52 protein-coding genes and 1 pseudogene (1 of these 53 cut by a window edge) are annotated in these 56233 nt (G+C 68.2%); 21 read left to right on the top strand and 32 right to left on the bottom strand.

The genetic code is table 11. From position 1 onward, the window contains the following. The 4 genes from A9977_RS25245 to A9977_RS25230 all read right to left on the bottom strand — a co-directional run. Positions 1–592: the 5' portion of a replication initiator protein A gene (locus A9977_RS25245; RefSeq protein WP_043376315.1), read on the bottom strand. Its footprint begins 242 nt before the window's first position; the window shows 592 of its 834 coding nt (coding positions 1–592); its start codon is at positions 590–592; its stop codon lies off the left edge, out of view. A gap of 26 nt (positions 593–618) precedes the next feature. Continuing rightward, positions 619–900, bottom strand: coding sequence for an AlpA family transcriptional regulator (locus tag A9977_RS25240; RefSeq protein ID WP_043376313.1), 282 nt, complete (start codon positions 898–900; stop codon positions 619–621). A gap of 83 nt (positions 901–983) precedes the next feature. Continuing rightward, the gene (locus A9977_RS25235) at positions 984–1760 is read right to left on the bottom strand and encodes a DUF2285 domain-containing protein (protein ID WP_043371984.1); all 777 of its coding nucleotides are present in this window, start codon (positions 1758–1760) and stop codon (positions 984–986) included. 341 nt (positions 1761–2101) lie between these two features. Then, on the bottom strand, positions 2102–2452 hold the full coding sequence (locus A9977_RS25230) for a DUF2958 domain-containing protein (RefSeq protein WP_043371981.1): 351 nt from the start codon (positions 2450–2452) through the stop codon (positions 2102–2104). A gap of 263 nt (positions 2453–2715) precedes the next feature. Here A9977_RS25230 and A9977_RS25225 point away from each other — a divergent pair, with 263 nt between their 5' ends. Continuing rightward, positions 2716–3006, top strand: a complete 291-nt coding sequence (locus tag A9977_RS25225) for a helix-turn-helix domain-containing protein (RefSeq protein ID WP_043376311.1) — start codon at positions 2716–2718, stop codon at positions 3004–3006. Positions 3007–3370: 364 nt separating this feature from the next. Here A9977_RS25225 and A9977_RS25220 read toward each other — a convergent pair whose 3' ends face one another. Then, entirely contained in the window at positions 3371–3685 is a 315-nt protein-coding gene (locus A9977_RS25220; protein WP_183027586.1) for a DUF736 domain-containing protein, read from the bottom strand. Between the two features lie 837 nt (positions 3686–4522). Here A9977_RS25220 and A9977_RS25215 point away from each other — a divergent pair. Beyond that, positions 4523–4957 (top strand): hypothetical protein, encoded by a 435-nt coding sequence (locus A9977_RS25215; RefSeq protein WP_043376309.1) that lies wholly within the window; start codon positions 4523–4525, stop codon positions 4955–4957. Between the two features lie 125 nt (positions 4958–5082). Here A9977_RS25215 and A9977_RS25210 read toward each other — a convergent pair whose 3' ends face one another. The 4 genes and pseudogenes from A9977_RS25210 to A9977_RS25195 all read right to left on the bottom strand — a co-directional run bounded on the left by A9977_RS25210 (position 5083) and on the right by A9977_RS25195 (position 9474). After that, positions 5083–5262, bottom strand: a complete 180-nt coding sequence (locus A9977_RS25210) for a hypothetical protein (protein ID WP_043371977.1) — start codon at positions 5260–5262, stop codon at positions 5083–5085. 90 nt (positions 5263–5352) lie between these two features. Beyond that, positions 5353–7415: pseudogene (locus A9977_RS25205) on the bottom strand (ParB N-terminal domain-containing protein). A 65-nt stretch (positions 7416–7480) separates the two neighbouring features. After that, positions 7481–8305, bottom strand: a complete 825-nt coding sequence (locus A9977_RS25200; RefSeq protein WP_043371975.1) for a DUF932 domain-containing protein — start codon at positions 8303–8305, stop codon at positions 7481–7483. Between the two features lie 776 nt (positions 8306–9081). Further along, positions 9082–9474, bottom strand: a complete 393-nt coding sequence (locus tag A9977_RS25195; protein ID WP_043371971.1) for a hypothetical protein — start codon at positions 9472–9474, stop codon at positions 9082–9084. A gap of 408 nt (positions 9475–9882) precedes the next feature. Here A9977_RS25195 and A9977_RS25190 point away from each other — a divergent pair, with 408 nt between their 5' ends. Both A9977_RS25190 and chrA read left to right on the top strand, forming a co-directional pair. Next, positions 9883–10818 carry a chromate resistance protein ChrB domain-containing protein gene (locus A9977_RS25190; protein ID WP_043371969.1) on the top strand — a complete coding sequence of 312 codons (936 nt, stop codon included), beginning with the start codon at positions 9883–9885 and terminating at the stop codon, positions 10816–10818. After that, a complete protein-coding gene (gene chrA / locus A9977_RS25185) occupies positions 10815–12185 on the top strand; it encodes a chromate efflux transporter (RefSeq protein WP_043371967.1) in 1371 nt (456 codons plus the stop codon). The genes A9977_RS25190 and chrA overlap by 4 nt, the downstream gene beginning before the upstream one ends. A gap of 93 nt (positions 12186–12278) precedes the next feature. On the opposite strand, the gene A9977_RS25180 is transcribed toward chrA, so the two are convergent. From A9977_RS25180 to A9977_RS25115, 14 genes are all read right to left on the bottom strand, one after another. Next, the gene (locus tag A9977_RS25180; RefSeq protein ID WP_043371965.1) at positions 12279–13334 is read right to left on the bottom strand and encodes a DMT family transporter; all 1056 of its coding nucleotides are present in this window, start codon (positions 13332–13334) and stop codon (positions 12279–12281) included. Positions 13335–13359: 25 nt separating this feature from the next. After that, complete coding sequence (locus tag A9977_RS25175) at positions 13360–13755, bottom strand: hypothetical protein (RefSeq protein WP_179954928.1); 396 nt, start codon at positions 13753–13755, stop codon at positions 13360–13362. Between the two features lie 96 nt (positions 13756–13851). Next, a complete protein-coding gene (locus tag A9977_RS25170) occupies positions 13852–17004 on the bottom strand; it encodes an efflux RND transporter permease subunit (RefSeq protein WP_043371962.1) in 3153 nt (1050 codons plus the stop codon). 10 nt (positions 17005–17014) lie between these two features. Further along, positions 17015–18151, bottom strand: coding sequence for an efflux RND transporter periplasmic adaptor subunit (locus A9977_RS25165; RefSeq protein ID WP_043371960.1), 1137 nt, complete (start codon positions 18149–18151; stop codon positions 17015–17017). Further along, the gene (locus A9977_RS25160) at positions 18148–18804 is read right to left on the bottom strand and encodes a hypothetical protein (RefSeq protein WP_051962159.1); all 657 of its coding nucleotides are present in this window, start codon (positions 18802–18804) and stop codon (positions 18148–18150) included. The genes A9977_RS25165 and A9977_RS25160 overlap by 4 nt, the downstream gene beginning before the upstream one ends. After that, positions 18801–19928: a TolC family protein gene (locus tag A9977_RS25155; RefSeq protein WP_296781561.1), complete on the bottom strand. Its 1128-nt coding sequence runs from the start codon at positions 19926–19928 to the stop codon at positions 18801–18803. The genes A9977_RS25160 and A9977_RS25155 overlap by 4 nt, the downstream gene beginning before the upstream one ends. Positions 19929–20222: 294 nt before the next feature. Then, positions 20223–20576: a hypothetical protein gene (locus tag A9977_RS25150; protein ID WP_051962158.1), complete on the bottom strand. Its 354-nt coding sequence runs from the start codon at positions 20574–20576 to the stop codon at positions 20223–20225. 52 nt (positions 20577–20628) lie between these two features. Further along, positions 20629–21609, bottom strand: coding sequence for a CDF family Co(II)/Ni(II) efflux transporter DmeF (dmeF, locus tag A9977_RS25145; RefSeq protein WP_043371956.1), 981 nt, complete (start codon positions 21607–21609; stop codon positions 20629–20631). Positions 21610–21646: 37 nt separating this feature from the next. Next, positions 21647–21919 carry a metal/formaldehyde-sensitive transcriptional repressor gene (locus tag A9977_RS25140; RefSeq protein ID WP_043371954.1) on the bottom strand — a complete coding sequence of 91 codons (273 nt, stop codon included), beginning with the start codon at positions 21917–21919 and terminating at the stop codon, positions 21647–21649. Between the two features lie 296 nt (positions 21920–22215). Continuing rightward, positions 22216–22503 (bottom strand): hypothetical protein, encoded by a 288-nt coding sequence (locus tag A9977_RS34450; RefSeq protein WP_310936192.1) that lies wholly within the window; start codon positions 22501–22503, stop codon positions 22216–22218. A gap of 115 nt (positions 22504–22618) precedes the next feature. After that, the gene (locus A9977_RS25130; protein ID WP_043371951.1) at positions 22619–22939 is read right to left on the bottom strand and encodes a helix-turn-helix domain-containing protein; all 321 of its coding nucleotides are present in this window, start codon (positions 22937–22939) and stop codon (positions 22619–22621) included. Beyond that, complete coding sequence (locus A9977_RS25125) at positions 22939–23301, bottom strand: type II toxin-antitoxin system RelE/ParE family toxin (protein ID WP_043371950.1); 363 nt, start codon at positions 23299–23301, stop codon at positions 22939–22941. The genes A9977_RS25130 and A9977_RS25125 overlap by 1 nt, the downstream gene beginning before the upstream one ends. A 75-nt stretch (positions 23302–23376) precedes the next feature. Continuing rightward, positions 23377–24591 (bottom strand): site-specific integrase, encoded by a 1215-nt coding sequence (locus A9977_RS25120; protein WP_043371948.1) that lies wholly within the window; start codon positions 24589–24591, stop codon positions 23377–23379. Positions 24592–24823: 232 nt separating this feature from the next. Next, positions 24824–25384, bottom strand: coding sequence for a C40 family peptidase (locus A9977_RS25115; protein WP_183027585.1), 561 nt, complete (start codon positions 25382–25384; stop codon positions 24824–24826). Between the two features lie 201 nt (positions 25385–25585). On the opposite strand from A9977_RS25115, the gene A9977_RS25110 reads away from it, so the two are divergent. Further along, a complete protein-coding gene (locus tag A9977_RS25110; RefSeq protein ID WP_183027584.1) occupies positions 25586–26713 on the top strand; it encodes a PQQ-dependent sugar dehydrogenase in 1128 nt (375 codons plus the stop codon). A 9-nt stretch (positions 26714–26722) separates the two neighbouring features. Here the strand turns inward: A9977_RS25110 and A9977_RS25105 are convergent, their stop codons facing one another. Next, positions 26723–27490, bottom strand: a complete 768-nt coding sequence (locus A9977_RS25105; RefSeq protein WP_183027583.1) for an alpha/beta fold hydrolase — start codon at positions 27488–27490, stop codon at positions 26723–26725. A gap of 102 nt (positions 27491–27592) precedes the next feature. On the opposite strand from A9977_RS25105, the gene A9977_RS25100 reads away from it, so the two are divergent. The 8 genes from A9977_RS25100 (at position 27593) to A9977_RS25065 (ending at position 38248) form a co-directional block, all read left to right on the top strand. Then, positions 27593–28198, top strand: coding sequence for an isochorismatase family protein (locus A9977_RS25100; protein ID WP_183027582.1), 606 nt, complete (start codon positions 27593–27595; stop codon positions 28196–28198). 102 nt (positions 28199–28300) lie between these two features. Further along, positions 28301–30208: a propionate--CoA ligase gene (locus A9977_RS25095; RefSeq protein ID WP_183027581.1), complete on the top strand. Its 1908-nt coding sequence runs from the start codon at positions 28301–28303 to the stop codon at positions 30206–30208. Positions 30209–30375: 167 nt separating this feature from the next. Continuing rightward, a complete protein-coding gene (locus A9977_RS25090; protein ID WP_183027580.1) occupies positions 30376–33252 on the top strand; it encodes a 2-oxoglutarate dehydrogenase E1 component in 2877 nt (958 codons plus the stop codon). Between the two features lie 54 nt (positions 33253–33306). Next, complete coding sequence (gene odhB, locus A9977_RS25085) at positions 33307–34569, top strand: 2-oxoglutarate dehydrogenase complex dihydrolipoyllysine-residue succinyltransferase (RefSeq protein ID WP_183027579.1); 1263 nt, start codon at positions 33307–33309, stop codon at positions 34567–34569. Positions 34570–34914: 345 nt separating this feature from the next. Next, on the top strand, positions 34915–35079 hold the full coding sequence (locus A9977_RS25080; protein ID WP_183027578.1) for a hypothetical protein: 165 nt from the start codon (positions 34915–34917) through the stop codon (positions 35077–35079). A gap of 3 nt (positions 35080–35082) precedes the next feature. Then, a complete protein-coding gene (lpdA, locus tag A9977_RS25075; RefSeq protein WP_183027577.1) occupies positions 35083–36510 on the top strand; it encodes a dihydrolipoyl dehydrogenase in 1428 nt (475 codons plus the stop codon). Beyond that, positions 36507–37604, top strand: a complete 1098-nt coding sequence (gene zapE / locus A9977_RS25070) for a cell division protein ZapE (RefSeq protein WP_183027576.1) — start codon at positions 36507–36509, stop codon at positions 37602–37604. Before lpdA ends, zapE begins: the two co-directional genes overlap by 4 nt. Then, positions 37601–38248: a hypothetical protein gene (locus tag A9977_RS25065; protein ID WP_183027575.1), complete on the top strand. Its 648-nt coding sequence runs from the start codon at positions 37601–37603 to the stop codon at positions 38246–38248. Before zapE ends, A9977_RS25065 begins: the two co-directional genes overlap by 4 nt. A gap of 40 nt (positions 38249–38288) precedes the next feature. Here the strand turns inward: A9977_RS25065 and ilvD are convergent, their stop codons facing one another. Continuing rightward, entirely contained in the window at positions 38289–39983 is a 1695-nt protein-coding gene (gene ilvD / locus A9977_RS25060) for a dihydroxy-acid dehydratase (RefSeq protein ID WP_183027574.1), read from the bottom strand. Between the two features lie 110 nt (positions 39984–40093). Between ilvD and A9977_RS25055 the strand changes: the two genes are divergently transcribed. Then, complete coding sequence (locus tag A9977_RS25055; RefSeq protein WP_183027573.1) at positions 40094–41035, top strand: LysR family transcriptional regulator; 942 nt, start codon at positions 40094–40096, stop codon at positions 41033–41035. Positions 41036–41044: 9 nt separating this feature from the next. Here the strand turns inward: A9977_RS25055 and A9977_RS25050 are convergent, their stop codons facing one another. Then, entirely contained in the window at positions 41045–42217 is a 1173-nt protein-coding gene (locus A9977_RS25050; RefSeq protein ID WP_183027572.1) for an MFS transporter, read from the bottom strand. Positions 42218–42228: 11 nt separating this feature from the next. Continuing rightward, the gene (locus tag A9977_RS25045) at positions 42229–43239 is read right to left on the bottom strand and encodes a GlxA family transcriptional regulator (protein WP_183027571.1); all 1011 of its coding nucleotides are present in this window, start codon (positions 43237–43239) and stop codon (positions 42229–42231) included. A 132-nt stretch (positions 43240–43371) separates the two neighbouring features. Between A9977_RS25045 and lgt the strand changes: the two genes are divergently transcribed. Beyond that, positions 43372–44187 (top strand): prolipoprotein diacylglyceryl transferase, encoded by an 816-nt coding sequence (gene lgt / locus A9977_RS25040; protein ID WP_183027570.1) that lies wholly within the window; start codon positions 43372–43374, stop codon positions 44185–44187. A gap of 4 nt (positions 44188–44191) precedes the next feature. Here lgt and A9977_RS25035 read toward each other — a convergent pair whose 3' ends face one another. Beyond that, positions 44192–45100, bottom strand: a complete 909-nt coding sequence (locus A9977_RS25035) for a pseudouridine synthase (protein ID WP_310936191.1) — start codon at positions 45098–45100, stop codon at positions 44192–44194. 189 nt (positions 45101–45289) lie between these two features. On the opposite strand from A9977_RS25035, the gene A9977_RS25030 reads away from it, so the two are divergent. The 5 genes from A9977_RS25030 to A9977_RS25010 all read left to right on the top strand — a co-directional run bounded on the left by A9977_RS25030 (position 45290) and on the right by A9977_RS25010 (position 50842). Next, positions 45290–45958, top strand: coding sequence for a GntR family transcriptional regulator (locus A9977_RS25030; protein WP_183027568.1), 669 nt, complete (start codon positions 45290–45292; stop codon positions 45956–45958). Further along, complete coding sequence (locus A9977_RS25025) at positions 45955–47430, top strand: malonyl-CoA decarboxylase (RefSeq protein ID WP_183027567.1); 1476 nt, start codon at positions 45955–45957, stop codon at positions 47428–47430. Before A9977_RS25030 ends, A9977_RS25025 begins: the two co-directional genes overlap by 4 nt. A gap of 85 nt (positions 47431–47515) precedes the next feature. Continuing rightward, positions 47516–48502 carry a tripartite tricarboxylate transporter substrate binding protein gene (locus A9977_RS25020; protein ID WP_183027566.1) on the top strand — a complete coding sequence of 329 codons (987 nt, stop codon included), beginning with the start codon at positions 47516–47518 and terminating at the stop codon, positions 48500–48502. A 10-nt stretch (positions 48503–48512) separates the two neighbouring features. Further along, positions 48513–49298 carry an enoyl-CoA hydratase/isomerase family protein gene (locus A9977_RS25015; protein ID WP_183027565.1) on the top strand — a complete coding sequence of 262 codons (786 nt, stop codon included), beginning with the start codon at positions 48513–48515 and terminating at the stop codon, positions 49296–49298. Next, positions 49295–50842, top strand: a complete 1548-nt coding sequence (locus A9977_RS25010) for a malonyl-CoA synthase (RefSeq protein ID WP_183027564.1) — start codon at positions 49295–49297, stop codon at positions 50840–50842. The genes A9977_RS25015 and A9977_RS25010 overlap by 4 nt, the downstream gene beginning before the upstream one ends. 3 nt (positions 50843–50845) lie before the next feature. Here A9977_RS25010 and A9977_RS25005 read toward each other — a convergent pair whose 3' ends face one another. Together A9977_RS25005 and A9977_RS25000 are read right to left on the bottom strand one after the other, a co-directional pair. Next, a complete protein-coding gene (locus tag A9977_RS25005) occupies positions 50846–51958 on the bottom strand; it encodes a catalase family protein (protein ID WP_183027563.1) in 1113 nt (370 codons plus the stop codon). Continuing rightward, positions 51955–54306 (bottom strand): FdhF/YdeP family oxidoreductase, encoded by a 2352-nt coding sequence (locus A9977_RS25000; RefSeq protein WP_183027562.1) that lies wholly within the window; start codon positions 54304–54306, stop codon positions 51955–51957. The genes A9977_RS25005 and A9977_RS25000 overlap by 4 nt, the downstream gene beginning before the upstream one ends. A 116-nt stretch (positions 54307–54422) precedes the next feature. Between A9977_RS25000 and A9977_RS24995 the strand changes: the two genes are divergently transcribed. Beyond that, on the top strand, positions 54423–54740 hold the full coding sequence (locus A9977_RS24995; RefSeq protein ID WP_183027561.1) for a YnfA family protein: 318 nt from the start codon (positions 54423–54425) through the stop codon (positions 54738–54740). Positions 54741–54749: 9 nt separating this feature from the next. On the opposite strand, the gene A9977_RS24990 is transcribed toward A9977_RS24995, so the two are convergent. After that, positions 54750–55175, bottom strand: a complete 426-nt coding sequence (locus tag A9977_RS24990; protein ID WP_183027560.1) for a universal stress protein — start codon at positions 55173–55175, stop codon at positions 54750–54752. Between the two features lie 182 nt (positions 55176–55357). Then, positions 55358–56233: cell envelope integrity protein TolA (tolA, locus tag A9977_RS24985; RefSeq protein ID WP_183027559.1), on the bottom strand; the 876-nt coding region annotated here is incomplete at its 5' end.

Here is a 56233-nt window from a genome sequence, read left to right as displayed (position 1 = left end):
GCTCGATGCCACCCGTCAGCCGGAAGTACGCCGGGTCGATGGTCAGCACCAGTGCCGCATCCAGCACGCCCCCATAGAACCAGTCCGGCAGGATCAGTTCGATGCCCAGCGGCGTACCGCTGGCATCGGCCAGCTCCTTCCACTCGTTGATCCACGAGAAGCGGTGCAGGCGCCGCCCGGTCGTCTCGCGAATGGACGTGGCCACCGTGGTCGATTGCAGGCGGTCCAAGGCCGCTTTGAGGCGCTGGTAGTCGCGCAGCGACGTACCGCGCCCGATGAAGCGCAGGATCTCGTAGGGCGTTGCCTGCATGAGTCGTGACGCGCGCAGCCCCGCGTCGCGGGCTTCCACGATCTGCGAGGCCGCCCAGATCAGCACGTCCGCGTCCCAGATCGTGGCGATGCCGTGTTCCTGCGTGCCCTCCACGCGGATCGTGATGCCGCTGGCGCGGAAGTCGATCAGCGCCGTGCGCCGCGACTTCGCCAGCGAGAAGAACGGAAAGGCCATCAAATCCTGGCTGTCGCGCGGCGCCATGTCGCCCGGCAGGGCGCGGAACAGATCGAGCTGTTCGCGTTCCTGCGAGGGTTTGGACATGGCGAAGCCCACCCGCGCACCGCCGATCAGCGCGCACGGCTGTCCGCCGCATGGTGCTCGGCGTACTCGGGATCGGAAGTGGTCTCGAAGCTGCGGTCGGCCGCCCAGGCATCGAGGTCGGCCACGGCGTACATGACGCGCCGGCCGAACTTGCGAAAGCGCGGGCCGCCGCCGATCACGCGCTGCTTCTCCAGCGTGCGCGGCGACAGCCGCAGGTACTCGGCGGCTTCGTCGTTGGTGAGATAACGCTGCGGCTGCGCGGCAGCGGTCGAGACAGTGGCGGCAGGCCGCAAGGGAGCGGGACGCATGGTGTGAACCTCCATCGGTTTTGAAGCTCCGGCCACACAGCGCAACCGGATGGAGGCAGTCTCAGAAAACGAAGCTCTCCTGCTCAGGGACGTTTTGCGTCCCCTTCAAAACGTCCCTTCTCAAACGGCGGAAGCTGTGCTAGTCGGCGGTAGCCGCCGCGCATCAACGCATCGCCGCGCCGTGCCAGACGCCGCACGCGGGCGCGCAGGTCGCCATCGGCGTGCCAGTCAGCGGCCACGGTATCTGCACCGAACAGTCCTTCGGCCACCTCGCGCAAGGACGCGCCCGCCAGGGTCGCGTCAAGCGCCTGTAGGGTGTGCAACTCCAGCAGCGCGGCAGGCGTTGGCCTGGGCTTGGTATCGGCCAGGGCTGCGCCAGGCACATGACCGCGCGCAGGTGCGGTAGCGCCGCCGCGATGGGCATAGGCCACGGCCATGCCGTCTTCCAGGCCATGCGCCAGCACGAAGCGCAGGCACTGGCCGGGGCGGAGCGCGATCAGCGCCAGCCCTTTGCCGTCATGCAGCAGCTGCTTGTGGCCGGGGATACGCCAGAACGCGAAGGTCACAGCGTCGGACGGCGGATCGGCATCGGGATAGAGCTGCACCACGCCGGCATGGCCGGGCAGCCAAGCCGGATGCGCGTCGCGCGCATCCAAGGCCGGGTCTTCCAACAGGCGCAAGCCCCAGCGATGCGCCGCCTGCTGTGCGGCTTGTGGCCGGCGATGCTGGCGCAGCCAGTCGAGCCGGTAATCGGGATGACGGCGCAGGTACTCCCAGGCCAGCGCGAGCGCATCCAGCCACAAGACGTAGAGGTAGGCGGCGGTGGGATACCAGTGCGCAAGATGGTGAGGATCGACCATGACGAAAGCTCCTGTCGAATTCAGGAACGCCGCCACGGCGAGAAACGCGGAGCTATCGCATCAAGGTCAAAACATCATCAGAATCGGGGCAGGCTGTAACCATTGGTAGTCAAGACCGATGGGCTCCGGTGCATTGCGAAATCCGTCCGAATGCGACGGCCGCATGAGCCAAAAAATGTCACGGCGGCACAAAACACCATGCCGCAAGCCGCGTGAAAGATCGTGACTTTTTCAAGCAGAAGCGCAGGGCTTGGATGCATGAGTGCCAATTGAGACTTGGCGAGTCTGGAATAAGACTGAAATAGTCTCAATACGCCCGGTTTCGCCGGTGCGTGGGCGGTTCAATCGACGATGGAACCGTTCTCTTGCGCCAGCCGCAGATATTCCGACAGCGGGCGCACCGCCTGGAAATACCGATCCCGCATCACGGGCAACTTGTTCGGCCCGACGATGGACGCGAGGTCGGACAGCTTCACGCGGCCCAGCTCGGGCATGCTGATTCCCAGGTCGATCAGGCCGTAGGCCGTATCGCCGTCAGTGGGATCGAGCGCGGTGAGCAGCCAGGTGGCGTGCGCGTCGGGCGTGAACAGCCGCACGACCGGCAACGGGTCGTTCGGTTCGCCAGTGGCAGCAAGCCACCCGTTCACCAGCAGCGCGGCGCGCTGTTCATCGGTGACAAGGGGAGCGTTCATCACGGTATTCCTGCTTCAACATGGGAGTGCCCAGCCGGTTTTGCGTTTCCACGTCGAAGCGCGGAGGCGTATTCCACCCAAGCCGTGGAAGTACGGAAGCGCAAAAGCGGAATTGTAGAAATCTGGAAAGACACGATGGCGGTTCTCCGGTTTTGGCGGAATCCGCAAAAGCGGATTTCCGTAAAAGCACGAATACGGCCAATGGCATGAAAGAGTTAAAGATAACGTGGTTTTAATTGTGCTGCGACTTGACGCTTCTGTCCATGCAGAAGCGATCCGTTCAGCGCGGCCGACCGGCCGGCTCCACCACCCATGACGCCGAGTTGGCTCACGCCTTCGGCGCGGCGGTGCGTGCGCTGCGGATGGAGCGCGGCATCGCGCAGGAATCACTGGCGCACCTGGCTGGCGTCGAGCGTTCCCACATGGGCAAGGTCGAGCGCGGCGAGCACATGCCCACGCTGGCCATCATCTTCAAGATCGCCAGCGCGCTTGAATGCAGCACGGCGGTGCTGATGACCGCGACGGAAGGCCAGCTCACAGCGGCGCAGCCGTAGGCGCTGGCCGGGCCGATCCGGCGCACGCCGGTTCGGCGGCATCGAGGGGCGCCAAGCCCTGCGCGGCGGGGATAGCCCGCAGGGCTTTCCCCCGGAGGCAAGCGGAGCGCGCAGCGCCGCAGGCGCGAAGGCGTGAGGGATTGGAGCCGAATGGCCGTGACGGCGAAGTCGGCACGGGGCGCAGCCCGAAAAGCCCGGCGGTGCAAGGCACCGACACGCCCGGCCATTCCTGCAGCCTCAGACTCACCACATCCAGACAGAAGCAGCCCAACAGTGAGAGCACGCTCCCGCAATGATTGGGCTTCCATGCAGCGCTGCGAAAGCAGCACAGCGCCCCGCCGCAGTGGGCGGGGCGTTGCGGCCGTCAGGCCGCCTGGGGCTTGCTGCGCGACCAGATCAGCGTGTGCGTGCCGTCCTCTTCCTCGATCAGCCGGGCATAGACCGTTGCCGGGAACGAAGGATCGTCGAGGGTCACGGACACGTAGGGCCGCTCGGCCTTGCTGACTTTCTTCCACGCCGCGCCGATGTCGAAGCCCGCCGCCTGCACGCGGTAATCGGGGGCGTGTTCGTTGTCCCCCTTGTCATTGGGAACCAGCTTGGCCTTGACGTTGAGGGTCAGGGTGCGCAGCGCGCCGGTGAAGCCGTCTTTGTCCGCGGTGAAGGTGCCGATGGTTGCCATGATGAATCTCCTTACGGTTGAACAAGGTTCGCGCCCATCGCGTCGTTGTTGTGATCCGGACGGCGGGGGACGGGCTGGCTGCACCGCTTGCGGCCGCAACGCAGTGGAGGGCCGGGAGGCGACAACAATTTGTCCCGCGAGGAATGCGCCGAACGCAGTGACAAAGCAGGGGAAACTGTTTTCGCCGGACGGTTGCAGCCATGAAGCCCGAGGCGCAGCCGCGCCACCGCCAGGATTCACAACAACACAAGGACGCCTTGGGCCGCCCCCTCCCAATCCGAAAGGAGACATGGCCGACTCGGCATCCCTGCGCAAAGGTTTCACCGGCACGCCCCCTGACATGAAGCCAAGGCCCATCCCCAACGACAGGAGGAATGCGCCCCTGCACCTTGCGGCGGCCCTGCTGCAAGCGCGGTGCGGAAGCTCCCCACAAGGCCGGGCGGCGTGTCCGTGAACCATCCTTCGTGACACACGCAGACAACGAACTGCCAGCGTCGGGGACGGCACGCTTTCGTACAACCTGCCGCAGCAAGCCCAAGCGCATCAGCCACGCCATGTCCGCTGCGACGGGGCGCTGGCCGGGCCGATCCGGCGCAGCCGGTTCGGCGGCATCGAGGGGCGCCAAGCATCGCGCGGCGGGGATAGCCCGCAGGGCTTTCCCCTGGAGGCAAGCGCAGTGCGCAGCGCCGCAGGCGCGAAGGCGTGAGGGATTGAAGCCGAATGGCCGTGACGGCAAAGACGGCACGGGGCGCAGCCCGAAAGCCCGGCGGCGCATTGCGCCGACACGCTCTACCATGATGGGCATGAACAGCGATGGCCCAAAACCAGGGAGCACCGATGGAAGAAAAGTTCATCCATGAGTTCTTCAAGCGATACCAGGACTTCTTCCGCCAAGGCCTGAAAAACGAAGCGGACATGGAGCAAGTCGCCTCGTCCTATGCCACAGCTTTCATCGCTGCCTCGCCGGCCGGTGTCATGGCCGGCCAGAACGACAAGCAACTGAAACAGGTCATGAGCCAAGGATTCGAGCGTTACCGCCAGCTCGGCAAAAAGGATATGGTTCTGCGCGGTGTTCGCATCGACCCCATCGACGAACACCATTGCCTTGCACACGTCGCCTGGACGGCGACCTATGACCGGGGCGCAACCTCGGACGTGTCCATCGACTTCGACGTTCACTACCTCGTGCAGCAGCTTGACGGCGAACCCAAGATATTCGGCTGGGTATCAGGCGATGAACAGGCGCTGTTGAGGCAGCACGGCATCGTCTGACGCCGCCGCGAAGGCGGCGGCGCTCTGAACCGGCTGTTGGCCTTCAACACCGGGCGCGGCCACTGCCGCGCCCGGATTTTTGAATCCACCGGCCCCAGCGCGAAACGCTGGGGCCAGTGCCGGCGTCATTCCTTCGTCTCGATGAGCCACCACACGGCACGCGGCAAGGTGCGGCCCGTGATGGGATGAATGTCGGTGAGGTCAGCGCGGGCCGTCCAGCCCGAAGGCGGATGGTAGCCGCGCACGTCGCCTGCGCCGTGCCAGCGGCGGGCGCGCACCGTGCCGGGGCCATAGATCGCCACCATGCGCGGGGGGGGGTCGTGGTATGGTTCATGGAGCTTCTCCTTCCTGCGAAGCGCCCCGGTTGAAGCCGGGGCGCTTGCCTTCGGCGCGGGTCAAGCGGCCAGCGCCACGGCGGGTTCATCCGCCATTGCCTCGGCATCCTGCGGGGCGTCCTGCTCCGGGCCTTCTTCCTGCGCGCTTTCCTGCGCTGCCTGCTGCGGGCCTTCGGCCTTGAAGATGGCGGGCATCCAGCCCGTGCCATCCGCCAGCCGTTCGGCCTCGCTGGCAATGTCGGCCTTCTTCAACTTCGCCAGCCGGGTGACGTGCTCCGGCGCGTACTCGCCCACGGCATCCAGAATCACGGCCTTGGAAACGTGCTTGAAGTAGCCTTCTGCGGTCGGCGTCCACCATGCGGCCATGTCGAAGCCCACGGCCTGCGCCAGTTCCCCGCCGGGCTGGCGCTGCGTGGTGCGAAGCGTTACCACGTCCACCGTGGAGGCCACGCATACCGCCAGCAGCCGCACCAGTTCATCTTGCGGCTTCGCCAGCAGCGCGGCGAACAGTTCGGCGCTGTCCTCCGGCAAGGCTTCGCCCACCACCTGTTGCAGTTCGCGCAGCGCCACGGCCGCAGGGGATTCCGGCCAGTCCGGGGCCATGCCTTCCAGCCGGTCTTGCACTTTCAGGCTTACTCCCAGCGGTAAGCCGTGGCCGTAGTGGCGTTCCTGCAAGACGGTCTGCACCATGCTATGCACCACAGCAGCCAACGCGGTTTGCGGATGCCGGGCGACTTCGATCTGCAGCGCGGCGGTACGGTGGGCGCTCAACCGCTGCGCCAGCCGATCGGACATGGCGGCGGTCTTGGGCTGCTCGTCGTCCTCAGTTTCGTTGCCGCTCTCGGCTTCGCCTTCCACGCTGCCGAAACCTTGGCGCAGCTTCTCCAGCGTGCGAAGTGCTTTCGCTTCCGCTTCGCGCAGCAGCCCACGATGAACCACGGCCTCACCGTTGCGGTCGATGGTGACGATGGCACCGGCTGCGGCCTTCACGCTCGGGGCATACCCTTGCAAACCATCTTCCATTGCCTGCAACTGCTCGCCCAAGGCTTCTCCTTCCTCCTGCAAGGCGTCTGCCTTGTCCTCGTCCTCGGCGTCCATTGCGGCATCCACCGCTTCGCCAGTTCGTGCATCTTGGCTTGCAGCTTTTCGATGCGCTGCGCCTCACGCTTGTTCGGCTCGCGCCGTTCCCTCGGCGCACGCTGAAAAGCGTGCAGATCGGTATGGGTCACGCCCGGCGTGGCATCCACCCATGCCCAACCCTCGGCGCGGACAGCGGCGGCGATGCCTGCCAGCCGGTCTTGCGCCAGCCGTTCCAACAGCGCGGCGTCGGCGAGATACACGCCCGTATCGCCTTCCGCGAACAGGTCACGGCGCACGCCACCGCCTGCGGCCTCGTAGGTGTCCAGCCCGACGAAGCGCACCAGCGGATGCCGGTAGGCGTCGATTTCCCGCTCGGTCAGGCGTTCGCGCAGCGCGGAGGGGCCGCGCTGCCATGTCGGCGCGTCGTAGAAGGCGCTTTCCTGCGCGGCGTGGTCGTCGGTGATGGACAGCGCCATCAACTGGTCAAGGCTCACGGCATCGGCCCGATAGTCGGCCATCAAGCGCGGCGAAACATTCGCCAGCTTCAAGCGGCGCTGCACCACCAGCGGCGTGACGGAGAAATCCGCCGCAATGTCCTCGATGGGGCGGCCTTCGGCCACCAGCGCCGCGAAGGCTTCAAACTGGTCTGCCGGGTGCATGGCTTCGCGCTGCACGTTCTCGGTGAGACTGGCGGTGCGGGCCGTGCCATCGGCCACCAGCAGGCAAGGCACCGCCCACTCCTTCGGGATGCGGTGTTTCTTCGCCAGCAGCTTGAGGGCTGCGAGGCGACGGCCACCGGCCACGACTTCGTAATGCTCGCCATCGGCGGATGCAATCACGATCAGATTTTGCAGCAAGCCCACGCGCTGAATGCTCGCGGCCAGTTCGTGGATGGACATGTGCGGGGTCTTGCGCACATTGCGACCCGTGGGGCGCAGCACCAGCCGCGACAGCGGAACCAGAATCAGGTTCTTGGTCGGGTCGGCGGCTTCCAGCGCAGGGGCTTGGATGGCACGGGCTTCGGTTTGGGTAACGGCGTTCATGGTGTATCTCCAGTCAAGTGAAACAAAGGAATGGAGGGGAACCGCCCCTCCGGCGGGGGAACGGCTCAAGCCTTGAGCTGGCGCATGCCATCGGCCAGCAGCCACAGGGCGCGATTGAGGCGCACATCGGAATCAATGCCCTGCACGGGGCGGGTGCGCTGGCGGCGTCCGTTGGCGCTGCGGCCATGCAATCCGCCCTTGGTCAAGTTCTCCTGCGTGCGGTTGAACACGCTCCACAGGTCGGGACGGCGGTCGTCGAACCGGCGCGGTATCAAGATTTGCGATTCGGTGATGGGCGCGGGCTTGTCCGGGTCGTCGTACTTGAGGGAAAGCGCGGCGCGGGCGAACACTTCGGATTCGCCATCGTCCAAGGTGATGCCGCGCATCAGGTCGCGGGATTCCTTCACGCGCTCGAAGCCGCTCAACACCTCGAAAGCGCCTTCGATAACGGAACCGGCCACGTCGCCTTTGTGGGGTACGCGCACGTCCGCCACGGTGTCGCCGCAAACAAGGCCATTGCTGCACACGAAACGGAACATTCCGGCCAGCATCTGATAGCTGCTGGTGCCGTCGTGCGAGTTCAGCAGCACGATTTCGTTAGCCTCTGCGCCGTTGATCTGGCTGGCGTGGCGCAGGCGAATCATGTGTTTGGTGTGTTCGCGCTTGCCTTCATCGCGCACGCGGGTCTGCGTCACCATGAAGGGCTGAAACCCCTCCTTGCGCAGCTCGGTCAGCACGGCTGCGGTGGGGATGTAGCTGTACCGCTCGGAACGGCTTTCATGTGGCGCGTCCGCGAAGATGGACGGGGCCACCCTACGAATCTGGTCATCGGACAGCGGGTAGTCGCTGCGCAATGCTGGGGAGTGGGAAGCGAAACGGGTTGCAAGCATGTCTTTCTCCTGACTTGGCTGTTGAAGAAACCGCACACCGGATTCCTAGATTCGGAGCCCAGCCTTTCGGCTGTTCGGTGCGGTCGGCACGAAGAACCCGGTTGGCCCTGTTGCCACCGTCTTTCCTGAGTTCATCGCCCGCGACGGTCAGGAGCGCGCGGACGGGGGCCGTCAAGGAGACAAGCGCAGGGTGGGTGCGGCCCGCAGGCGCAGCCGAGGACACGGCCCTGCGCGCCTTGACGGCACACGGGCGCGGGCTACAGTCGCGGACAAGGTGATGAGGTCAGGGAAGACGGCTGGACATGGCAACGGCCCTCTACATGCCGACCGCACGGCAAGCGAAGCGCGCAGGCCCGAAGCTGGAAGCCGGGCCGGAGGCGTCAGCCGAGCGGAGCGAGGGAACGATGGAAGCCCGTCAGGGGGCGAGATGCCGCAGGCGGCTCGATGCGCTACGCGCACGACAGCGCGACCGGCCATCTCCCAGGTGGCCGGGGACGCCCGGACTTCAAAGACGAAGGAACGACAGAATCAGGACGAGCACACGCAAGGCATCGTGGGCCTGATGCGGCTGCTGTCTGGCCGATCCGGCGCAGCCGGGTCGGCGGTGTTCAGGGGCGCCAAGCCTGCGCGGCGGGGATAGCCCGCAGGGCTTTCCCCTGGAGGCAAGCGAAGCGCGCAGCGCCTCGCCAGGGGCGCGAAGGCACCGGCACCAGGCGTAGCAGAAAAAAAGTGCGTCGCTCCCGAAGGAATGACGCACCGAAGGCAGCACGGCGAGATCAGTTCGCCGCTGGCGCCGTCATTGACTGCAAGTGGTCGATCACGCCAGGCTCCACGAACACGCAGGCCTGCTCATCCGCGATCGGCACATTGAACACCTGGGCGAACACTGTGCGCCGCAGATGGGCCAGCCGCCCCGTCCGGTACGCCTGCTCGGGCTTCATGCGCCCGTCGGCCTGCGAGCCGCTGCGCTGCGGATCACATTCGACCAATGCGACAAAGCCGTCATCGGCCAGCTTCTGGTGCTCGGGACACAGCCCCCAGCCCGTCTTCGTGTGATGCTCCATGCTCGCGCGCAGGCGGCGGTCCAACAGGATGCTGCCCGTCTCGAAGGCCGCGCCGCAGACCAGGCAAATGTGCTGTTCGATGGAAACGTGTGATTTGTCGCTCATGATGAACTCCGGTTACTCGGGCGGAATTGCCCGGAACCGTCGCCAGCACGGCGCAGCGCAAGCGGTCAAAGATCGAAGACGGCCACCAGGCCGCAAGCGTGCAAGCACGCGCAGTCATTGACGGCGAGAACGCCGTGATACGGTGAAGGGAACAGCAAGACCGCCCACACCCCGCCCCCTACACATGCCTGCCTTTGGCAAGCGAAGCGCGCAGGCCCGAGAGGGCCGGAGGCGTCAGGGATCAAAGCCGAATGGCCGCGACTCGGAACGAGGCGCGGGGCGCAGCCCGCGAGCCCGACGGCGGTACGCCGAGACGCCATCAACGGTTTGCCGTGCCCCAGCCATCACTCAGCTACACCAAAAATTTAGAGATAAATATTTCAATATCTGTAGCGTATGATTCATTGGATGTGGTCCATCCTGATCGTCACGCTCCCCACCCAGCCCAACGCCGTGCGCCTGCGCATCTGGCGCGCCCTCAAGGCGCTGGGCTGCGCCGCCCTGCGCGATGGCGCCTACCTGCTGCCCGATAAACACGCGGCGGCGCTGGAGTCCCTGGCCACCGAGGTCCGGGAGCACGGCGGCACGGCCTCTGTCCTGATCCTGTCGCCGCGCGACGAGGCGCAACGCGCCGAGGTGCTGGCCCAGTTCGACCGGACCGAGGCCTACGCGCAATGGCGCGACACTGCCACAGCGCTCCAGGCCGAACTCGAGAAGCTGGGCGAAACCGAGACACGGCGCCGCCTGCGCGGCGTGGCGGATGCCCTGCAGACGCTGCGACGCATCGACTACTACCCCGGCCCCGCCGCGCAGCAGGCCGACTCGGACCTCCTGGCGCTGCGGCGCGCTTTCGACAACCATTTCTCCAAGGGCGAGCCACAGCCGCGCGCCGACGATGGCATCGAGCGGCTCGACCCCGCCAAGTTCAAAGGCAAGGCCTGGGCGACCCGGGCAAGGCCCTGGGTGGACCGGCTGGCCTGCGCCTGGCTGGTCCGGCGCTTCATCGATCCCAAGGCCAAGTTCACCTGGCTGAGCGATGCCAGGAAGGCGCCGCGCGGCGTCATCGGCTTCGACTACGACGGCGCCCGCTTCACCCACGTCGGCGCACGCGTGACCTTCGAGGTGATGGCCGCGAGCTTCGGCCTGGACGCTGATCCGAAGCTGCAGCGCATCGCCGGGGCCGTGCATTACCTCGACGTCGGCGGCATTCCCGTGGCCGAAGCGGCTGGGCTGGAAGCCGTGCTCGACGGCCTGCGCGAAGTGCATGCCGACGACGATCGACTGGTCCTCGCCGCATCCGCGGTCTTCGATGCGCTCTACGCGGCGCCGGGAGCCTCTTCATGAGTGCCGTTCTCCAACGCCCGCAGCAGCAAGATGCAGCGCCCGCGCCCGTGAGTTTTCGGGAGGCCTTCTGGTTCTGGCTCAAGCTCGGCTTCATCAGCTTCGGCGGGCCGGCCGGGCAGATCGCGATCATGCACACCGAACTGGTGGAGCAGCGGCGCTGGATCAGCGAGAAGCGCTTCCTGCATGCGCTGAACTACTGCATGCTGCTGCCCGGCCCGGAGGCGCAGCAGCTCGCCACCTACATCGGCTGGCTGATGCACCGCACCTGGGGCGGCATCGTGGCCGGCGCACTGTTCGTGCTGCCCTCGCTGTTCATCCTGATCGCGCTGTCGTGGATCTACCTGCGCTTTGGCGACGTGCCGGTGGTGGCGGGCATCTTCTACGGCATCAAGCCGGCCGTCACGGCGCTGGTGCTGCATGCCGCGCACCGCATCGGCAGCCGGGCGCTCAAGAACGGCTGGATGTGGGGCATCGCGGCGCTGGCCTTCGTTGCGATCTTCGCTTTCGGCACACCCTTCCCGGCAATCGTCCTGGCCGCCGCGTTGATCGGCTACTTCGGTGCCCGTTGGGCGCCGGGCGTGTTCGCACTCGGCGGCGGCCATGGCGGTGCCCAGCAAGGCTATGGCCCGGCCCTGATCGACGACGACACGCCGACGCCGGCGCACGCGCGCTTCTCGCGCAGCCACCTGGCCAAGGTTCTCGCCGCCGGGTTGGGGCTGTGGGCGCTCGCGATGGGTACGCTCGTCGCGGTACAGGGGCTGCAGGGCACGCTGACCCAGATGGGCTGGTTCTTCACCAAGGCCGCACTGATGACCTTCGGCGGCGCCTACGCGGTGCTGCCCTACGTGTACCAGGGCGCGGTGGAGCATCACCAGTGGCTCTCGGGCGCGCAGATGATCGACGGTCTGGCCTTGGGCGAGACCACCCCGGGGCCGCTGATCATGGTGGTGGCCTTCGTCGGCTTCGTCGGCGGCTGGCTCAAGCAGGTGCTTGGCCCCGATGCGCTGTTTCTCGGCGGCGCACTGGCCGCTGCCGTGGTGACCTTCTTCACCTTCCTGCCGTCCTTCGTCTTCATCCTGGCGGGCGGCCCGGCCATCGAGGCCACGCACGGCAAACTCGGCTTCACCGCACCGCTGTCGGCGATCACGGCGGCCGTCGTGGGCGTGATCCTCAACCTGGCGTTGTTCTTCGCGTACCACGTGTTGTGGCCTCAGGGCTTCAGCGGCGCATTCGACTGGCTTTCGGCCCTGATCGCACTGGGCGCCGCGGTGGCCCTGTTCCGTTTCAAGCTGGGCGTGATGCCACTGCTGGGTGCGTGCGCAGTGATCGGCCTCGCGGCCACCTTGGCGCGTCCGCTGGTAGCTTGAGCCCTATGTGGCGGCCAAACGGGCGCTTGAGCGTGCACCGAGACATGCTTTCGCATTTCGATCCAGCCCGTTCAAGGTCATTCTGAGCAAATGTCAGTGCTCGTGTCGATGGTGCGCATCCGGCACATGCGGGTGCACATGCACCATCGGCTCGTGTACGTGGGCATGGCTGTGCGTGCCTACAGGCATGGGATCGTGCGCGTGGTCATGGTGGCCGTCGCCGTGGCTGTGTGCGTGCTCGTGTTCCAGCCGCTCATGTGCATGCTCGTGTCCGTGCGACTCCGCCAGGTGCAGCACTACCCCCAGCACCATCAGCAGGCCCCCCACCGCCATGATCCACGTGCCGCTGCGGTCTCCCAGGGCCATGGCGATCGCGGCGCCGATGAAGGGTGCAAACGCAAACACCGACCCCGTGCGCGCCGCGCCGAAGGCCCGCTGGGCCAGCAGGTAAAAGCGCAGGCTCAGGCCGTAGCCCGTGGCACCCACGGCCATCAGGCTCAGGGCCGCGCCCAGCGTCGGCAACGGATCCCCCGCCAAAACGGCCAGTAGGGCCGTGGCCGAAGTCCCCAGGACGGCCTTGCCCAGCACCACCTGGCCGGGATCACGCTCGGCCAGCGCGCGCGACAAGGTGTTGTCCGTGCCCCAGGCCATCGTGGCGACGAGCACGGCGAGCAACCCCCAAAGCTGGCTGCCGCCCTCGCGCCCCTGATCGAGCACCAGGGCCAGGCCTCCGGCCAGCAGCAGGAGCATGGCGGCCCAGACACGCCGGTCCATGGTCTCGCCATACAGCAGCCGTGCCAGCAACGCGGTGAACAGGGCTTCGAGGGTCAGCATCAGCGAAGCGCCTGTGCCGCTGGTGTGCTGCAAACCCCAGGCCAGCGCGACCGGCCCCAGGACCGCCCCAAAGGCGGCCATGGCCAGCAGGCGCGGAAAGTCGCCGCGCACCAGCCGCGCTTCCTTGTCCACCCGCTGACGCGAGAGCAGGCCAACGATGGCTGCGCCTGCGTAAAGCAGCGCCGCCGTCGAGAACGCACCCACGCCCGCGCCGATGCGCTGCACCAGCGGCGTACTGATGCCAAACAGGGCTGCGGCCAGCAAGGCCAACAGGCCGCCCCGCAGGGCGGGCCAAGGCATGGAAGCGTGTTTCATGGTGCGCCAGCGTACCCTTGGTGCGTTACTTGACCGTAAAGCGAACGGTCACGGTCTTCTTGTCGGCGGTCTGCAACGCAGCCACAGCCTTGGCACCCTTGCCCAGCTTCACGCCCTTGGCCTCCAGCTTGTTGCCACCGGCGGGTTTGAGGTCGGCCTCGGACTTGTCCGCACCATTGAGCACGGTCAGCTTGCCACTCACGCCGGCGGTGTCGTAGTCCTTGCCGTGGTCGATGACATACAGCGTCGCGCCATCGGCGGCGGCCACCAGCTCGAACGACAGGTCGCTGGCGGTTCGCACGATGCCGCCATGCTGTGGCTTGGCATCGCCATGCGCGAAGACAGTGGGAGCAGCCAGCAGAGAAGCCGCGCACAAGGCAGAAGCCGCCAGCAGGCGCAGGGAGGCAGGTTTGAAGTTCATCGGATCATCCTTTCAGGGTGCAGCGCGCTTGCAAAAAAGGCGGCGCCGCAAAGCCTTGTCGAAACAGCATTCAGGCGGGGTGTGCGTCACCCCGCATCAGTACGCCTCCTGCGGCACTGGCACCTGGCCTGCGGCCTCCGGCTCCGCCTGCAGCAGCCGCTCGGTGGGCTTGCGACCCAGCAGCCAATACAGCACGGGCGTGAGCAACGTATCCAGCACGGTCGAGCTGACCAGCCCACCGAAGATCACCACCGCCACCGGGTGCAGGATTTCCTTGCCGGGCGCATCGGCGGCCAGCAGCAGCGGCGTCAGCGCAAAGGCGGCCACCAAGGCCGTCATCAGCACCGGCGTCAGCCGCTCCAGCGAGCCGCGCACGATCATCGGCATGCCAAAGGTCTCCCCCTCGAACTTGCACAGATTGATGTAGTGGCTGATCTTCAGGATGCCGTTGCGCGTGGCGATGCCCGCCAGGGTGATGAAGCCCACCATCGAGGCCACAGACAGGCTCACGCCCGCGATCCACATCGCCACCACGCTGCCGATCAGCGCCAACGGGATGTTGGCCATCACGATGCCGGCCAGCACCGCCGAGCGGTAGCGCGCGTACAGCACCAGGAAGATCATCGCCAGCGAGACCAGCGACAACGCGCCGATCAACTGCGCCGCCTGCTCCTGGGCCTGGAACTGGCCCTCCAGGCTGATGAAGTAGCCCGGCGGCAACGGTGTCTCGCCGATGGCCTGGCGGATCTGCGCGACGATGGCGCTCATGTCGCGGCCATCGGTGTTGGCATAGACCACGATGCGCCGGCGTCCGTTCTCGCGGCCGATCTGGTTGGGGCCGTCTTCTTCCGCCACCGTGGCGAAGGCAGAGACCGGCAGACGCCCGGCTGGCGTGTCGATCAGCGTGGCGGCCAGGTCCTGCGGGCTGCGCCGCTGGTCGGGCAGCCGCAGCACCAGGTCGTAGCGGCGCGGGCCGTCCACGATCTCGGCGCTGTGCGCACCGTCGGTCAGCGCTTTCAGCAGCCGCACCGCCTCGCCAGGCGCCAGGCCCGTCTGCGCCAGCTTGCGCGGGTCGATGCGCACGGTGATCTGCGGGATCAGCACCTGCTTTTCTACCGTGAGGTCCACCAGGCCCGGAATGCCGGCCAGGCGGCCGCGCAACTGCTCGGCCAGCCCCCGCAGCGCATCCGTGTCATCGCCGAAGACCTTGAGCGCGATCTGCGCCCGCACGCCCGAGAGCAAATGATCCAGGCGGTGCGAGATCGGCTGGCCGATGGTGGCCTGCGCGGGCAGCAGGGCCAGGCGTTCGCGGATGTGGGCCATGATGGCCTCGCGGCTGCGCGCCGAGGGCTTGAGGTCCACGTCGATCTCGGCCGCATGCACGCCCTCGGCATGCTCGTCCAGCTCGGCGCGGCCGGTGCGCCGGCCCACCTGCCGCACTTCGGGCACCTCGGCGATCAGCCGCTCGGCCTCGGCGCCGATGCGGTTGGCCTGTTCCAGCGAGGTGCCCGGAGAGAGCACGAGCCCGAGAACCAGCGAACCCTCGTTGAACGCGGGCAGGAAAGCGCGCGGGAAGAACGGCACGCTGGCCCCAGCCAGCAGCACCGCCACGGCAGCGCAAGCCACCAGCGCCCTCGCCCGTGGGAAAGACCAAGCCAGCACCCTCGTATCCAGTCGCTTGAGCCACGCGACCAGCGGGCTGTCGCCGTGGTCGATGCGTTTCATGCGCGGCAGCAGGTAGTAGGCCAGTACCGGCGTCACCGTCATCGACACCAGCATGGAGGCCAGGATGGAGACGATGTAGGCCACGCCCAGCGGCGCGAACAAGCGCCCCTCGATGCCCGGCAGCGCGAACAGCGGCACAAACACCAGCACCACGACCAGCGTGGCGTAAACGATGCCCGAGCGCACCTCCACGCTGGCGCGGCGCACCACCTCCAGCACCGACAGCGGATCGTCCGCCGCGCGGTTTTGCTTGAGGCGGCGCAGGATGTTCTCCACGTCCACCACGGCGTCGTCCACCAGTTCGCCGATGGCGATGGCCAGCCCGCCCAGCGTCATCACGTTGATCGACAGGCCAAAGGCGCGGAAGGCCAGCGCCGCCACCGCCAGCGACAGCGGGATGGCCAGCAGCGAGATCAGCGTGGTGCGCGCCGACAGCAGGAAAGCGAACAGGATGACCGCGACCATCACAGCGCCGTCGCGCAGCGCCTCGCCCACGTTGCCCACCGAGGCCCGGATGAAGTCGGCTTGGCGGAATAGCACCTGCGGCTGGGCCAGGCCTTTGGGCAGGCCGGGCACCAGCTCCTGCAGCGCCGCCTCCACGGCAGCGGTGAGCTTCACGGTGTCGGCGCCGGGCTGCTTCTGCACGCTGGCGATCACGGCGGGGCCGCCGTTGTAGCCGCCATCGCCGCGCTTGAGGCCCGGCGCGAAGCCGACCTGCGCCACCTGCTCCAGCAGCACGGGGCGGCCGTCCTTCCAGGCGACGGCCACGCCGGCCAGGTCACCGCCCAGCGCATCACGGTCGGCCGTGCGGCCGACGTGGCGGATCAGGTACTCGCGCCCGTTCAGGTCGATGAAGCCGCCACCCGCATTGGAGGCATAACCCTTCATGGCCTGCTCCACCTGGTTGAGCGAGACGCCGAACTGCGCCATGCGCGCCGTGTCCGGTGCGACGCGCAGCGTGCGCACGTCACCGCCGATCGGAATCACCTGCGACACACCGGGAATGGACAGCAGGCGCGGGCGCAGCACGAAGTCCGCGTACTCGCGCGCCTGCATGGGCGAAGCGCCGTCCTGGGCCTGCGCGGTGATCGGCAGCGCGATCAGCATGATCTCGCCCATGATCGAGGACACGGGTCCCATCGACGGCTCGATGCCGGCGGGCAACTGCGCGCGCGCCAGCGCCAGGCGCTCGGCGACGAGCTGACGGTTGCGGTAGATGTCGGTGCCCCAGTCGAACTCGGCATAGACGATGGACAGGCCCACGCCGGACATCGAGCGCACGCGGGTGACGCCCGGCATGCCGTTGAGCGCGGTCTCCAGCGGGAAGGTGACGAGCTGCTCCACCTCCTGCGGCGCCATGCCGCCGGCCTCCGTCAGCACGGTGACCAGGGGCTTGTCCAGGTTGGGGAACACGTCCACGGGGGTGCGCCAAGCGCTGACGGCGCCCCACACCAGCAGAAAAGCCGCGACGGCGAGCACGAACAGGCGATTGCGCAGGCTGCTGCGCACGATCCAGTTGAACATGGCGTGCTCCTCAGCGGATCTGCGCCAGCAGCGCGGTGCCTTCGACCACGACGCGGTTGTCCGCGCCCAGCCCTTGCACCACGACCACCGTGGCCGCGTCCAGCGTGCGCACGCGCACCGGCTGCGGGATGTAGCGCTCCGCGCCCGACTTGATCCACACCACCTGCTCGTTGGCGGCATTGCGCACCACGGCCTGAGCGGGCAGCGTGAAGCCTTCGATGCGCTCGGCAAGCTGGGCAATCAGCGTCACGGGCTGGCCCACCGCGAGCGGCAGGGCTTGCCCTGCGCCAGCGGCTTGCAGGCGGAAGTTGACCGGCATCACGCCGTCGCGCAGCGCGCCACCCGCACCCACCAGTTGCAGGCGTGCGCCGGGCGCCTCGCGCAGCGAAGCGCCGGCCATGCGGGCCGGCAGCGCCGCGTCCGCGGTCGAGGCCTCGACCATCAGCCGGGAGGGATCGACAATCTCGAACAACAGTTCGCGGTCATCGGCCACCTGGCCGGCCACCGCCTGCGCACGGGCGATCACGCCCGAGACCGGGGCCACCAGTGCTTCGCGTGCGCCCAGGCTGGCGCCAATGCTTTTTTCTCGTGCGGACAGGCTTTGCAACTCGGCTTTCGCGGCCTCGATGTCCTTGCGCGGCACCGTGCCTTCCAGCGACTGCAGGCGTTCAACGCGCTGGGCGGCAAGCTGGCGGCTGCTGCGCAGTTCGGCCAGTTGCGCTTCCTGGTTGGCCTGGGCATAGGGTTCGGCATGGTGGCGAACATAGGCCAGCACCTCGCCTTTTCGCACTGCCTGTCCGGCGACGGGCAGGCCATGTGGGCCGGCCTCGACGCGGCCGCCATGCACCGCCTGCACGCGACCACCGGCATTCGGGTCCATCACCACGCGGCCCGCCAGCTCCACCGTGGCCTGTGCCTGCGAAGCGGCCACGATCTGCGTACGGATGCCCATGCGCCGCTGCGCGAGCATCGGCACGTTGACGCTGCCGTCGGGCAGGCGCATCAGCCCGTTGACATTCACAGCCTGCGGCGCATCGAGGTGTTCGCCGTTGGGGCCATGCGCGCCAGGGGCCGACCAGGCATTCCCAGCCGCCAGCATGTGGATGGCCGTCACAAGAATCGACACAGAAATCAGACGGGTGTTCATTGGGCGCCTCCTTGGGCTTTGCGGGAACGGCGGGTCCTCCAGGCGCTGGCCGCTGCCAACAACAGCATCACGAGCACGACCCAAACCACGTTGGAGATGCCGTGCCCGTCGCTGTGTCCAGCGCCATCGTGTGCATGTCCGTGGTCATCGCCACTGGCCGTGGTTGCCGGGCCTGTTTGCAGCGTCCCTTCCAGCAGGTCCGACTCCTCGCCGGCCAGGATCGTGACCACCAGCGGATGCGACCCCGGGGCCTTCAGCGCCTTGAGGAAAGCCGGGTCATCGACGGCGTAGTCGCCCATGTCCTCGTGGAACTTGGCGGTCGCCTTCGCCGTGCCGGATTCAACCTCGACCTGGGCTTTGAGCACCGGCTCGTTGGTCTCGAAGCGGTTGATGAGCATCGACAGCTCATCGCCCCGGAGGTGGGCGACCAGCTCGAAACTCTCGGAGCGGGCCTCCATGCGCGGCGCGGTGCTGGCGCTGCCTGCCGCCGCCGTGGGAGTGTCCAGGTGTTCGCCATTGGGGCCATGGGCGCCGGGCGCAGCCCAGGTACCCGCGCTGGAAAGAATCAGCAGGAAGGCCACCGCGGCGCCGGACAGCCATTGCTGCCAGCCATCGGACCACGAGCCACGTCGGGAAAGGGATAGGGAATTCATGGAAGGAGTCCGAGGGTTTGTTGCAGTTGGGCCTGGCTCAGGCCCAGCGCCGCTTGTTGGCGGGCCAGGGCGGCATCCGCCTGTGCGGCGGCATTGGCTGCGCGCAGCAGCTCGGGCAGCGGTGTTTCTCCAGCCTGGAACGATTTGTCGATGAGCTGGGTGCGCTCGCGCAGCAGCGCGGCGCGGTCGCGGGCGTCTTCGAGTTGGCGGGCAGCGTTGCGCATGGCCGAGCGGGCCAGGCCGAGGTCGGCTTCCTGGCGCTCGCGCAGTCGCAGTTCGGTGGTTTCAGCGACATCCAGTTCGCCCAGGGCAGCGGCTTGCAGCGGCGCATTGCGGCCATCGGTGCCAAAGGGGATGCGCACGCCAATGCCGATGCTGCGCTGAGTCGTCTGGCCGGTGCCCGGCGATTCTTCACGGTAGCGCAGCAGCAGCTCGGGCGGATCACGCCGGGATGTGTTGACCACGCCCACCCGCTTGCGCGCCCGTTCCACGGCCTGCGCGGCCAGTCGCAGTTCGGGGTGCACGTCACTGGTCGCAACGTCGAGTCCCGCCGATGGCGTGGATGGAGGTGCCATCTCCGGCATGGCCTCCAGGCCGGTCAGATTGCGCCACTGCGCCTGCGCACCCTGGCGCTTCTGGCGCACCTCGCCCGCCAGGGATTGGGCATCCAGCAGCTCGGCCCGCGCCGCCAGGGCATCGGCGCGCGCCAGGTCGCCGGCGCGGACACGGCGCTGCACGTCGTCGGACAGGCGCTGCAGGTATTGCACCTGGGCTTCGGCCGCATCGGCTTCGGCCTGGGCCGCCGACCAGCGCCAGGCCGCCTCGCGCACCAGGCCCGCCACCCGCAGGCGCGCGGCCTGGGTTTGCGCATCGGCAAGCTGGAGTTCGGCGCCAGCCGCAGCGGAACGTGCGTCGCGCTGACCAGGCAACCACAGCGGCAATGCGACGCCGATCTCGTTCTCGCGCCGCCCGACGTTGGTTTGCCAGCGGTCATTGCGGTGGTTGAGTTCGAGCGCCGGTGGCGCGGCCCAGAGGCTGGAGGCGGCGGTCTGCTCGGCCTGGGCGCGCCGGCCCTGGGCCTGAACTTCGCGTGCCTGCACGGCGCGCTGCCATGCGGCCTCCACGGCTTCGGCCAGGGTGACTCGGAGGTTGTCAGCCGGAGGGGCTGGGAGAGTTGGCGAAGGGGTTTGCGCGGCGGCGGGCAAGGCGCCCCCCACAGCCGCACAGCCTGCGATGGCGCAGGCCACGAACCAAGGAACGGGTTTCACGAAAGTCCTGACTCATTCGATGGCGATCCACAGGCACGCGATGCCTGCCCACATGGACATGCGCGGGCGGGCAAAGAGATGAGGGAATCGCCGGCTTGAAAACAGCCCGGCCGCGCGGGGAGCGCAGCGGGGGGAGGAGTTTTCAGAAGGTCAGGACAGCCGGGGGGGTCTTCGCGGGCCGTCGAGCACAGGCGGCGGCAGTGGCCATTCGTCCATCATGGGCGGACGCGCGGAACCGGTGGGAATGAGCGAGAAGGATGTGACAGCCCATAGGAAGGGGCTGCTCACGCCGCCATCGGCAACGACATGCTGCCGGGACTCGTCGGAGTCGTCCTGGACGACCGAGCCATCGTCATGGTGGTGGTGCGCCTCGCTCAGCGAGTGCATCGCCATATGCGCCACTTCGTGAACATCCGCGAATGCCGCAGCTTGCCCTCCTATGGCAAGGGACTGCCACAGCATGGAGAGTAACATCAGGGCAAGGGCGAACTTGCGGCGCATCATGCGATTCTAGTTTGCCAATGAATGCCAGAATGATTGAGGGGGAGGTGCATCGTCATGTGGTGGCCCGCTGCACCTCGACCGTGACATGCGACAGCTCGTGGATATGCGCCAGCAGCGCCTTGTAGTGCACGGGCTCCTTCGGTTCCCTGGCCATCAACGAAACGATGGCCGCGAAATGTCCCGGCCCCACCTGCCAGACATGCAGATCGGTGACATGGCTTCCGGTGGGCTCCATCGCCTCCCGAATCTCCTGCCGCACTTCCTGCCCCTCGGCGGCGGCGTCCAGCAGCACGCTGCCGGAGTCCTGGATCAGCCCCCATGACCAGCGGGCAATCACCAGCGCGCCAATCACGCCCATGAGCGGATCGGCCCAGAGCCAGCCATAGCTGCGGCCCAGCAGCAGCGCGACGATGGCCAGGATGGAGGTCAGGGCATCGGCCAGCACATGCACATAGGCCGCACGCAGGTTGTTGTCCCGTCCCTTGCCCGGCGCATGGTGATCGTCGTCGTGATCGTGGTGATGCCCATGCCCATGCCCATGCCCATGCGCATGACCGTGATGGGCATGGTGCGCGTGGTCATCCTTCAGCAGCCAGGCGCAGACCAGGTTGATGAGCAGCCCCACGACGGCCACGGCGATCGCCTGGTTGAAGTCGATCTGGATTGGCTGGGTCAGGCGCACCAGGCTTTCCCAGCCAATCAGCAAGGCGATCAGGGCCAGCACCACCGCGCTGGCAAATCCCGCCAAGTCTCCGAGCTTGCCCGTGCCGAAGGTGAAACGCGGATTGCCGGCATGCCGGCGCGCGAAACGGTAGGCCAGCGCGGTGATCAGCATCGCACCCGCATGGGTGGACATGTGCCAGCCGTCCGCCACCAACGCCATCGAGCCATAGACGGTGCCCGCAACGATTTCTACCAGCATCATGCTGGCCGTGAGCGCAATCACCAGCCATACCTTGCTCTCGTTGCGCTGGTGGTTAGCGCCGAGGAAGAAATGGTCGTGTGCGGGCGTGGTGGGGGCGTGGAGATTCATGGCTGAATTTCTGCAATGAGAGGCGCGGGCAACAAGGTCATTTCATGTAGGCCCGAATGACTTCGATCATTTCCTCGCCGCCCTGGTGGCGTTCCTTGTCGGTCGATGGCGCGATGACGTGCTCGCGCAGATGGTCTTCCATCACCTCCGCAGTCAGGCCGTTGACCGCGCCACGCACGGACGCGATCTGGCGCAGCACCTCGACACAGGCTGCATCTGCTTCCAGGGCGCGCTCGATGCCTTCAAGCTGACCCTTGATGCGGCGCACGCGCGCGATCAGCTTGGCTTTTTCTCGGGAAGTGTGGGACATGGCGAGGTCAGTCAATATAGCCTAGGGGGCTATATTACATTGACCATGCTCACCGCTGAGACGGGGTTTGGTCAAAACATGACCAGGCGGATGGGCTTCAAGGCAATTAGCGTCTGGCGGCACTGCGTGCCGGCACGCCCTGAGGCTCATTCAGTCATCACTGTTTTCTGACTCCGCTTGGCAGGAACAGATCGAATTTCCGAGACACTGTCTGGGAAATTGCCAACGCCGGGGATGTGGTTGCCAGCCCCGAAGACCTGGAAGGAAATTCGCCAGACAGTGTCTGGCGAATGGACTCAAGGGGCGTGAGCAATTGTCGTATCAGCGATACGACAATCTCCAACTCCATCCTGCGCCAGCAGGGCATCAAATGCCTGCACCACCTCCCGGCTGACAGCGCCTCCCGCGCACAGCGCAACCAGTTCACCCCGCAGGGATTCAATGATCGGGCTGCTCTCCATTCCACCGAGAGCTTGCGCTACCTGCTGCAGCACGCTTGGCAGTTCGGCGTGATCGCTGTCCGCTTCGATGCCTTGGATGACCTCCAGCGCCAGAGCCGGATCGCTGCGGTACAGCTCGGCCATTGCTTCACCATGGGGCCTGCTTCTTCTCATCTGCGCTCCATTGGCCCGGCTTGACTGCATCGCCGCACAGGCTCCACTCAATGTTGGGGAAGTTGGCCAACTCAAAAAATGAATCTCAGCCCGCCACCAGAATCCCCGGCGCATGCGCCCGCCGTGCAGGCTGCACCACGATCTTGACCTGCTGATCCAGCGACACCAGCGCCTGCATCAGCCGCTCCAGCGAGATGTTCTGGAGCTTGTAGCGGCGCACCTGCGACACCTTGGGCTGGGTCATGCCCGTGATCGCCGCCGCCTCGGTCTGGCTCAGACCGCGCTGGTCGATCAAGGTATTGAGCTTGAGCGCAAGCGCGGCCTTGGCCGTCAGTTCCTCGGCATCGTCAAAGCCTAGATCCATCAGCACGTTGTCGGTGCCTTGGGGATGCTCATTGCGAATCATCACTTTCTCCCGCTCGCCCCGTGACGGGCGAGCACTGCTTTCAGCCGCTTCTCGATCAACTCCACGTCCGGCTGCGGCGTGGCGATGCCGGACTTGGACTTCTTCTGGAACGCATGCAGCACATGCACCGCATCGCCCACCTTCACGGTGTAAACCGCCCGGAAGGTATCGCCCCGGTGGTCTTCCACAAGTTCGTACACGCCAGAGCCCAGCCCCTTCCAAGGCTTGGCCGAATCCGGCGTACTGCCCAACTGGACGATGAACAGCGCCACGCCCATGTCCTTCTGCACGTCGATGGGAAAGTCCTTGAAGTCCTTTTTCGAGGAGCCTTCCCAGTACAGCAGCTTTCGTTTCTGCTCCATGATTATATCCGTTCAGGTATAGATCGCAAGAGCCCGAATTGTCGTTTCAGCGGTACAACAATTCGGGCTAGCTGTTCAGGCGGTCGCTGCCTCGGCCGGCGCGCTGCGTCGAGTTCCTGCGATGGCCTGGCGCCGGTTTGCCACCAGCTCGGCCGCTGCGCGCACCGGCGCATCCTCGGTGTGGACGTAGCGCATGAACATGGCCACGGTCTTGTGCGCCGTCAGCGCCATTCCCACCTTGACCGGGATGCCCGAGTTAGCAATGTCGGTGGCCGAGCGGTGCCGAACGCCGTGCGTACCCACATGGGTCACGCCAGCGCGCTTGAGGATGCGCGTCCAGCCACCGTAATACTCGCCCGTGGTCATATGCTGTCCCGGATGGTTGGGGGACGGGAACACATGCGGGCAGCCATCCTGGCGCGGTGCGGTGGACAGCAGCCGGCAGGCTTCATCGCTCAAGGGCTTGGACATGCCGCCAGTCTTGCTGTCGGGCCAGACCACACGCCTGTTCTCCAAGTCCACCCAATCCCACTGCAGCGTGACGATCTCCGAGCGGCGGGCCGCAAACTCGAATTGCAGCCGGATCGCCAGCGGAAGAACCGCATGGTCTAGGCCCAGCCCGTCGGTTTCCAGAAAATCGAGATGCCGGAACAGCTTGCCCATTTCCTCATCGCTGATGAGGTGCGTGGCCTTGCCATCGGGGTAGGTCGGGACATGGCGGCACGGATTGGTGCCGTCAGGCCGGTAGCCCCACACCTCGGCCAAGTTGAACATCTTGCGCATCACGCTGAATGTGCGGTTCGCCTCGGCCGGCTTGTGCGCCATCTTCTTCATCGTTCCGGCCACATCTGGGCGCTTCACGTCCTGCACCTTCATGCGACCCAGCATCGGGATGATGTTGCGGTCGATGACGCCTTGGTAGCCGTCCTGCGTGCTGGGCTTGTTGCGCTGCTTGGAGTGATCCTCCATGAACTTCTCGCACAACTCCTTGACCGTGGGGGCCTTGCGCGCCGCTGCCTTGTCGGCGGCCGGGTCGCTGCCCCGGCGCACCTGCGCCAGCCACTCCTGCGCCAGCGAGCGGGCTTGCTCGACGGTCAGTTCCCCGAACAGGCCCAGGGCGGGCTTGCGCCGCTCACCGGCGTTCGTGCGGTACTGGAGCATGAACACCTTGCGGCCGGCTGGTGTAATCTTGCACAGGAAGCCGGGCACCAGCGTGTCCCGGAGTTCGACGGCCTGAGCCTGGGGTTGCGCCGCCTCAACAGCGGTCTTGGTGAGCTTGGTTTTCGCCATGATGACTCCTCGGAAAGACCCGTTTCCCAGGAGCCTCATAGGGGCCAGCAGAGGGGAAGCCGGGTCAGGTTTCGGAAAGCACCGGCATATGTTGAACTCGCCTAAGTTATTGATAAACCTGCTGTATCGGGCTTCGGCGTAGTCCAGCGAAGTTCGGTGCTGGAGTCATGGTGAAATGAAAAAACCCGCCAGCGGCGGGTTCCTTCATGGGAGAGCGGAGGGGTCGCCGGCCTTACTTGCCGGAAATGGCCGCCGTGGTTTCGGTCTGCGCTTCCTGGACCCGGCGGGCGCCGTCGAAGCGGCGTTGCCAGTAGCTGCCGTTCATGTCCTCGACCCGGACCTGGGCGCCGCTGCGCGGCGAATGGATGAACTTGCCTTCGCCGACATAGATGCCCACATGGCTGAAGGCGCGGCGCATGGTGTTGAAGAACACCAGGTCGCCGGGCTTGAGTTCGCTGCGGTCGATCTTCTCGGTGGCGGCGGCCTGTTCCTCGGCGCGGCGCGGCAGCAGGTGGCCGACGGTCTGGTTGTACATCGCGCGCACGAAGCCGCTGCAGTCGAAGCCGGTCTCGGCCGAGTTGCCGCCGCGGCGGTAGGGCACGCCCAGGAAGCCTACGGCCGTGACCACCAGGTCGGAGGTGCGGTCGACGACCGTCTGGCTGACGTGCTGGATGTGGCCCATCAGGCCCCTGTCCGTCAGCATGCGCTCCATGTCGTCCGAGCGGTCCTGCGGTGGGGCGGCGTGGGCCGCACTGGCCAACAGGAGGGAGGCGAGTAGGAGTGGAATTCGCATGGGCTCGTAGGATGGGGATGACAGCATGCGCCGTCAAATTCAGACGAAGTCGCGATTCTGCATGCAAATGGCTGTGGCGATTGGGGTTTTCGGCTTTTTTGACCGACAAAGATGTAACGATGGACGCTCCGGCGGCCCTTGTGCGGTCGGCAGTACCTCGAAGGTTTTCGTATTTTCGTGCAGCGCCCCAAGGAGTCCCTGATGCATCCGAAGCAAAAAATCCCGGCCCTGGGCCTGCTGTTCTGCCTGCTGGCGCTGGGCGCCACCGGGGCCCAGGCCCAGTCCGAGGTCCGGGCCGAGCGTGTGGCCGCCGGGCTGCAGAACCCCTGGGCCGTGGCCTTCCTGCCCGAGGGGCGCTTCCTGGTCACCGAAAAGGCCGGGCGGATGCGCGTGGTCGGCGCGGACGGCCAGGTCGGCGCGCCGCTGGCCGGGATGCCCGCCATCGCGGCCGGCGGGCAGGGCGGCCTGCTCGACGTGGTGACCGACAGCGGCTTCGCCGGCAACCGAACGGTCTATTTCTGCTTCTCCGAGCCCGAAGTCGGCGGCTCGGCCAACAGCACGGCGGTGGCGCGCGCGCAGCTGTCGGCCGACGGCGCCCGGCTCGAGGGCACGAAGGTGATCTTCAGCCAGCGGCCCAAGGTGGCGAGCAGCGCGCATTTCGGCTGCCGCATCGTCGAGGCCCGCGACGGCACGCTGTTCGTCACGCTGGGCGACCGCTTCAGCCGCAAGGAGGACGCGCAGAAACTGGACAACCACCTGGGCAAGGTGGTCCGGATCCAGAAGGACGGCATGGTGCCGCGCGACAACCCCTTCGTGAGCCGCGCGGGCGCGCTGCCCGAGATCTGGAGCTACGGCCACCGCAACGGCCAGGGCGCCACGCTGGCGCCCGACGGCCGCTTCTGGATGCACGAGCACGGCCCGCAGGGCGGCGACGAGATCAACGTGCCGCAGGCCGGCCGGAACCACGGCTGGCCCGTGATCACCTACGGCGAGAACTACGGTGGCGGCAAGATCGGCGACGGCCTGACGGCCAAGGAAGGCATGGAGCAGCCGCTGCACTACTGGGTGCCCTCGATCGCGCCCTCGGGCATGGCCTTCCTCACCAGCGACCGTTACGGCGCGGCGTGGAAGGGCAACCTGTTCGTCGGCTCGCTCAAGTTCGGCTACCTCGACCGCATCGAGCTCAAGGACGGCAAGGTGGTGGCCGAGCACAAGCTGCTGGAGGAGGGCCGGGCGCGCATCCGCGACGTGCGCCAGGGCCCCGATGGCTGGCTCTATGTGCTGACCGACGAGGCCGACGGCAAGCTGCTGCGCCTGCGGCCGCGCTGAGCCGCGGGCTCAGGGGGCGCAGCGCGGCAGCGGCAGGGCCGGCAGCAGCGCGGTCCAGAGCCGGCGCCACGGCGCCCAGTCGTGGCCACCCTCGGTGGTGCGCACATGGTCGGCCGGCAGCACCGCGGCCAGCAGGCCGTCGGGGGCCGCGAAGCGGTCGGCCCGGCCATAACCCAGCCACAGCGGCGGCATCGCATTCGTCGCGGGCGATGCGTAGCCCTGGAGCGCCGTCCACAAGGCCGTTTCGCGCCGCAGGCGGTCGTTGCCCGGTGGCACCGGCGCCGGCTGCCATTGGCGCAGGCCGCCGGCCTTCGCCACCTCCTCGGCCACCGCCGGCTCGCCCAGGTAGGGCGCGAGCGCCACCAGGCCGGCGATCTCGCCGGGCCGCTCCTGGGCATAGACCAGTCCGCCGAAGCCCCCCAGCGAGATGCCGACGAGCCAGATCGCGCGGTAGCCGCGGGCCCTCGCCGGCGCGATCACGTCCTGCCGCAGGCGTTCGACGAAGGTGCCTTTCTCGTAATAGCCCAGGTGCGCATCGACGCGCAGCACGTCGACCGCGAGCCGCTGGTCCTGCACCGCGCGCACGAAGCCCTCGCGCTGGAACTCGTCGGGGTGCGAGTACACGCCGGGCAGCAGCACGAGCAGCGTGTCGGGGCGCAGCGCGCAGCTGCTGGGGTCGCTCAGGGTGTAGAGCGGCGCATCGGCCGAGCGCAGGCTGGCGCAACCGGCCAGCAGGCCGAGGGCGAGGATCGTGGCGAGCGGGCGGAAGCGCTTCATGGAGGATGGAGCGGGGGGGTCTGTCGACACCCCCCGCGATACGGTCTAATTCTGCGCTGCACGGGCCGAAGTCGCCCGTCCTGTTTTTCCGAAGGATTCCCCATGCTGCTCGACGTCTCCCTTTCCCAACTCGTGCTGGTCGACTACCAGGCGCGCCTGATGCCCGCGATCTTCGAGGCCGATGCCACGGCCGCCAATGCGGTGCGCCTGGGCAAGATCGCGCAGTTGCTCGAGGTGCCGGTGTTCGGCACCGAGCAGAACCCGTCCAAGCTGGGCGAGAACCTGCCCGAGATCCGCGCGCTGTGCCAGCGCACGCTGGCCAAGATGCACTTCAGCGGCGTGGAGGAGGGCCTGGGCGAATGGCTGCGGCCGCCGGCCAAGCCGCCGCAAGGCAACGCGCGCAGCCTGCCCAAGCACCTGCAGAAGCCCGCGGGCGGCGCCCAGGAAGAGCGCAACACCATCGTGATCGCCGGCTGCGAGGCGCACGTGTGCCTCTTGCAGACCGCGCTCGACCTGCTCGAGGACGAGTTCGAGGTCTGGGTCGTGACCGATGCCTGCAGTTCGCGCACCGAGCGCAACCGCGACGCGGCCTTCGACCGGCTGGCCGGCGCCGGCGCCGAGCTCGTGACCACCGAGATGGTGGGCTTCGAATGGCTGCGCACGGCCGAGCATCCGGCCTTCCGCGACTATCAGGCGCTGATCCGCTGAGCGGGGGGCAGGGCGGGCGGGTGTCAGGCTGCCGAAAGCCCGCCGAACCATGATGAATTCAGCCCCGCACCATAAGCGGGGCGTCTCAGGAGACATACCGACATGCGTTCGTACAGCGACTTCTATCGCCGGTCCGTCGACGACAGCGAGGCCTTCTGGGCCGAGCAGGCGCGGCTGATCGACTGGCAGACCCCGCCGGAACAGATCCTCGATGCGAGCCGTCCGCCCTTCGCGCGCTGGTTCGTGGGCGGCACCACCAACCTGTGCCACAACGCGATCGACCGCCACCTCGACGCGCGCGGCGACCAGCCCGCGCTGATCTGCGTCTCGACCGAGACCGGCCTGGAGCGCAGCTACAGCTTCCGCGAGCTGCACGCCGAGGTGCAGCGCACCGCGGCCAGCCTGCTGGCGCTGGGTGTCAAGCGCGGCGACCGCGTGCTGATCTACATGCCCATGATCGCCGAGGCCACCTTCGCGATGCTGGCCTGCGCGCGCATCGGCGCGGTCCATTGCGTGGTCTTCGGCGGCTTCGCCAGCGGCTCGCTGGCCTCGCGCATCGAGGACGCCGAGCCGACCGTGATCGTGAGCGCCGACGCGGGCTCGCGCGGCGGCAAGGTGCTGGCGTACAAGCCGCTGCTCGACGAGGCGATCCGGCTGTCGAAGCACAAGCCCGCGGCCGTGCTGCTGGCCGACCGCGGCCTGGCCGCCATGGATCTGGTGGCCGGCCGCGACCACCTGATGCGTGACCTGGCAACGCAGCACCGCGACGCGCTCGTGCCCTGCGCCTGGCTCGAGTCGACCGAGATCAGCTACACCATCTACACCAGCGGCACCACCGGCAAGCCCAAGGGCGTGCAGCGCGACACCGGCGGCTACGCGGTCGCGCTGGCGGCCAGCATGCCGCACATCTTCGATGCCCGGGCGGGCGAGACCTACTTCTGCACCAGCGACATCGGCTGGGTGGTGGGCCACAGCTACATCGTCTACGGCCCGCTGATCGCGGGCATGGCCACCATCCTCTACGAAGGCCTGCCCACCCAGGGCCTGGACCGCCAGCCCGACGGCGGGATCTGGTGGCAGCTGGTCGAGAAGTACAAGGTGACGGTGATGTTCAGCGCGCCGACCGCGGTGCGCGTGCTCAAGAAGCAGGATCCGGCGCTGCTCAAGAAATACGACCTGTCGAGCCTGCGCGCGCTGTTCCTGGCCGGCGAGCCGCTCGACGAGCCCACCGGCCGTTGGATCGGCGAGGGCCTGGGCGTGCCGATCATCGACAACTACTGGCAGACCGAATCCGGCTGGCCGATCATCACCATCGCCAACGGCGTCGAGAAGAAGCCCGGCAAGCTGGGCAGCCCGGGCGTGCCCATGTACGGCTGGCGGGTGAAGATCCTCGACGAGTCGACCGGCGAGGAACTGACCACGCCCAATGAGAAGGGCGTGGTCGTGATCGAGGGGCCGACGCCGCCCGGCTTCATGCAGACCATCTGGCGCGACGACGCGCGCTTCGTCAACACCTACTGGAAGACCGTGCCCGGGAAAATGGTCTATTCGACCTTCGACTGGGGCATCCGCGACGCCGACGGCTATTTCTTCATCCTCGGTCGCACCGACGACGTGATCAACGTCGCGGGCCACCGGCTCGGCACGCGCGAGATCGAGGAGGCGATCTCGGGCCATGGCAACGTGGCCGAGGTGGCGGTGGTCGGCGTGGCCGACGCGCTCAAGGGCCAGGTGGCGGTCGCCTTCGTGGTGCCGCGCAATGCGGATGGCGTCGACGGCGCGGGCGCGCTGGCCCTCGAAGGGCAGATCATGCAGCGCGTGGCCGAGCAGCTTGGCGCTCTGGCCCGGCCGGCGCGTGTGCACTTCGTGACCGGCCTGCCCAAGACGCGCAGCGGCAAGCTGCTGCGGCGCGCGATCCAGGCCGTTTGCGAGGGGCGCGATGCGGGCGACCTCACGACCATCGACGATCCCGCCACGTTGCAGCGCATCCGTCAACTGCTGCGCCCCTAGAAGGGTTGCTCGGCGGCCACGGCTGTCACGAGGCTGACGTGGCACAATGCCAAGGTACTCAGGCCCTTCCCTAGCCACAGTCGCATCCGCCAATCGGTTCAGCCGTGTAGCGGAAGGTTTCTTAAACCAGCTAATGCTTCCTTCAGGGAAGCGAAAGTCAGCGGAATATGAGCGATTCCTCGACGTCCAACGTCTACCAAGCCTATCAAGGCAACACCTACCTCTTCGGCGGCAACGCGCCCTATGTCGAGGAGATGTACGAAAACTACCTCGCCAACCCCGGCAGCGTGCCCGACAACTGGCGCTCCTACTTCGACGCGCTGCAGCATGTGCCGGCCGCCGATGGCAGCAGCGCCCGCGACGTGGCGCACCAGCCCGTCATCAACGCCTTCGCCGAGCGCGCCAAGCAGGGCACGACCAAGGTCGTGCATGCCAGCGGCGCCGATTCCGAGCTGGGCCGCCAGCGCACCGCCGTCCAGCAGCTGATCGCCGCCTACCGCAATGTCGGCGCCCGCTGGGCCGACCTCGATCCGCTCAAGCGCACCGAGCGCCCCGCGATTCCCGAACTCGAGCCCTCGTTCTACGGCCTGCGTGATGCCGACCTCGAGACGGTGTTCAACACCAGCAACACCTTCTTCGGCAAGGACACCATGTCCTTGCGCGACCTGCTCAACGCGCTCAACGAAACGTACTGCGGCACCATCGGCGCCGAGTACATGTACACCACCGACCAGAACCACAAGCGCTGGTGGCAGCAGAAGCTCGAGAGCGCCCGGACCAACCCCAAGCTCAACGGCGAGCAGAAGAAGCACGTGCTCGAGCGCCTGACGGCCGCCGAAGGCCTCGAGCGCTTCCTGCACACCAAGTACGTCGGCCAGAAGCGCTTCTCGCTCGAAGGCGGCGAGAGCTTCATCGTGGCGATGGACGAGCTGATCCAGGAAGCCGGCGCCAAGGGCGTGCAGGAAATCGTGATCGGCATGGCCCACCGCGGCCGCCTCAACGTGCTGGTCAACTCGCTGGGCAAGATGCCCGCCGACCTGTTCGCCGAGTTCGACCACACCGCGCCCGAAGACCTGCCCAGTGGCGACGTCAAGTACCACCAGGGGTTCAGCTCCGACGTGACCACGCGCGGCGGCCCGGTGCACCTGAGCCTGGCGTTCAACCCCTCCCACCTCGAGATCGTGAACCCGGTGGTCGAAGGCTCGGTGCGCGCCCGCATGGACCGCCGCGGCGATCCGCTGGGCAAGCAGGTGCTGCCGATCATCGTTCACGGTGACGCGGCCTTCGCCGGCCAGGGCGTCGTGATGGAAACGCTGGCGCTGGCCGAAACCCGTGGCTATTCCACGGGCGGCACGGTGCACATCGTGATCAACAACCAGATCGGCTTCACCACCAGCGACCCGCGCGACAGCCGCTCGACGCTGTACTGCTCGGACATCGTCAAGATGATCGAGGCCCCGGTGCTGCACGTGAACGGCGACGATCCCGAAGCCGTGGTGCTCGCCACCCAGCTCGCGCTCGAGTTCCGCATGGAATTCCAGAAGGACGTGGTGGTCGACATCATCTGCTTCCGCAAGCTGGGCCACAACGAGCAGGACACGCCTTCGCTGACCCAGCCGCTGATGTACAAGAAGATCGCGGCCCACCCCGGCACGCGCAAGCTGTACGCCGACAAGCTGGCCGCGCAAGGCCTGGGTGATACGCTGGGCGACGACATGGTCAAGGCGCAGCGCGCCGCCTTCGATGCCGGCAAGAACACCTCGGACCCGGTGCTGACCAACTTCAAGAGCAAGTACGCGGTCGACTGGAGTCCCTTCCTCAACAAGAAGTGGACCGACGCTGGCGACACCGCCATCCCGACCTCGGAATGGAAGCGCCTGGCCGAACGCGTGACCTTCGTGCCCGAAGGCTTCACCGTGCATCCGCTGGTGAAGAAGGTGCTGGACGACCGCGCCGCCATGGGCCGCGGCGACGTCAACGTCGACTGGGGCATGGGTGAGCACATGGCCTACGCCTCGCTGGTGGCCAGCGGCTACCCGGTGCGCCTGTCGGGCGAAGACTCGGGCCGCGGCACGTTCACGCACCGCCACGCCGTGCTGCACGACCAGAACCGCGAGAAGTTCGACACCGGCACCTACACGCCGCTGCAGAACGTGGCCGACAACCAGGCCCCGTTCGTGGTCATCGACTCGATCCTGTCCGAAGAAGCCGTGCTGGCCTTCGAATACGGCTACGCCTCGAACGACCCGAACACGCTGGTGATCTGGGAAGCCCAGTTCGGCGACTTCGTCAACGGCGCGCAGGTCGTGATCGACCAGTTCATCGCCTCGGGCGAAGTGAAGTGGGGCCGCATCAACGGCCTGACGCTGATGCTGCCGCACGGCTACGAAGGCCAGGGCCCCGAGCACAGCTCGGCGCGCCTGGAGCGCTTCATGCAGCTGTCGGCCGACACCAACATGCAGGTGGTGCAGCCGACCACGGCCAGCCAGATCTTCCACATCCTGCGTCGCCAGATGGTGCGCAACCTGCGCAAGCCGCTGATCATCCTCACGCCCAAGTCGCTGCTGCGCAACAAGGACGCGACCTCGCCGATCTCCGAGTTCACCAAGGGCGCGTTCCAGACGGTCATCCCCGACCACAAGGAACTCAAGGCCGACAAGGTCAAGCGCCTCGTGGCCTGCTCGGGCAAGGTCTACTACGACCTGGTGAAGAAGCGCGAGGAACGCGGCCAGGACGACACGGCCATCATCCGCGTCGAACAGCTCTATCCCTTCCCGCACAAGGCCTTCGCGGCCGAGATCAAGAAGTACCCGAACCTGGTCGACGTGGTCTGGTGCCAGGACGAGCCGCAGAACCAGGGCGCCTGGTTCTTCGTGCAACACTACATCCACGAGAACATGGCCGACGGCCAGAAGCTCGGCTACTCGGGCCGTGCCGCCTCGGCGTCGCCCGCGGTCGGCTACTCGCACCTGCACCAGGAGCAGCAGAAGGCCCTGGTCGAAGGCGCGTTCGGCAAGCTCAAGGGTTTTGTCCTCACGAAGTGAGCGCGCTCCTTCCTATCCATCCCACAAAAAGTACAAGTCGGAGCACTCTCCAAAATGTCTATCGTTGAAGTCAAAGTCCCCCAGTTGTCCGAATCCGTGGCCGAGGCCACCATGCTCACCTGGAAGAAGAAGCCGGGCGAGGCCGTCGCCGTCGATGAAATCCTGATCGAGATCGAGACCGACAAGGTCGTGCTGGAGGTGCCCGCACCCTCGGCCGGCGTGCTGGCCGAGATCGTCCAGGGCGACGGCGCCACCGTCGTGGCCGATCAGCTGATCGCCAAGATCGACACCGAAGGCAAGGCCGGCGCGGCTGCACCCGCACCCGCCGCTGCGCCCGCACCGGCTGCCGCGGCTCCCGCACCGGCGCAAGCCGCCGCGGCCGCCACCGGTGGTGCCAAGTCCGACGTCGCGATGCCCGCCGCGGCCAAGCTGCTGGCCGACAACAACCTGACGACCGGCGACGTGGCCGGCACGGGCAAGGACGGCCGCGTGACCAAGGGCGACGTGCTCGGCGCCGTGGCCTCGGGCACGACCGCCAAGGCACCGGCCGCCGCGCCGGCCGCCAAGCCCGCGCTGCAGCAGGTCGCCGCACCCGCGAGCCCCAAGGACCTGGGCGAGCGTCCCGAACAGCGCGTGCCGATGAGCCGCCTGCGCGCGCGCATCGCCGAGCGTCTGCTGCAGTCGCAGTCGACCAACGCCATCCTGACCACCTTCAACGAAGTCAACATGGCCCCGGTCATGGAGATGCGCAAGAAGTTCCAGGATGCGTTCACCAAGGAACACGGCGTGAAGATCGGCTTCATGAGCTTCTTCGTGAAGGCCGCGGTGCATGCGCTCAAGAAGTACCCGGTGATCAACGCCTCGGTCGACGGCAACGACATCGTCTACCACGGCTACTTCGACATCGGCATCGCGGTGGGTTCGCCGCGCGGCCTGGTGGTGCCGATCCTGCGCAACGCCGACCAGATGAGCTTCGCCGAGATCGAGAAGAAGATCGCCGAGTTCGGCCAGAAGGCCAAGGACGGCAAGCTGGGCATCGAAGAGATGACCGGTGGCACCTTCTCCATCAGCAACGGCGGCACCTTCGGCTCGATGCTGTCGACGCCCATCATCAACCCGCCGCAGTCGGCCATCCTGGGCGTGCACGCGACCAAGGACCGCGCGGTGGTGGAGAACGGCCAGATCGTGATCCGCCCGATGAACTACCTGGCCATGAGCTACGACCACCGCATCATCGACGGCCGTGAAGCCGTGCTGGGCCTGGTCGCGATGAAGGAAGCGCTGGAAGATCCTTCGCGCTTGCTGTTCGACATCTGATTCGAACGCAATGCGCCGCCTGGCCGTTGTCATGCTCTGCGCGATCGGCGCTTCGGCTTCGGCCGGGGCGGTGGAGCGCGATGCGTGGAGCGGCCTCTACCGGCATGAATGGGTGGCCAACACCCAGGCCGCCCGCGAGCGTCCAGGCGGCGAGCCGTCGCAGCTGACGATCGCCCGAGCGCCCGATGCCGACCCCGCCAAGCTGGTGGAACGCTACCAGGCGGCCTGGCCCGCTGGACCCTGGCCGAGGGCAGCGGCGGCGGCGAGAAGAGCGAGCCGCTGCGCCGCTTCCTGCCGCGTGAATACGCCGAGTGGGGCTGGACGGCCCTGCACGCGGCCGGTCGCATGGAATGCCTGGACGGCGGCCATCTCTTCCTTTGCAAGACCACACCCGACAGCACGGTCGCCTTCGGCCCCGAAGGCCCGAAGCAGGAAACCCTGCGCGTCAAGACGGGTGTCTTTGGAATCGCCCTGCATGCGGGCGCATTCGAACTCAAGAAACTGGACTGAAACATGAGCAAGCAATTCGACGTCATCGTCATCGGTGGTGGCCCCGGCGGCTACATCGCCGCCATCCGCGCGGCCCAACTGGGCTTCAACGTGGCCTGCGTCGACGAATGGAAGAACGCCAAGGGCGGCCCCGCGCTGGGCGGCACCTGCACCAACGTCGGCTGCATCCCCTCGAAGGCGCTGCTGCAGTCGTCGGAGCACTACGAGCACGCCGGCAAGCACTTTGCCGACCACGGCATCAACGTCAAGGGCCTGGAGCTCGACGTCGCCAAGATGCTGGCCCGCAAGGACCAGGTCGTGAAGCAGAACAACGACGGCATCACCTACCTGTTCAAGAAGAACAAGATCACCTCCTTCCATGGCCGCGCCTCCTTCGTGAAGGCGGCCGAGGGCAGCTACGAGATCAAGGTCGCGGGTGCGGCCGAGGAATCCATCGTCGGCAAGCACATCGTCGTGGCCACGGGCTCCAACGCCCGCGCGCTGCCCGGCACGCCCTTCGATGAGGAGAACATCCTGTCGAACGACGGCGCGCTGCGCGTCGGCGACGTGCCGAAGAAGCTCGCGCTGATCGGCTCGGGCGTGATCGGCCTGGAAATGGGCTCGGTCTGGCGCCGCCTCGGCTCGGACGTCACGGTGCTCGAAGGCCTGCCGACCTTCCTGGGCGCGGTCGACGAGCAGATTGCCAAGGAAGCCAAGAAGGCCTTCGACAAGCAGGGCCTGAAAATCGAACTCGGCGTCAAGGTCGGCGAGATCAAGTCGGGCAAGAAGGGTGTGAACGTCGCCTACACCAATGCCAAGGGCGAAGCGGTGTCGCTCGACGTCGACAAGCTGATCGTCTCGATCGGCCGCGTGCCCAACACCATCGGCCTGAACGCCGAAGCCGTGGGCCTGGCGCTGGACGAGCGCGGTGCGATCAACGTCGACGACGAGTGCAAGACCAACCTGCCCAACGTCTGGGCGATCGGCGACGTGGTGCGCGGCCCGATGCTGGCGCACAAGGCGGAAGAAGAGGGCGTGGCGGTGGCCGAGCGCATCGCGGGCCAGCACGGTCACGTCAACTTCAACACCATCCCCTGGGTCATCTACACCTCGCCCGAGATCGCCTGGGTGGGCCAGACCGAGCAGCAGCTCAAGGCTTCGGGCCGCGCCTACAAGGCCGGCACCTTCCCCTTCCTGGCCAACGGCCGCGCGCGCGCGCTGGGCGACACCACCGGCATGGTCAAGTTCCTCGCCGATGCCGCCACCGACGAGATCCTGGGCGTGCACATGGTCGGCCCGCAGGTCAGCGAGCTGATCTCCGAAGCCGTGGTGGCGATGGAGTTCAAGGCCAGCGCCGAGGACATCGCCCGCATCTGCCACGCCCACCCGTCGCTGTCCGAAGCGACCAAGGAAGCGGCATTGGCGGTCGACAAGCGCACGCTGAACTTTTGAGCGTCAAGAAAGCCTACGAGGCCGAGCTTGTTGCTCGCGGCTTCCAGAGCGACCCCGCGCAACTGCGCGCGGTGGACGCGCTGGAGCGCTGCGCCAGCGAGTGGGCCGATTACAAGGCGCAGCGCTCCAACGCGCTGAAGAAGCTGATCAACCGGCCGGAGGTGCCGCGCGGCGTCTACATGTACGGTGGCGTGGGCCGCGGCAAGAGCTTCCTCATGGATTGCTTCTTCAACGCGGTGCCGATCAAGCGCAAGACGCGGCTGCACTTCCACGAGTTCATGCGCGAGGTGCACCGCGAGCTGGCCGACCTGCAGGGCACGGTCAATCCGCTGGACGAACTCGGCCGGCGCATGTCCAAGCGCTTCAAGCTGATCTGCTTCGACGAGTTCCATGTGGCGGACATCACCGACGCCATGATCCTGCACCGGCTGCTGGCCGCGTTGTTCGAGAACGGCGTGGGCTTCGTCACCACCTCCAACTTCAAGCCCGACGACCTGTACCCGGACGGCCTGCACCGCGACCGCATCCTGCCCGCGATCGCGCTGCTCAACGAGAAGCTGGAAGTCATCAGCGTGGACAACGGCACCGACTACCGGCACCGCACGCTGGAGCAGCTGCGGCTCTACCTGACGCCCAACGGCCCCGAGGCCGACGCGGAGATGACGCAGGCCTTCGATCGGCTGGCGGAGTCCGCGGACGAAGACCCGGTGCTGCACATCGAGGCGCGCGAGATCCGTGCGCGGCGCAAGGCGGGGGGCGTGGTCTGGTTCGATTTCAGGACCTTGTGCGGCGGCCCGCGCTCGCAGAACGACTACCTCGAGATCGCGACCCAGTTCCACACGGTGCTGCTGTCCGACGTGCCCCAGATGACGGTGGCGCGGGCCTCTGAAGCACGCCGTTTCACCTGGCTGGTCGACGTGTTCTACGATCGGCGGGTCAAGTTCATCCTGTCGGCGGCCGTGGAGCCGGAGGCGTTGTACACCGAGGGCCCGCTGGCCCACGAGTTTCCGCGCACCGTTTCCCGGCTGACCGAGATGCACTCCGCCGAATTCCTCGCGCTCGAAAGGCGCGTGGTGGACACCCGACTCACATGAAGCTTCGCACCCTGTTCCTGTCGCTGCTGTTGGCCCTGGGCGCGCTGCCCGGCATGGCCCAGACCGCCGCGGCCGACGGCAACGTGGACCTGGCCGCCGAGCGGGCCCGCCTGACGGCGGAGCGCGCGGCGATCGAGGCGCGCACGCAGAAGGAGCAGGCGGCCTGCTATCAGAAGTTCGCAGTCGAGGATTGCCTGATCGACAGCCGTCGCAAGCGCCGCACGCAGGAAGACGACATCAAGCGCCAGGAGGCGGCGCTCAGCGACATCGATCGCAAGCGCCGCGCCGCGGCCCAGCTCAAGCGCCTCGAAGAGGCGGCGCCGCGTCCGCAGGACGATCCGGCTCAGCGCGAACGCGCGCAGGCGGCGCAGCAGGGGCGCGAGCAGCGCGCCGCCGACCACGCCAAGACCCGCGAGGACGCGGCCGCAGAGGCCGCGGTCAATCGCCAGCGGTTCGAAGCCAAGCAGCGCGCGCAGGCGGAAGAGCAGGCCAAGGCCGCACGCACACAGGCAGCGGCGCCCGAAGCCCGCGCGCGCTACGAGCGCAAGCTCGAGAAGGCGAAGGAGCACCGCGAGGCCCGCGAACGCAGCAACGCCGAGCGCGCCAAGCCACGCTCGCCCGCGCTGCCCACGCCGCCGCCCTGAGCGGGGCGGGGCTGGCAGCCAGGCTGCCAGCAGGGGCCGATCAGTACTTGTCCAGCACCGCGCCCGAGCTTGCGCTCGAGGCGTTGAACGCGAACTTAGCCTGCACGCCGCGCGTGTAGCGCGGTGCCGGGGCCTTCCAGCCTTCGCGGCGCTTGGCGATCTCGGCTTCGGGCACGTTGAGTTCGAGCACCAGCTTGTGCGCGTCGATGGTGATCGAATCGCCTTCATTGACGAAGGCGATGGTGCCACCGGCCGCTGCTTCGGGCGCCACGTGGCCCACCACCATGCCCCAGGTGCCGCCCGAGAAGCGGCCGTCGGTGATCAGGCCCACGCTCTCGCCCAGGCCGGCGCCGATCAGCGCGCCCGTGGGGGCCAGCATTTCCGGCATGCCCGGACCGCCCTTGGGGCCGAGGTAGCGCAGCACCATCACGTCGCCGGCCACGATCTTGCCGGCCAGGATGGCGGCCAGCGCCGACTGCTCGTCGTCGAACACGCGCGCCGGGCCGGTGATGACCGGGTTCTTGAGGCCGGTGATCTTGGCGACCGCGCCTTCGGGCGACAGGTTGCCCTTCAGGATCGCCAGGTGGCCTTCGTCGTACATGGGCTTCTCGATCGGGCGGATCACGTCCTGGTCGGCGCGCGGCACGTCGGGCACGTCCTTGAGGACCTCCTCGATGGTCTGGCCGCTGATGGTGATGCAGTCGCCGTGCAGCAGGCCGGCCTTGAGCAGCACCTTCATGACCTGCGGGATGCCGCCGGCCTGGTGCAGGTCGACCGCCAGGTACTTGCCCGAGGGCTTGAGGTCGCAGATCACCGGCACCTTCTTGCGCATGCGCTCGAAGTCGTCGATGGTCCAGTCGACGCCGGCCGTGTGGGCGATCGCCAGGAAGTGCAGCACCGCATTGGTCGAGCCGCCGGTGGCCATGATCACGGCCACCGCGTTCTCGATCGCCTTCTTGGTCACGATGTCGCGCGGCTTCAGGTCCTTCTTGATGGCCTCGATCAGCACCTTGGCCGATTCCTTGGCCGAGTTCTGCTTCTCGTCGTGCGGGTTCGCCATGGTCGAGGAGTAGGGCAGCGACATGCCCAGGGCCTCGAAGGCGCTGGACATGGTGTTGGCGGTGTACATGCCGCCGCAGGAGCCGGTGCCGGGGATGGCGCGCTTCTCGATCTGCAGCAGGTCCTCGTCGCTCAGGTTGCCGGCGGCGTTCTGGCCCACGGCCTCGAACACGCTCACGATGTTCAGGTCCTGGCCCTTGTACTTGCCGGGCAGGATGGTGCCGCCGTAGACATAGATGGCCGGCACGTTCGCGCGCAACATGCCCATCATGCCGCCGGGCATGTTCTTGTCGCAGCCGCCGACCACCAGCACGCCGTCCATCCACTGGCCGCCGACGCAGGTCTCGATGCAATCGGAGATCACTTCGCGGCTCACCAGCGAGAACTTCATGCCCTCGGTGCCCATGGCCATGCCGTCGGAGATGGTGGGGGTGCCGAAGACCTGGGCGTTGCCGCCGGCTTCCTCGATGCCTTCGATGGCCGCGTCGGCCAGCTTCTGCAGGCCCGAGTTGCAGGGCGTGATGGTGCTGTGGCCGTTGGCCACGCCGACCATCGGCTTCTTGAAGTCGGCTTCCTCGTAGCCCATCGCGTAGAACATCGAGCGGTTGGGCGCGCGCGACTTGCCTTCGACGATGTTGGCGCTGCGGCGGTTGATCTGGAGCGGTTTGTCGGCCATGGGTCTCTTCTCGTGGGTTGTCTTGTGGGGGGAGGGCTCGGGGCCAAGTATCCGCGCTTTGACTGATTGGTTCCAATCCATTTTTGGAGCTTGATTGATATGCTCGGCATATGAATGAAGCCTTGATCGACCTGCGTGCCTGGCGCCAGTTCGTCGCCGTGGCCGAGGAACTGCATTTCGGCCGTGCGGCCCAGCGCCTGCACATGACCCAGCCGCCCGTCACGCAGGCCATCGCCCAGCTCGAGAAGACGCTGGGCATCGTGCTGTTCGACCGCACCCGGCGGCGCGTGGCGCTCACGCCCGCGGGCGAGGCGCTGCTGCCCGACGTGCGCGACATGCTCGAGCGCGCGCAGGCACTGCCGGCCCGTGCGCGCGCCGCGGCCGCGGGCGAGGTGGGGCGGGTGCGGCTGGCCTTCGTCTCGACCATCGGCTTCGAGCGGCTGCCGGTGTGGGTGCGCGAGTTCCGCGCGCTGTGCCCCGAGGTGGCGCTGGAGCTGGTCGAGGCCACCGGCGACGTGCAGCTCGAGGCCTTCGCGCGCGGCGAACTCGATGCCGGCCTGATGCTGCATTCGCCCGGCTTCGCGCCGCCCGGGCTCGAGCGGCTGGTGGTGGCGCGCGAGCCGCTGGTGCTGGCGCTGCCGGCCCGGCATGCGCTGGCGCAGGTCGCGGCCCCCACGCTGGCCGAGGTGCTGGCCGAGCCGCTGGTGATCTTCCCGCGCCGCATCGTGCCCTCGCTGCACGACGCGATCTACGGGCTCTACCACGCGGTCGGCCGCACGCCGGTGGTGGCGCAGGAGGCGATCCAGATGCAGACCATCGTCAACCTGGTCTGGGGCGAGCTGGGCGTGGCGTGGGTGCCGCAGAGCGTGCGGCAGTTCCGGCGCGAGGGCGTGGTGTACCGCGCGGCCGCCGAGTTCGCGCCGGCGGGGCGCCAACGCCGGCCAGGGCCGTTCCCGGCCTGCGAGACAAGCCTGGTCTGGCCCGCGGCGCTCGACAACCCGGCCCTGGCGCGCTTCGTCGCCTTCGTGCGGGAGCGCGCGGGCGACGCCTGAGCCGGCGGCTCAGGCCACGGCCTTCGGCTGCCCGCGGGCGGTCCACAGCAGGCTCGCCGCCACAGCCAGCAGCGGCAGCATCGCGAGGTTGATGGCCGGCCAGCCCAGGCCGTGGAGCAGCGCGCCTGAAGCGAAGGACATCAGCGCGGCGGTGCCGCTGTTGGTGAGTTCCATCAGGGCCTGGGCCTGGCCCCGTTCCTGGGGCGCATGCGACTCGCCCAGCAGCGTGGTGCCGGCGATGATCATCAGGTTCCAGCCCACGCCCAGCAGGAAGGAGCTGGCGAAGAAGGGCGCGAAGGTGCTGCCGCCGAGGGCCACGCAGGCGCTTACCGCGATGCAGGCCGCCCCCAGCGCCGCCACGCGCCGGCTGCCCCAGCGGTCGACCAGCGCGCCGGCAAAGAAGGCCGGCAGGAACATGCCGATCACATGCCACTGGATCACCTGCGCGGCCGAGGCGAGCGAGAGGCCGCAGATCTCCATGGCCAGCGGCGTCGCGTTCATCGCCAGCACCATCAGCCCGTGGCCGATGGCCGTCATGCAGACGGCGGCCCGCAGCGCCGGGCGCCGCAGCAGGGCCGGCAGCGTCGACCAGCCGCCGCCGGCCGGTTGCGGCACGGCGCCTTCACGCAGCCGCGACATGACGAGCAGCCCGATCGCGGCCAGCGCGGCGATCGCGAGGTAGGCGCCCGCGAAGGGCGTGGCCAGCGCGTCGCGCGACCAGAGCGCGATGGACGGCGCCAGCAGCGCGGCGCCGATGCCGCCGCCCACCACGCAGGCGGCCGCGCGGCCTTTCTGCGAAGCGTCGACGGCTTCGAGCGCCGCATAGCGGTAATAGCCGGCCGAGGCCTGGTAGACGCCGATGCAGGCGATGCCCGCGCAGAAGACGAGGAAACTGCCCAGCACCACGCCGGCCGCCGCCACGCCGCCGCCGACGATGCCGAAGGCCGCGCCGCGCATGAGCCCGCGCCGGCGCCCGTGGCGCTGCATGAACATCGACAGCGGGCGCACGGCCGCGAGGTTGCCCAGCACCAGCAGCGCCAGCGGCAGGGTCGCCAGCACGGGCCAGGGCGCGAGCCGGGCGCCGACCAGCGAGGTCAGCGTGATGCCGATGATCGAGCACGACCAGTAGAGCGCCTGGCCGAGGAACAGCAGGCGCAGCGAGGCATTGCGGAGCAGCAGCATCGGGCGCGGGCTCAGTCGGCCTGGGCGGCGGTGCCGAAACGCTCCGCATAGGCCTGCGGGCTCACGGCGCGGTGCTTGTGGAAGCTGCGCCGCAGGTTCTCCGGGTGCGCGAAGCCGCACAGCCGCGCCACGGTGGCGATCGAGGCCTGCGCCTGGGCCAGCAGCGCGGAAGCCGCCTCGACCCGCACGCGCTCGACATAGCGGCCGGGTGCCATGCCCAGTTCGCGCTGGAACACGCGCGAGAGGGTGCGCGGTGGCATGCAGGCGCGATCGGCCAGCGCCTGCAGCGAGAGGTCGCTGCCGATCTGGCCCGGGATCCATTCGAGCAGCGTGGCCAGGCGCGGCGCATGCGAGGCCTCGGGTGCGAGCAGGTGGCTGAACTGCGCCTGGCCGCCGGGCCGGCGCATGAACATCACGAGCCGGCGCGCGACCGCCAGCGCGAGCGGCCGGCCCAGGTCCGCCTCGACCAGCGCCAGCGCGAGGTCGATGCCGGCCGTGACGCCGGCCGAGGTGAACAGGTGGCCGTCCTGCGGGCTCGCGCTGTCGTAGGTGTGCAGGCAGTCGGGCTCGATCCGTACCGCCGGATGGCGCCGCCGCAGCGTCTCGGTGCGCGACCAGTGGGTGGTGGCGCGGTGGCCGTCGAGCAGCCCGGCCGCGGCCAGCAGCAGCGCGCCCGAGCAGACCGAGCCCAGCCGCCGGACCTGCGGTTCGACGGCGCGCAGCCAGGCCAGCAGCGAACCGTCGCCCAGCTGGGCATCGACGCCGTCGCCGCCGGGCACCAGCAGCGTGTCGAGGCCCGCGAGTGCGAGGTCGTCGCGCGCCGTGTCGGCGGTCAGCGCAAATCCCGCGGAGGTCAGCACCGGCCCGGCCGTCGCGCCCACCAGCTGCAGGACGTAGGCGGGCGGCAGGCCATGGCCCTTGCGCTCGGCGTTGGCCGAGGCGAAGACCTGCATCGGCCCGACGACGTCCAGGCTCATGAGCTCGGGATAGAGCAGGCAGGCGATGCGGCGCGGCGTGTGCATGCGTCGAGTCTGCGCCGAAAGCGCCGTGGCCACAATGACATCGAGCCCACGGATCTGGCCAATCTGCCGCGGTGGCCGGCGCGCCGGCGGGGTGTAGGCGAACCGTCACGGCGGCCACGGCACAATGCCCGCATGCTCATGTATCCGCAGATCAATCCGATCGCCCTCCAAATCGGGCCCGTCGCCATCCACTGGTACGGCCTGACCTACCTCGCCGCCTTTGCGCTCTTCTATTTCCTCGGCACCCGCCGCCTTCGGCACGAGCCCTTCCGCTCGCTGACCGGGCCCGGCCTTTGGAGCCGCAAGGACGTGGAGGACATCCTGTTCCTCGGCGTGATGGGCGTGATCGTCGGCGGCCGCCTGGGCTACTGCCTGTTCTACAAGCCCGGCTACTACCTCACGCATCCGCTGGAGATCCTCATGGTCTGGCAGGGCGGCATGAGCTTCCATGGCGGGCTGCTGGGCGTGATCGGCGCCATGGTGTGGTTCGCGCATTCGCGCGCCCGGCCGTTCTGGCAGGTGATGGACTTCGTCGCGCCCTGCGTGCCGACCGGCCTGGCCGCGGGCCGGGTGGGCAACTTCATCAACGGCGAACTCTGGGGCCGCTTCTCGAGCCCGGACCTGCCCTGGGGCATGGTGTTCCCGCAGAGCGGCTCGATGCTGCCGCGCCACCCCTCGCAGGTCTACCAGTTCCTGCTCGAAGGCCTGCTGCTGTTCGTGATCCTCTGGCTCTACGCCCGCAAGGAGCGCGTGCAGAGCCGGGTGGCCGCGGTGTTCCTGATCGGCTACGGCGCGATGCGCTTCATCGCCGAGTACTTCCGCGAGCCCGACGACTTCCTCGGCCTGCTGGCGCTCAACATGAGCATGGGCCAGTGGCTGTGCGTGCCGATGATCGCCTTCGGCATCTGGGTCTACCTGAGCGCACCGGCGCGCGCCGCGCGCCGCTGAACCTTCAACTGCCGAGCGACAGCGTGCTGCGGAACACGCGCGCGTCGCCCGTCACCGGATCGGTGAAGCCCAGCGTCTGCGCCAGCAATTGCAGCGGATGGGCGTGGTCCTCGTCGCCTTCCGCGCGCAGCACCGGGTAGACCGGGTCGTTGACGATCGGCATGCCCAGCGCCGCGCAGTGCACGCGCAACTGGTGCTTGCGGCCCGTGACCGGCGACAGCCGCAGGCGCAGCCGGCCGCCGTCGAGCGCCGCGAGTTGCTCGATGCGGGTCTCGGAGTTCGCCTCGCCCGGCACCTCGCGCATGCGCATGAAGGCCAGGTCCTCGGCCAGCCGGCTGCGGTGCACCGCGGGCAGGGGCCGCGGCCCGGGGCCGTGCACGATGGCCTCGTAGGTCTTGTGCACCTCGCGTTCCGCGAAGATGCGCTGGTAGTGGCCGCGCGTGGCGGGCTCGACGCTGAACAGCACCAGGCCCGCGGTGCTGCGGTCGATGCGGTGCACCGGCGCCAGCGTGTCGATGCCCAGCCGGCGCTTGAGTCGCACCAGCAGGCTCTCCTGCAGGTACTTGCCGCCGGGCGTGACCGGCAGGAAGTGCGGCTTGTCGGCCACCACCAGCTGCGCGTCCTGGAACAGCAGCACCTCGTCGAAGGGCACGCGCGGCTCGTCCGGGATCTCGCGGTAGTAGTAGACGCGGCGGTGGGCCCGGTAGGGCAAGGTCCGCGTGACCGTCTCGCCGTGCTCGTCGATCACCTCGCCGGCGTCGATGCGCGCCAGCCAGGTGGCGGAGCCGACCGCCGGAAAGCGTTCCAGCAAAAAGTCCAGCACCGTCGGCCAGGCGCCCGGCGGCAGGCCCACGCAGCTGGGGCCGACGCCGTCGCGGGTCGGCAGGGGGAGGGGAGGGGCAGGGGCGCGCACGGCCTCGACTGTAGCCGTCCCGTGGGCGCGGGCCAGGGTTTCCACCGGCGCGCGGCCATTGCCAGCACGCGCTGTTGTTCCCATAATTACGCGTAATTATCGGAAATTACGGGTCGCACGCAGCGAGCAGAGCCGCACTGCAGCGGCCGTCCGCCCCACGCCGATCCACCCGCCAGGGCTATCTACACCATGCGCATCGTTGCCAACTCGCTGCACGACGAAGTCGCCACATCGCTGCGGGAAGAAATCTTCGCGGGCACGCTGGCACCGGGCAGCTTCCTCGACGAGGCCGCGTTGTGCGAGCGGCTGGCCATCTCGCGCACGCCGCTGCGCGAGGCCTTGAAGGTGCTCACGGCCGAGGGCCTGCTGCGCCACGAGCCGCGCCGCGGCTGCTTCGTGGCCGAGGTGACCGAGCGCGACCTCGACGAGATCTTTCCGGTGATCGCGTTGCTCGAGGGCCGCTGCGCCTGGGAGGCCGCGCGCAACGCGAGCGATGCCGACATCGCCACGCTCGAAGGGCTGCACGACAAGCTGGTCAAGCATGCCGCGGCCAAGCGCATCACTGCCTACTACGCGACCAACCTGGTGATCCACGAGGCCATCATCACGCTGGCCGACAACCGCTGGCTGGCCCAGACCATCGGCGACCTGCGCAAGATCCTCAAGCTCGCGCGGCTGCAGCAGCTCAACGCACCGGGCCGGCTGGCGCAGAGCCTGTCGGAACACCTGGCCGTGTTCGCGGCGCTCAAGGCGCGCGACAGCGACGGCGCCGAGGCCGCGATGCGCACCCATCTCCACCGCCAGCGCGAAGCCCTGCGCGCCGTGGCGCTTCAACAGAAATCGAGGCTGGCTTCATGAATGCTTCCACCTGGCTCACGCGCAGCGTGTCGCGCCTGCGCCCCGGCGCCACCCCGGCGGCTGAGCCCGAGGCGGAGACCACGGCGGCGGCCCCGGCCAGGAAGAAGGCCCCGCTGCCGCCGCGCACCCTGAGCGAGCGGCTCGAGGCCACGCTGCGCCGCCATGGCGAGGCGATGGCACCGCGGGCGCTGCGGCGCGCGCTGACCGATCTGCAATCGGTGGTCGACGCGCGCGTCAGCGAAGTCGAGGCCGGCCGGCGCGCCTGCGAAGTCATGCGCTGGTATGCCGAACTCGATGCCGCCGAGCGGCGCGACGTCTGGCTGCTGATCAGCGAGCGCTTCGCGCCCGACGCCAAGAAGCTCAGCAGCGCCCGCGCGCGCCACGAGGCGGCGGCCGGCACCGCCGACGAAGGGCAGGCCGAGGTGCACCTGCGCCGCGCGCTGGCCTCGCCGCGCGCGCGCCTGCTGCAGCGCTTCACCATCGACCCCGACGGCATGCGCTTCCTGATCGACCTGCGGGCCGAGCTGCTGCCGCAGGTCAAGGGCGAGCGTCGCCTGGTGCCGCTCGATGCCGAACTGGAACACCTGTTCTCGACCTGGTTCGACGTCGCCTTCCTCGACCTGCGCCGCATCAGCTGGGACTCGCCGGCCTCGCTGATCGAGAAGCTGATCCAGTACGAGGCGGTGCACGACATCAAGAGCTGGGCCGACGTGAAGAACCGGCTCGACAGCGACCGCCGCTGCTACGGTTTCTTCCATCCGCGCCTGCCCGACGTGCCGCTGATCTTCGTCGAGGTGGCGCTGGTCGACCACCTGAGCGACGGCATCGTGCCGCTGCTCGACGAGGCCGCGGCGCTGGCCAGCGCGGACAAGGCCAGCACCGCGATCTTCTATTCGATCAGCAACACCCAGACCGGCCTGCGTGGCGTGAGCTTCGGCGATTCGCTGATCAAGCGCGTGGTCGAGACGCTGCAGGCCGAGCTCCCGCGGCTCAAGGTCTTCGCCACGCTGTCGCCGATCCCGGGCTTTCGCCACTGGCTGGCCAAGCACGCGGCCGAGATGCTGCTGCGGCTCGACGACAAGCGCGCCGCCGAGCTGGGCCGGGCGCTGGGCTCGCTGCCGCCCACGCCGGAGCGCCTCTTGGCCGCGGCCGACGATGCGCTGGCGCTGGATGCGAAATCGCCGGTGCGCCAGATGCTGATGCAGTGCGCGGCCGAGTACCTGGGCCGCGCGACGGTCGAGGGCAAGCCGGTCGATCCGGTGGCGCGCTTCCACCTGGGCAACGGGGCGCGGGTGCAGCGCCTCAACTGGGCTGGCGACCCCTCGGGCAAGGGCGTCAAGCAGGCCTACGGGCTGATGGTCAACTACCTCTACGATCTCAAGCGGCTTGACAAGCACCGCGCGCTGCTGGCGCAGGGCAAGGTGGCGGTGTCGGGCGATGTCGACGGGCTCTTCTTCAAGAACAAGAGCTGAGCGCACGGTTTTTCGACGGGCCGATTTCCACGGCGTGCCGACGGCCCCGGCACATGAGCGTTGCAGAAAAACAGGAGACAAGACAATGAACCACAGCTTTCAGCGCCGCGACATGCTGCGCCTGGCCGCGGCGGCCGCGGCCGTCCTTGGCGGCGGCGCGCAGGCGCAATCCGGCTGGCCCTCCAAGCCCGTTACATTGGTCGTGCCGTTCCCGGCCGGCGGCGGCACCGACGCCTTCGCGCGGCCCTTGTCGGCGCAGTTCTCCAAGAGCACCGGCCAGACGCTGGTGATCGACAACCGCGGCGGCGCGGGCGGCACGCTGGGCGCGAGCGTCGCGGCCAAGCTGCCGCCGGACGGCTACGGCCTGTTCATGGGCGCGGTGCACCACGCGATCGCGCCCTCGATCTATCCCAAGCTCGACTACGACATCGAGAAGGACTTCATGCCGCTGATGCTGCTGGCCAACGCGCCGCAGGTGGTGGTGGTCAACCCCAAGCGCGTGGCGCAGACCACCATCCAGGAGTTCATCGCCTATGCCAAGCGCAACCCGGCCAAGATGAACTACGGCTCGGCCGGCGCCGGCACCTCGCACCACCTGGCGGGCGAGCTGTTCAAGCAGCAGACCGGCACCTTCATCACGCACATCCCCTACCGCGGCGCGGGCCCGATGCTGCAAGACCTGATCGCGGGCAACGTCGACGTCTGCTTCGACGGCCTGGGCTCGTCCTCGCAGCACATCAAGGGCGGCCGCATCAAGGCGCTGATGATGGCCGGCGCCAAGCGCAACCCGGCCTTCCCCGACGTGCCCTGCGCGGCCGAGGTGGGCCTGCCCGACTACACCGTGACCACCTGGTACGGCCTGTGGGCGCCCAAGGGCACGCCGGCCGAGGTGCAATCGCGCATCATCGAGGACATGAAGAAAGCCCTGGCCACCGACGAGCTCAAGACCATCTGGGCCGCCAACGGCTCGGAGATTCCCAACCTCACGAACGCGGCCTATGGCGGCTTCGTCAATGCCGAGATCAGGCGCTGGGCCGCGGTGGTCAAGGCCTCCGGCGCCAAACTGGAATAAGGAAAGAACCATGGCGGGTGAGATTCGCGTCGAACGCGAGGGCGCGATCGCCTTCGTGACGCTGGTGCATGCGGGGCGCCTGAACGCCATGTCGCGCGCGATGTGGCGTGAACTGCGTGCGGCCTTCGAAGCTTTCGCGGCCGACACCGCCCTGCGCTGCATCGTGCTGCGCGGGAAGGGCGGGGCCTTCTGCGCCGGCGGCGACATCTCGGAATACCCGTCCTTCCGTTTCGACACGGCCGTGCTGCGCGTCTTCCATGAAGACGAGGTCGGGGCCGCGCTCAAGGCGCTGCGCGGCTGCGAAGTGCCGATGCTCGCGCAGATCGAAGGCGCCTGCATGGGCGCTGGCCTCGAGATCGCGAGCTGCTGCGACATCCGGCTGGCCGGCGCCTCGGCGAAGTTCGGCGCGCCCATCGCCAAGCTCGGCTTCCCGATGGCACCCTACGAGGCCGCGCTGGTGCATCGCGCGGTGGGCGACGCGCTGGCGCGCGACATGCTGCTGGCCGCGGGCGTGCACGGCGCGCCCCGGCTGAAGGAGGCCGGCTTCCTGCTCGAGGTGCTGCCCGATGCGGCCGTCGCCGACGCGGTGCGGGTGCATGCGCATCGCATCGCCGCACTCGCGCCCGAGGCCGCGCGCGCCCACAAACGCATGCTGGCCGCATTGGCCGGCGTCGACAGCGGCGGGGTCGAAGCCCTGCTGCCCACGGCCTACGATTACGCCGATTCCCCCGAACACCGCGAAGGCATCGCCGCCTTCCTTGCCAAACGTCCTCCTGTTTTCCGAGACCCCGCATGACGACCCACGCCAACCTCTTCGCCGCGCTGCGCGCCGCCTTCCCCGCCGACCTCGATGCGGTCGCGGTCGAGACCGACGACGGTCTGCTCTATTCCTGGCGCGACCTCGACCGCGCGAGCGCGATGATCGCCAACCTGTTCGCCGCGCTGGACCTGGAAGAGGGCGCGCGCATCGCGGTGCAGGTCGAGAAGTCGGTCGAGGCGCTGATGCTCTACCTGGCCACGCTGCGCGCGGGCTATGTGTTCCTGCCGCTCAACACCGCCTACCGCGGGGCCGAGATCGAGTACTTCATCGGCAACGCCGAGCCGGCGGTGGTGGTGTGCAGCAGCGCCAACGCCGGCTGGGTCGGCCCGATCGCGCAGGCCGCGGGCACGCGCCATGTGTTCACGCTCGACGACGACCGCACCGGCACCTTGCTCGAACTCGCTGCGCAGTGCAGCGACCGGCACACCGTGGCGCGCAAGCAAGACGACGACCTGGCCGCCATCCTCTACACCAGCGGCACCACCGGCCGCAGCAAGGGCGCGATGCTCACGCACCGCAACCTGCTGTCGAATGCCGAGGTGCTCAAGGACTACTGGGGCTGGACCGAAGGCGATGTGCTGATCCATGCGCTGCCCATCTTCCACGTGCACGGCCTGTTCGTCGCGATCCACGGCGCGCTGCTCAACGGCAGCAAGATGATCTGGCTCAACAAGTTCGACCCGAAGCGCGTGGTGGCGCGGCTGCCCGAGGCCACGGTCTTCATGGGCGTGCCCACGCTCTACGTGCGCATGCTGGCCGAGCCCGGGCTCACGAAGAAGGCCTGCAAGCGCATGCGCCTGTTCATCGCGGGTTCGGCGCCGCTCTTGATCGAGACCTTCCACGCCTGGCAGCAGCGCACCGGCCACACCATCCTCGAGCGCTACGGCATGAGCGAGACCGCGATGCTCACCTCCAACCCCTACAGCGCGGTGCAGGGCGAGCGTCGCGGCGGCACGGTGGGCTTCGCGCTGCCGGGCGTGCAGCTGCGCGTGCGCATCGCCGACGAGAACGGCGACAGCCGCGAGGCCGGCACGGGCGAGATCGGCAACATCGAGGTCGACGGCCCCAACGTGTTCGCGGGCTACTGGCGCATGCCCGAGAAGACGAAGGAGGAGTTCACCGCCGATGGCTTCTTCAAGACCGGCGATGTGGGCCAGATCGACGGCCTGGGCTACATCACCATCATCGGCCGCAGCAAGGACCTGATCATCAGCGGCGGCTACAACGTCTACCCGGCCGAGATCGAAGGCTTCATCAACGAACTGCCGGGCGTGGCCGAGAGCGCGGTGGTGGGCGTGCCCCATGCGGACTTCGGCGAGGTGGGCGTGGCCGTGGTCACGACCAAGCCGGGCGCCCAGATCGATGCGGAAGCCATCGTGGCCGAGCTCAAGGCGAAGCTGGCCAACTTCAAGGTGCCCAAGCGCTGCTTCGTGGTCGGCGAACTGCCGCGCAACGCCATGGGCAAGGTGCAGAAGGCGCTGCTGCGCGAACAGCACAAGGGTCTGTTCGCGCGCGCCTGATCCTCAATCGGGCAGCGCGCTCAGCGCGCGCGGCTCTTCGACCTGGGTTGCGTTGTGCTCGGAACGGTAGCGCGAGGCCATCGCATAGACCGCCTTGCGCACCCGCATCACCGAGCCGATGGGCCGGTGCGCGGCCAGGCCGTGCCAGGGGCTGAAGGACATGCCGTCGTCCACCGCCGCCGAGCGCGCGGCGCTCCAGGCCACCTGCGGACGGGCCACGATGCGCGCCACCGTGAGGTAGGGGCTCAGGTCCTCGGGCCATTGGACCGAGGCATCCTCGATCGGCATCTTCTCCAGATCGGTGCACAGCTGCACCCGCAGCTCCCAGGTGCCGCCATGGACGCCGAAATGCGCGACCACGGCATCGCGCAGGGCGTTGGGCCGCTCGCCCAGGTCGACCGGCGCATCGGTCAGCGCCGTAAGTTCGGGCGACACCGGCACCAGCTGCAGCTTGCCCATGTAGGGGCCGAAGCGCATGGGCACCTGCGTGTAGAAGGTCTCGCCCAGGATGTTCGTCGCGGGATGGCCGCCCAGCGCCTTGAGCGTGCCGCTCTCGCCGCCGGCCTTCTCGATCAGGCTCTCGAGTCCGCGCAAGGTGGCCGACAGCGCCTTCTTGAGGCCCGGCGCCTTGTCGGTGCTGGCCGCCAGCAGCTTGAGCGTGCCCAGGAATTTCTTCGCGGTCGGAGCGCTGAACACCGGGCCGTTGACCATCAGGAGGTCCTGCGTGACGTCTTCTTCCGAGCCGGGCAGGCGCTCGCCCGGCACGCCCACGATCTTCAGGCCCAGGCCGCGCGGCGTCGACACGCTGTCCTCCAGCAGGTCGCCGGGCACGGTCGACAGGCGCATCACGACCGGGTAGCTGGCGGGCGTCGCGAACACACCCTGCGCGAGCATCTCGGGCAGGCCGGCCGCGACCTGCAGCTCGCCGAACAGCAGGCCATGGCTCTTCGCGTGCACGCTGCGGTAGGCGTGGCCCTCGTCCTTGCGCACGGTCTCGTTGATCTCGTAGAGCGTCTCGTTGAGCGCGCGCTCGGTCTCGGCCTCGTCGTCCTCGAGCGCTTCGTATGCCGGCTGGTAGGGCAGCGGTGTGATGGGGTGCGTGGTGGGGTCGCTCATGGCATTTCCTTTGAATCGTGGGTGAAAACTGGCGGGCGGCTGCCGGTGCGGCGCAGCCGGATCGGGATCGCCTTGAAGGCCGGCACCTGGCTCCCCTCGGCGTGGTGTGCGAGCGGCACCAGCGGATTGCATTCGGGGAAGTAGCCGGCCGCGCAGCCCGCGGGGATGTCGAAGGGCGTCACACGCAGGCCGGCCACTTCGCGCGTCACGCCGTCGTCTGTGGCCGTGCAGGCGGTCACGGTGTCGCCCTCGGCGAGGCCCAGGCGCGCGATGTCGGCCGCATGCAGCAGCAGCACCTGGCGCGTGCCGTAGATGCCGCGGAAGCGGTCGTCGAGGCTGTAGATGGTGGTGTTGAACTGGTCGTCGCTGCGCATCGTCATGAGGTGCAGCACGTCCGGCGCGGTCTCGGGCGTGTCGGGGTCGGCCACCAGCGTGTCGGGCGCGATGAACTGCGCCTTGCCGCTGGGCGTCTTCCAGATGCGCTCGCGCGCCGGGATCGGCCGGTGGAAGCCGCCGGGCGCACGGAAGCGGCCGTTGAAGTCGCGGAAGATCTCGGGCCAGGTGGCCTCGATGGCGTCGCGCACGCGGCCGTAGTCGCCCGCCCAGGCGTCCCAGGGCACGTGGTCGTTGGGCTCGAGCGTGGCCTGCGCGATGCCCGCGATGATCGCGGCCTCGGAGCGCAGCGTGGCTTCGGCCGGTTCCGCCATGCCGTCGGAGGCGTGCATGAAGCCGGTGGAATCCTCCACCGACACCGTCTGCGCGCCGCCCGCCTGCCGGTCGATCTCGATGCGGCCCAGGCAGGGCAGCAGGTAGGCCACCTCGCCATGCACCAGGTGGCTTCGGTTGAGCTTGGTCGCGATCTGCACCGTGAGCCGCAGGCGCCGCCAGGCCGCCTCGACGCGCGCGGTTTCGGGCACCGCGCGCAGGAAGTTGCCGCCCAGGCCGACGAAGGCGCGCACCGAGCCGTCGAGCACGCCTTCGCAGGTGGCGACGGTGTTGCGCCCCTGGTCGCGCGGCGGCTCGAAGCGGTAGAGCGCGGCCAGCGTGTCCAGCGGCGCGAGCTCGGGCTTCTCGGTGATGCCCACGGTGCGCTGGCCCTGCACGTTGGAATGGCCGCGCACCGGGCAGATGCCCGCGCCGCGCCGGCCGATGTGCCCGCCCAGGAGCAGCAGGTTGGACACCATCTGCACGTTCATCACGCCCTTGCGGTGCTGCGTCAGTCCCATGCCGTAGATGCCGATCACGGCCCGTGCGCGGGCATAGACCGCGGCCGCCTGTTCGAGCGCCGCGCGTGTGAGGCCCGATTCGGCTTCGATCGCCTCCCATGGCGTCTCGCGCATGCGCGCGGCGAAGCCATCGAAGCCCTGCGTGTGCTCGGCGATGAAGTCCGCGTCGACCACGCGTGCGGCACCGCTGCGCTGCGCTTCGTCGTCGGCCGCGATCAGCGCCTTGCACAGCCCGCTGATGGCCGCGATGTCGCCGCCGATCTTCAGCTGCAGGTACTGCGTGCTGATGGCGGTCTGGGCCGGCGTGAGCATCTCGATCGGCGACTGGGGGTTGGCGAAGCTCACCAGCCCGCGTTCCTTGAGCGGGTTGAAGCTCACGATCGGCACGCCGCGCTGCCGTGCCTCCTGCAGCTGGTGCAGCATGCGCGGGCTGTTCACGCCCACGTTCTGGCCGAAGAAGAAGATCGCGTCGGTCTGGTCGAAGTCGTCGAGCGTCACCGTCCCCACCGGCACGCCGATGGTCTGGGGCAGCGCCACCGAGGTGCTCTCGTGGCACATGTTGGAGCTGTCGGGCAGGTTGTTGTTGCCGTAGAGACGGGCCAGCAGCTGGTACATGTAGCTGGCTTCCAGCGAGGCGCGGCCCGAGGCATAGAACACGGTCGACTTCGGGTCGGCCGCCCGCAGCGCGCGCAGTTCGGCGCCGATGCCTGCATAGGCTTCCTCCCAGCTGACTTCGAGGTAGCGGTCGCTGGTCGCGTCCCAGCGCAGCGGCACGGTGAGTCGGCCGCCTTCCTCGAGCGCATGGTCGCTCCAGCTTTCGAGCGAGGTGAGCGTGTGGTCCTGGAAGAAGCCGGGCGGCATGCGCTTGGCGGTGAGCTCCCAGGCCGTGGCCTTGGCGCCGTTCTCGCAGAACTCGGCGCGGTGCGGCTTGGCAGGCTTGGCCCAGGCGCAGCTCACGCAGGCGAAGCCGCCGTGCTGGTTCTGCTTGAGCAGCGCCTTGGCACCCTGGATCGGAATGCGTTCGCGTGCCAGCACGCCGGCCACGGCCTTGAGGGAGCCCCAGCCGCCGGCCGGATGTTCGTTGGGTTCGAAGGTGGGGGTGTCGCTCACGTCGCCGGCCATTTCGTGGGGCCGCGCGATCGGCGGCCGATGGCCTGCAGTATTCGGACTGCCGCAAAGGCCCGCGTAGGGCAGTGCTGCCGCGCGGTGTCGGACGGGCCGCCACCGACAATGCGCGCATGAAAACTCTCGCGCTCTTCGTCGCCACCGCGCTGGCCGAAATCGTCGGCTGCTACCTGCCCTGGCTCTGGCTCAAGCAGGGCCGGTCGGTCTGGTTGCTGCTGCCCGCGGCGCTGAGCCTGGCGCTGTTCGCCTGGCTGCTCACGCTGCACGCCACGGCCGCGGGACGGGTCTACGCGGCCTATGGCGGCGTCTACATCGGCGTGGCCATCGCCTGGCTCTGGGCCGTGGACGGCATCCGGCCCACGCCCTGGGACGTGGCCGGCGTGGCGGTCGCGCTCGCCGGCATGGGGCTGATCATGTTCCAGCCCAAGTGAAGAACGAGCCTACTTGACGAGCAGCACCGAGACCGGACTCTCGGCCACCACCTTGCTGGCCACCGAGCCCATGAGCGCGCGGCCGAACAGGCCGTGGCCGTGCGTGCCCATCACGATCAGGCCGGCGCCGGCTTCCTTGGCCGCGGCGACGATCTCCTCGGGCGCATGGCCATGGCGCTCCTGCGTGGTGAACGCGCTCACGCCGTGCTCGGTCAAGGTCTTCTTCACGGGCTCGAAGACCTTGGCCGCTTCTTCGGCGTAGTAGCCATCGACGATTTCCTTGGCCACATGGCGCTTCACATTGCCCGGCAGGGCGGTGCAGACGTGCAGCACCAGCAACTCATGGCCATCGACGAACATGGTGCGGTGCTCGGCCAGGTAGGCCAGGGCTTTCTGGGTGTAGGGGCTGCCATCGACGGCGACGAGGATTTTCATGGGAGTCCTTTCAAGGTCATGGAAGAGGTGCGACCGTGGGCACGGCCCCTCTGCGACATGTGACCACAGCCGGATGCCTCCGGGGGCGCTTGCCCCCGAAGACGCTGCGGTCTTGACCCCGAGCGTAGGGCCCCAGTCGGCCCGCCGGCTTGACGCAGGTCAAGCCGCGGGGCCGGACATCCTCAGCGCTTGGGCTTGAGTTCGACGATCAGCGCGGGCGGCACCCGGCCGTCGACGTCGCGCGGCAGCTTCTCGGTCTTCTGCAGCGCGCGCAACGCGGCTTGGTCCCAGGCCGGCAGGCCGCTGGACTTGACCAGCCGCGGCGTGCCCACGATGGTGCCGTCGGGCGCCAGCCGCACGTCGAATTCGGCCGCCGGGTTGCCGTTGACGAGTTCGGCATCGGGGAACACGACGTTGGGCCGCACGGCCGCCGCCACCCGGCCGCCGTAGCTGCCCGAGGGGCCGGAGGACTTCAGCGCGTTGCCGGTGGCGTTGTCGTCGCCGCTGGCGCCGGCCAGGCCCTGCATGCGCTTGAGCGTGGCAGCGCGGTCGGCCGCGGCCTGCTTGGCGGCATCGGCTTCCTTCTTCTTCGCCGCCTCGGCCTGCTGCTGCTGCTGTTGCTGCTGCTTGGCCTCGGCTTCCTTCTTCTTGCGCGCGTCGGCCTGGGCCTTTTCCTGGGCTTCGCGGCGGTCCTGCGCTTCTTCCTCGGCGCGGCGCTTGGCGTCGAGCGCCTTCTTTTCCTGGGCCGCCTTCTTCGCGGCTTCCATCTTCTTTTCCTGCTTGGCCTGCTCGATCTCCTGCTCGCGTTCCTTCTGTTCGCGGGCCTTCTTCTCGCGCTCGAGCGCGATGTCGGGCGGACGCGGGGCGGGGGCAGGCTCGGGCGCCTTAAGGCCCGCGAACAGAAGGAACGCGAGCAGGAGATCGAGCAGGCCAAGCAGGAAAAGAAGATGGAAGCCGCGAAGAAGGCGGCCCAGGAAAAGAAGGCGCTCGACGCCAAGCGCCGCGCCGAGGAAGAAGCGCAGGACCGCCGCGAAGCCCAGGAAAAGGCCCAGGCCGAC

Source organism: Variovorax sp. UMC13, from assembly GCF_014170375.1.
GTDB lineage: Bacteria > Pseudomonadota > Gammaproteobacteria > Burkholderiales > Burkholderiaceae_C > Variovorax.
Note: the sequence above shows the minus strand (reverse complement) of the source record. Positions and strands in the feature narration are given on the sequence as shown.

Coding starts and splice junctions, on each gene's coding strand:
- A9977_RS25230 (WP_043371981.1), bottom strand. CDS start 2,452: ATGAACGCTCCCCTTGTCACCGATGAACAGCGCGCCGCGCTGCTGGTG.
- A9977_RS25195 (WP_043371971.1), bottom strand. CDS start 9,474: ATGAGCGACAAATCACACGTTTCCATCGAACAGCACATTTGCCTGGTC.
- A9977_RS25015 (WP_183027565.1), top strand. CDS start 48,513: ATGGCGGGTGAGATTCGCGTCGAACGCGAGGGCGCGATCGCCTTCGTG.
- A9977_RS25200 (WP_043371975.1), bottom strand. CDS start 8,305: ATGCTTGCAACCCGTTTCGCTTCCCACTCCCCAGCATTGCGCAGCGAC.
- chrA (WP_043371967.1), top strand. CDS start 10,815: ATGAGTGCCGTTCTCCAACGCCCGCAGCAGCAAGATGCAGCGCCCGCG.
- A9977_RS25115 (WP_183027585.1), bottom strand. CDS start 25,384: ATGCGAATTCCACTCCTACTCGCCTCCCTCCTGTTGGCCAGTGCGGCC.
- A9977_RS25095 (WP_183027581.1), top strand. CDS start 28,301: ATGCGTTCGTACAGCGACTTCTATCGCCGGTCCGTCGACGACAGCGAG.
- A9977_RS25130 (WP_043371951.1), bottom strand. CDS start 22,939: ATGATTCGCAATGAGCATCCCCAAGGCACCGACAACGTGCTGATGGAT.
- A9977_RS25150 (WP_051962158.1), bottom strand. CDS start 20,576: ATGATGCGCCGCAAGTTCGCCCTTGCCCTGATGTTACTCTCCATGCTG.
- A9977_RS25030 (WP_183027568.1), top strand. CDS start 45,290: ATGCGCATCGTTGCCAACTCGCTGCACGACGAAGTCGCCACATCGCTG.
- lpdA (WP_183027577.1), top strand. CDS start 35,083: ATGAGCAAGCAATTCGACGTCATCGTCATCGGTGGTGGCCCCGGCGGC.
- A9977_RS25140 (WP_043371954.1), bottom strand. CDS start 21,919: ATGTCCCACACTTCCCGAGAAAAAGCCAAGCTGATCGCGCGCGTGCGC.
- A9977_RS25000 (WP_183027562.1), bottom strand. CDS start 54,306: ATGGCCGGCGACGTGAGCGACACCCCCACCTTCGAACCCAACGAACAT.
- A9977_RS25055 (WP_183027573.1), top strand. CDS start 40,094: ATGAATGAAGCCTTGATCGACCTGCGTGCCTGGCGCCAGTTCGTCGCC.
- A9977_RS25170 (WP_043371962.1), bottom strand. CDS start 17,004: ATGTTCAACTGGATCGTGCGCAGCAGCCTGCGCAATCGCCTGTTCGTG.
- A9977_RS25215 (WP_043376309.1), top strand. CDS start 4,523: ATGGAAGAAAAGTTCATCCATGAGTTCTTCAAGCGATACCAGGACTTC.
- A9977_RS25080 (WP_183027578.1), top strand. CDS start 34,915: ATGGAATGCCTGGACGGCGGCCATCTCTTCCTTTGCAAGACCACACCC.
- A9977_RS24995 (WP_183027561.1), top strand. CDS start 54,423: ATGAAAACTCTCGCGCTCTTCGTCGCCACCGCGCTGGCCGAAATCGTC.
- A9977_RS25010 (WP_183027564.1), top strand. CDS start 49,295: ATGACGACCCACGCCAACCTCTTCGCCGCGCTGCGCGCCGCCTTCCCC.
- A9977_RS25025 (WP_183027567.1), top strand. CDS start 45,955: ATGAATGCTTCCACCTGGCTCACGCGCAGCGTGTCGCGCCTGCGCCCC.
- A9977_RS25210 (WP_043371977.1), bottom strand. CDS start 5,262: ATGGTGGCGATCTATGGCCCCGGCACGGTGCGCGCCCGCCGCTGGCAC.
- A9977_RS25175 (WP_179954928.1), bottom strand. CDS start 13,755: ATGAACTTCAAACCTGCCTCCCTGCGCCTGCTGGCGGCTTCTGCCTTG.
- A9977_RS25005 (WP_183027563.1), bottom strand. CDS start 51,958: ATGAGCGACCCCACCACGCACCCCATCACACCGCTGCCCTACCAGCCG.
- A9977_RS25180 (WP_043371965.1), bottom strand. CDS start 13,334: ATGAAACACGCTTCCATGCCTTGGCCCGCCCTGCGGGGCGGCCTGTTG.
- odhB (WP_183027579.1), top strand. CDS start 33,307: ATGTCTATCGTTGAAGTCAAAGTCCCCCAGTTGTCCGAATCCGTGGCC.
- A9977_RS25045 (WP_183027571.1), bottom strand. CDS start 43,239: ATGCACACGCCGCGCCGCATCGCCTGCCTGCTCTATCCCGAGCTCATG.
- A9977_RS25105 (WP_183027583.1), bottom strand. CDS start 27,490: ATGAAGCGCTTCCGCCCGCTCGCCACGATCCTCGCCCTCGGCCTGCTG.
- A9977_RS25240 (WP_043376313.1), bottom strand. CDS start 900: ATGCGTCCCGCTCCCTTGCGGCCTGCCGCCACTGTCTCGACCGCTGCC.
- A9977_RS25125 (WP_043371950.1), bottom strand. CDS start 23,301: ATGGAGCAGAAACGAAAGCTGCTGTACTGGGAAGGCTCCTCGAAAAAG.
- A9977_RS25100 (WP_183027582.1), top strand. CDS start 27,593: ATGCTGCTCGACGTCTCCCTTTCCCAACTCGTGCTGGTCGACTACCAG.
- A9977_RS25020 (WP_183027566.1), top strand. CDS start 47,516: ATGAACCACAGCTTTCAGCGCCGCGACATGCTGCGCCTGGCCGCGGCG.
- dmeF (WP_043371956.1), bottom strand. CDS start 21,609: ATGAATCTCCACGCCCCCACCACGCCCGCACACGACCATTTCTTCCTC.
- A9977_RS25120 (WP_043371948.1), bottom strand. CDS start 24,591: ATGGCGAAAACCAAGCTCACCAAGACCGCTGTTGAGGCGGCGCAACCC.
- A9977_RS25090 (WP_183027580.1), top strand. CDS start 30,376: ATGAGCGATTCCTCGACGTCCAACGTCTACCAAGCCTATCAAGGCAAC.
- A9977_RS34450 (WP_310936192.1), bottom strand. CDS start 22,503: ATGGCCGAGCTGTACCGCAGCGATCCGGCTCTGGCGCTGGAGGTCATC.
- A9977_RS25065 (WP_183027575.1), top strand. CDS start 37,601: ATGAAGCTTCGCACCCTGTTCCTGTCGCTGCTGTTGGCCCTGGGCGCG.
- A9977_RS25190 (WP_043371969.1), top strand. CDS start 9,883: ATGTGGTCCATCCTGATCGTCACGCTCCCCACCCAGCCCAACGCCGTG.
- ilvD (WP_183027574.1), bottom strand. CDS start 39,983: ATGGCCGACAAACCGCTCCAGATCAACCGCCGCAGCGCCAACATCGTC.
- A9977_RS25160 (WP_051962159.1), bottom strand. CDS start 18,804: ATGAATTCCCTATCCCTTTCCCGACGTGGCTCGTGGTCCGATGGCTGG.
- A9977_RS25235 (WP_043371984.1), bottom strand. CDS start 1,760: ATGGTCGATCCTCACCATCTTGCGCACTGGTATCCCACCGCCGCCTAC.
- A9977_RS25165 (WP_043371960.1), bottom strand. CDS start 18,151: ATGAACACCCGTCTGATTTCTGTGTCGATTCTTGTGACGGCCATCCAC.
- A9977_RS24990 (WP_183027560.1), bottom strand. CDS start 55,175: ATGAAAATCCTCGTCGCCGTCGATGGCAGCCCCTACACCCAGAAAGCC.
- lgt (WP_183027570.1), top strand. CDS start 43,372: ATGCTCATGTATCCGCAGATCAATCCGATCGCCCTCCAAATCGGGCCC.
- A9977_RS25110 (WP_183027584.1), top strand. CDS start 25,586: ATGCATCCGAAGCAAAAAATCCCGGCCCTGGGCCTGCTGTTCTGCCTG.
- A9977_RS25050 (WP_183027572.1), bottom strand. CDS start 42,217: ATGCTGCTGCTCCGCAATGCCTCGCTGCGCCTGCTGTTCCTCGGCCAG.
- A9977_RS25225 (WP_043376311.1), top strand. CDS start 2,716: ATGCAGAAGCGATCCGTTCAGCGCGGCCGACCGGCCGGCTCCACCACC.
- A9977_RS25220 (WP_183027586.1), bottom strand. CDS start 3,685: ATGGCAACCATCGGCACCTTCACCGCGGACAAAGACGGCTTCACCGGC.